We start from the raw sequence: 57,671 nt of genomic DNA, 5'->3' as shown, positions 1-57,671 counted from the left end.
CAGAACGCACGGTCATCGTTTTAGATTTCACGGGCGGCCGTCTTTGTTTCCGGCAGCTTGTTCGCCGATGACTACGCAGGCGCTCTTAACGATCGCGTCGACGGTGATGTCAGTGTTGCTCAACAGGGTCGATCGCATCACCGAACCGTTAGCAACACGAAGGCATTTGACGCCGTATACGCGCGAGTGCTTTATCCAAGACCTACATCTTCTCGGTGTTACCGGACGCGCATGATCCCACGAGATAACGCAGGCAGAGTAGTCGTTTTTTACATTTGTGTGCAGCGCCGCGATGTCATCGACACCGTCACCGCCGACCCCCTCCGAGTATCGCCGACCATCCAGCGTGCTCGCTTCCCTTATTTCGCGGACCCACCGGCGGCCGGCCACTACGTCGGCATCATGCCACATTGCTCGTAACACCCGCTGTTCCCTTTCTCGAAAACCGCGTCATATTAATGATTAACGGATATTAGTGATAACTCACGCGCGTACCGTTGATATCCGCGTGCGACTGTGATCTAACACACGTCCGACGCACCCTTGCAGGTTTTGAGCCCCCTTCAGTTTTTCCCGGGGATGGGATCAGCGGCAGCGCGGACCGGCTTCTGCATGGGTTACATCAGATGGGCCGCACAGTGGATCGCCGCAACCGACACTTGACACCTGTGGCACTAAGATGTGTTCGGGTATCTCAGTGGTATCTCCGAAGATTAGCTGAGTGCATTTTTCGACACCAGGACAACTATGTGTAGCTCGATACAACGCCATTGGCGTTGTGCGTAGAGGACCATCTTCGACCGCGGTTCACGACTCGCCGGCGTCGTCAACTAACAAACAAGAGAGCACGCCTCGCCCTGCTGATAGGTAGAAGACAGTATCGGTTGTGCGGACGAGACGCGCTTGCAGGTGTCGGCGGTGGTAACTGCGTTCGAACCAGATTCGTAACGTCCGCCAGAGACCACCAGGTTTGGGATCGTGCTATCACGAAACTTGCGTGACGCGGCTGCCTTGCAACCTCTTTCGATGTGAATCGGCCAAGTACTCGGACCAGATCGGTAAAGATATCCCGCTGGTCTGAGGGCCCGATTGGTGGTCCAGTCGCTATGCGGCTTGGGTTGGGTCGTGGTCCACTGTAGAGCGAACTCGGCTGGTGTGAGCTCGCCGTGGGCAGAGTGGGGGCGACTGGCGTTGTAGTCGCAGCGCCAGTCTTCGATGATCACCCGGGCTTCCAGCAGCGAGTCGAAGCGCCACGAGTTGAGCAGCTCGTCGCTAGCCGGCCGTTGAACGATTCGATCCAGGCGTTCTGCCACGGCGAGCCGGGATCGATGAAAAGTGAACCGGCTCGGTTGATTCGGCACCAATCACTCACCGCATGTGCCACGAACTCGGGACCGTTGTCGAAGCGCACGTAGTGCGGCGCCCCATGTTGCAGAACCAATCGATCCAAGACATCGACGACACCGTCGCCGTCGATGGAGCGATCGACCTCGATCGCGAGGGGCCAAGCCCGAATAAATTGCCTCTATCTCGTGACCCGATCGCTGGATCCGACCGGGCGAGGTAGGGCAGGAGAGGCAATGAGACGGAGGCCCGCACTCAACGCGATCGCAATTACCTTCAATAGCCGGCGGCAGCTGAATACTGACCATTGCGCGGCTTGCGGTCAGTTGGTCAGGTTTCGGTTGCCGTTGACGTTAACGGCCGGATCGCCCCGACCGGCAACTAACAAATGCCAATGGCGAGTTGCGCATCGAGATCTGGCTCAAAGTGCTCACCCGCGCGTACCCATGAATCGCTGCCTACCAGCTACTGTCACATTGCCCTCCGACATTGGAGATCTGAGCCACGCGTGTGAGACAAGAAATGAGACGCCAAGACCTGGCGAACTGCGACCGCCGTCTGTGCCGCATAGCGGTGTCTCGTTTCTCTAGATATGAGACGGCGTACTTTACGTAGCTTCCTTACAGCTCCCGGTAACGGCCGCGATCCCGCAGTCAGAGACCGATCGGTGTCACAAGCGCCATCGCGGCCGACGCGGGTACGGATGGCAGCACGGGACCTCAGAGTAGTTCTTGCGCCAGCATCTTGAGCGTCATCTCCCTGGCTGGTGAAGTCGGGGGGGTATGTACCACGCCGCTCGGAGCCCAAAGGGCACAACATCACCTCGTCTATATCGTATTCTGCTGCCAGGGAGTGCAATTGGTCTGCCGCCTCCTTCGGCGCTCCGATGATGGCACGCGACCTGATGGCCTCAGCCGGTGCTGAGCTCTGTAGCACGGGTCCTTCTCGGGCATCCTCGACGAGTTCGACGCGACCGGGCGGCGGGTCCGCAAGAGCCCGAAGGTTCAACAACCGAAGCGCTGGTAACAACAAAGCTTCGGCCTCGCTGCGTGTTGGGGCGACCACTGCAGTCACGGTCAGCATTGTTGTCGGCTCAGGATTGAGCGAGCTGGGAGTGAATTGTGAACGATACAGCGCGAGGGCTTCCTGCGTATTGCCCCTGCCGAAGTGGTGTGCATACACATACGGCAGACCCATCGATGCGGCCAACTGCGCTGAGGATGCCGAGGAACCGAGGAGCCAAAGCGGTGGCGTGCTCATCGGCATCGGAGTCGCCGCCAACACACCATGCTCCTCCCCCGACGCGTGGTGCACACCTCCTGCTGTCATCAGCGCCGCCACCTCCTCGAGGTCGCCGGCAAAGGCATCTGGGGCGGTGATGCCGGGGTGACTCCCCCGCAGTGCTGCAACCACCAAGGCATCGTCGCTACCCGTCGCGCGGCCGATGCCGAGGTCGATACGGCCAGGCGCAAGGGCCTCCAATAACGCGAATTGTTCGGCCACAACCAGTGGTTGGTGATTCGGGAGCAGCACACCGCCCGATCCGAGGCGGATCTGTGCTGTCCGTGCGGCGAGGTGTGCAATCATCACCGCCGGACTAGTGGACGCCATGAACGGCGTGTTGTGATGCTCACCGGTCCAGAACCGCGTATAGCCCATCCGATCGGCGACCTCGGCTAGGCGAATTGAGGCGGCCACCGCGTCCCGGCTGGATTGGTCTGTCCGGACATGAACGAGATCAAGCACAGAGAGTCGCACAACTGTCTCGACGCATCGCTTATCAGCGTTATTCCGCCGCTGTTGATTCCGCTACCCGGGTCACTGCAGCTGCCAGGTCCGCAAGCTGCCCGTCCGACATTGGCTTGAACAACTTTGTTGACCAGTTGAGCCAAGTTGCAATCCCCGACCCCCCGCTATGTGAACAGTGAGCTGCCTGTTTAGAGAGGCTTGACCGATCGGCAGTGCGGCAAACCATTGCAGTAGAGACGTTCTCGCGTTTACGTGACATATCATGTACCGTTTGGTCTAGCTGGCACGATGACGTGACAACTTCACGAATCTCGATGTTCGGCTGATTGGATCGTAGGACTCAACGAAGGAACGAAGGCGGGTAACGTGGACATAGGACACCTTGGTGTGTGGACGACAGAACTGCGCTTCGGGGACTCACCAGAAACTCGTGAAGCCGCCGCCGAACTGGACGATCTCGGCTTCGGCGCGGTGTGGCTGCCCGGCCTTGACGGGGCGGGAATACTCGAGGCTGTCGAACGCCAGCTGCAAGCAACTACCCGGCTCGCGGTAGCGACCGGGGTGATCGGCGTCTGGGGGTACGACGCAGCACACCTGGCCGCAGAACACGCCCGACTGCAGGCCGACTACGGACACCGATTTCTGCTCGGACTAGGGATCAGCAATGAAGAAGCCGCGCAGCGGATTGGAGGCAGGAACGCCTTTCGCCCGATCGCCGAAATGAGCGTCTACCTCGACGCACTCGACGCGGCCCAACCATCTGTCGATGTCGCTGACCGGATCCTGGCCGCCATGGGCCCACAGATGGTCGACCTTGCCGTGCACCGCACCCTGGGAACCCACCCATTCTTGGTCACGCCAGACTACTGCGCCAAGACCAGATCCGCGATCGGTGCGGAAAACTTGCTTGCGCCCTATCTCCCCGTGGTATTCACCCGCGACCGACACGACGCCCACGCGGCAGCACGTCAATGGCTGGGCCAGTTCATCGGGATGCCCAGCTACAATTCATGCCTGCGGACACAGGGCTTCGCGGATGACGATCTCACCGATGGTCCAAGCGAACGGCTAATCGACGCCATCACCGCCTGGGGAGACCTTGACGCGATAGCGGCGCGAGTGCATGCCTATTACCGCGCCGGCGCCAACCACGTCGCACTGCACGTCCTCGGAGCCGCTTCCGAGCTCCCCCTTCGCGAATGGCGTGAACTAGCGGCGATCGCTGATGTGCGCTGAGGCGCTGAACCGCTGGTCTCGCCTGGTGGGCCGGTGATGATTTACATCGCAGCACTCAGGCCAAGTCGAGAAGAAACGGTAAGTTGACTGCCGTGTAACCGTTTTCGATTTTCTGGAAGATCGATCCGCGCAGTATCGCGTCCCGCCCAATTAGGTGGCGTGCGCGGTACCGCCTAGTGGTCAGCGCCTGGCCGATCGTGTCAGCCTCCACACTGGCCTCGATCCTGGTGTTCTTGAGTTTTCTGCGTATGCCATCATCGCGCCGATTAGTGTGCCATAGCGCGTCTCGAGCCCCGGTGGCGCACCGGCCCAGAATCGCTCAACACCGTCCACACTTCTGGGCCACATCCGCGTTGGGCGCCTCCCGACTCGACGATGACGAACGTCGACACCGTGTGGCATCGGCTCACGCCGGAGCGCGCCGTTGACCCGCCGGAGCCAATTCCCGCTTTGTTCACACACCCGACAGCGAGTGATCTGAGTACCCCTCTCGACGTCAAAGATGACCTGACCCGGGGAGCTCCCCACGCATCGCGACCGCCATCAACAGTGCGGAGTCGACCAAATCGGTATGCATGTGGTCCTCGACCGCTCAGCCCAAGACCCGGCGCGAGCACCCGTCCCGCACCGGGCACAGATACAGCCCGCAACGGCTTGGAAGTTCTTTGAGATACTTGCCGACGAGCTTCGCGCTGCAGCCGCCCGGCTGAGCGATGGCTACCACGGTGTCACGGCGATCACGCCTCCGCGCCAACGCCTTCCAGGCGTTGCTCCGCGGTGTCGGTCGGCTGCCAGTCGGACTTGCGCGTGCCGTTCTGCTTTCCACTCGCTGACCGCGCGGAGCGTTTGCCCGGCTCCTAGGAAGGCCACCCTGACTTCCAATTGTCGGATTAGCGTTTTGGACCTGCATGGTTCACTCGGGCCTGGGCATCGCGCACCCTGCGGCACATCGTGTTTGGATTCGATCGGTGCCATGGAGGTCGACCTACGATGCCGGGCCGATCGGCGCTGACGCGTGGTCACCTCTGTCCACCAGGAATTTCCGTGCTCGCACAAAGCGCGCCCCGGCAGCCCCCAACCACAGCGTCAGGATGGACGTCGAGCCCGACTCCGCGGGACGCCTGCTCGGAACGCTGACACTCGCCGGCCTGACAGAGGTGCGAGACAAGAGGGACGCGGGCGCGTAGCAGACTTAGGCCATGCCGTCACAACGCGTTACGCGCGGTCAACGGCGCGACGAAGCAGGGCGAGGAGTCTCGAACGGTCGTCCGCTGTCAGGCCCAAGAGTAGTTCGTCGCTGACCGCCGCCGCCAATGGTGCGAGCCGATTCACGACGGCGCCTCCGTCATGGGTGACGGCGATCAGCTTGCGGCGATGGTCGTAGTCGTCCCGCGCAACGGTAATCAGGCCGCGTTCTTCCAATCTTCTCAAGAGCGGGGTCAGGGTCGACTTGTCGAGGTGTGCGAACTCGACGAGCGCCGAGTGGTCGAGTTCCCCCCGCTCGGTGAGCTCGGCCAGCACGGTGAACTGCGGTCCGGAAAACCTGGGATCCACGTTCTCGTGCCACAACCGGGTATGGCGCTGATACAGGCGCCGAGCCAGCGGGCCGGGCCCGTCCAGCACCGAGCGGATCTGCGACATGGATTCCTCCAAGGTTGACACCACTATAGGACGTATACATACTATCAAAAGGACGTGTACGGAGTAATTGAAGGGTCATCACAGATGAGGTTGGTCATCGGCATGACGGGCGCGACCGGCGCCCCGATCTGCGTGCGGCTGCTCGAAGCATTGCGAGCGATTGATGTGGAAACACATCTGGTGATCAGTCGGTGGGCCCGCGCAACGTTGCAGCACGAGACCGGCATGAGTCCGCGGAGGTCTCCGCACTCGCGACCGTGGGTTACAAGCCCGACGATCAGGCGGCCACCATCTCCAGCGGTTCCTTTCGCACCGACGGAATGATCGTGGTGCCGTGCAGCATGAAAACGCTCGCGAGCATCCGGATCGGATTCACCGACTCGCTGATCAGTCGCGCCGCCGACGTCACGCTCAAGGAGCGGCGCAAGCTCGTGCTCGTCACCCGCGAAACTCCGCTGTCGTCAATGCACTTGGAGAACATGCTCGAACTCAGTCGCACGGGAGCCGTGATCTACCCGCCCGTGCCCGCGTTCTACAACGAGCCGTCCACCATCACCTCGGCGTGCCGATGCTGCACCAGCAGGACGGCGGCCGGTACTTCGGCACCTACGGAATGCACGTCGTGCAGACACCGGACCGATCTTGGACAAGCTGGTCGATCAGCCGGCTGATGCTACGGGACAGCCGGTCGTTGGTGGGGCCGACGATACCGACCCAGCACCTCGGCATAATCCACCAGCAGTGGGCGAAGCTCGGGAAGCCCACGCCATGGGCCTTCGTGCTCGGCGCGCCGCCCGCCGCCATCGCTGCGGCGGGGATGCCGCTCCCCGACGGGGTGAACGAGGACGGCTACGTCGGCGCGCTCGTGGGCGAAGGCGTGGAGGTGACCAAGGCCGCACTCCACGACCTGATGGTCCCCGCGAATGCCGAGATAGTCGTCGAAGGGTACATCGATCCCACGGCGACCGACCTCGAAGGCCCGATGGGCGAGTATCACGGCTACCAGTTCGACGAAAGCAAGCCCGGTGCGATCTTCCACGTCGAAGCGATCACCCACCGCGACGGCCCGATCCTGCCGTTCTGCGTCGCGGGTATGCCACCGGAGGAGAACCACACCATCTGGGGCACCATGATCTCCGCCTCTGCGCTGGACTTGCTGCGCCGCGCCGGCCTACCGGTCAACTTCGCCTGGTGCCCCTACGAGGCCGCGACCTGCTGGATCGCCATCTCCATCGACCTAGCCGCGCTCCGTAGGCGCCCAATCACAGAGCAGAGCCTGGTCTTTCAGGTCGCGGAGGTCCTATTCAACTCGCACGCCGGATGGCTGGTACCGAAAGTTCTGCTGGTGGCCGACGACGTCGACATCACCGACATCGACCAACTCGTGTGGGCCATGGCCACGCGCTACCGGCCCGGCATCAGCGAATACGCGTTCCGCGATGCCCCCGGGTTCCCGCTGGTGCCGTACCTCACCGACGACGACCGCGCCAACGATCGTGGCGGAAAATCCGTCACGAGTCTGCTTCAGCCCGAGCAACTCACCACCGGGCACACACATGGAATCGCCGCGCGATTCACCACCTCCTATCCAACCGACGTGCAGCGCACGATAATCGAACGCTGGGCGGAATACGGATTCAGCGCCCTCGAAACCTCACGGGAGCGTTAGCCACCGCCAACTACGCGGTCGGATCTCACTCGAGCAGACCATCCTTCAATGCACACAAGATCCTGTGTTCCGGTCGAAAAGTGAACAGGTAGTTCGGGGGGTTTTCTGGGGGCGGTCGGAGGGAGTTGCGCCGCAACAGCCGCCACGACGGCACCTACCGGCCGTTTGAAGCTTACCGCTGGGAGTCCAACGCAGAGCTCGTGGTCATCGGCGGCGGATCGACGACAACCCCGCTCTATGCGAATTGATGGCCGAGCTGCACACGCAACGCGGGAGCCCGCAACAGATAGCTCGGCATGTCACCCACTGCTTCGACGGGCGTGCCGGCCAGGAGCGGCTGTATCCGTCTAGCTTTCGCGCATCAGGCCCACCGGCTTGTCGAACGAGATGCCCCACAGCTGTTCGGACAACAAGTCGTGGTGCACCCCGAGGCCCAATTTGAGCACTCCACCGGCGATCTGGATGACAACTAAGGCGCGCGGGACCAGCTGGGACGCGTGCTAAACCTGGACTGGCACCACCGCGCTGCCGATCTCGATACCCTCGACTTCCCCCAATGCCTCCACGAGCAGGGGCAACAAGTCGGGCTCCGATGTCAGCTGGCTGGACCACAATCATCAGAAACTCTCGTCGCGAAGACCAGCGAACGTTTCAATGTAGCTGCCGAGAACCGGCCGACTGCCTCCGGCGCCGACATAACTCATCACAGTGAGCTCCACGACGCGTAACGTCTCCGCTAAACTTGAACCCTCTGAATTGCAATAGATGCGAACCCGGTTGCGTCTTCTGGCTATAGGACACCCGCGGCGCCTGAAAACATCACACAGTTCGAGATATCAAGTCTCGTGCCTTCGCGTTCGGTTCATTGCCGAGCTTGCAGGGCGCCAGCTGGAATGCCGAGCACCTCTCGCAACGCCTCACTCCTGGCTTGCAGTCGCGCGGACATGACCGACACGCACCCGCAAGTGGCTGATCCTCGTGAACTTGCCGGGTCCCAGCAATGCCGCGCCCGGTTCGCAACAACGTGGCACCGAAAATCACTGCGCTATTACAAGCCGCACGACTCTGAGAAAGTCAGCCCTCTGTTCCCGACAACGGGTGCGGAGCCGCCGACACCGAGTGGTGCCTCTCGGAAATTTTAAACACGGGAGCGGTCGAACGCTGACTGGTGGATGCCAGTAAAAGTAAGTGTCTCGTTGATGGCCGGTCTTCGGGCTCGGGCATACCGCTTGGCTCCCAGGCGCATACCGAGACCGCCAGGTACGAGCCCGGCCCTTACTGTCGGGGACAAACTGTTTAGCCACGATCGCAGCGCGTTGGGCTCACCGACGCCTCAAATCGCAATACCGACACTGGTTTGCGCAGGTTGCAGTTCGTACGATGCCTCGCGGTGGAAGGTGGCGTCGATGCCCGCCTTCTCCTCATCGGGCGAGATGCGGATGCCCATCGTCTTCTTGATCGCGAACGCGATGATGTACGCGACGACGAACGAGTAGATCATCACCGCGCCCGCTGCGACGGCCTGCCGCCAGAGCTGGTCGAAGCCGCCGCCGTAGAACAGGCCGTTGGTCGCGTTCGGCATGCTGTCGCTGGCGAGGAAGCCGATCAGCAGGGTGCCGACCACGCCGCCGACGAGGTGCACGCCGACCACGTCGAGGCTGTCGTCGTAACCGAAGCGCTCCTTGAGTCCGACGGCGTAGACACAGATGGCGCCCGCGATCAGACCGAGGATGATCGCGCCGACGGGCGTGATCGACCCGCACGCGGGTGTGATGGCGACCAGTCCGGTGATCGCGCCGGAGGCCGCACCCACGCCGGTGACGTGGCCATCCTTGATCTTCTCCACGGCGATCCAGGACAGGGTCGCCGCGCACGTGGCCACGAATGTGGTGACCATGACGATCGCCGCGGAATTACCCGCGGCCAGCGCCGAGCCACCGTTGAACGCGTACCAGCCGGCCCAGAGCAGGCCCGCGCCGAGCAGCGTCAACGGCACATTGTGCGGCTTGCGCAGCTGGCCCCACAGGGCGGACTTGCCGAGCACGATGGCAACCGCCAGGGCGGCGGCGCCGGCGTTGATGTGGACGGCGGTACCACCGGCGAAGTCAATGGCCTTGAGCTTGTTGGCGATCCAGCCGCCGACGGAATCCCCGGTCACCACACCGTCGAATGCGAAGACCCAGTGCGCGACGGGGAAGTACACCAACACCGCCCACACCGCGGCGAAGACCATCCACGCGCCGAACTTCATCCGGTCCGCGGCCGCGCCCGAGATCAGGGCGACGGTGATGGCCGCGAAAAGCGCTTGGAACAAGGCGAACAGGCTGACCGGCAGCCCACTGATAGTGGCGTTCGCGTCGAGCAGGTCCTTCATGCCCGCGAATTCGGTGAAGCTGCCGACGAATCCGCCGTATGAGGTGCCGAACGTCATCGAGAAACCGAACAACACCCATAGAACGCCGACGACGGCGCAGGCGCCGAACGTCATCATCATCATGTTGGTCGAGCTCTTGACGGACACCATCCCGCCGTAGAACAGCGCGAGCCCGGGAATCATCAGCGTCAGGCCGATGATGCAACACAGCATGAACGCTGTGGTTCCTGTATCCATTTACATCTCCTGGAGTGATCACAGCCGGAGCAGAGCAAAGCCACTACCGCGAGCACCGCAGCAGTCTCCGACATGAGTGTTAACGCCGAAACGGACGTCGTTAATCAACTCTCCACGCACATATTCCGCTCTCGGCCGATCAGTACCGAGTCAGTGATGTCTCGGTTGACGATGAGATCGGCGACGGACTGCGCGACTTCCTGGTGTCCGAGCTGTCTACGGGATCCGGTCCCGCGTTCGGGCAGGGTCGGTGCGTAAATGGGGCGGCCGGGTTCGCGAAATGTCGGCTGACCGCATCCCACGCCGAGCCGTCATGCCAATTCCATGTCGATAGCTGGCGTTCACTGCACTTTGTATATCCAGATCCGCGTGTCGGTGAGTTCGCCGTTGGGGTCCCATTGGTACGTGCGCGCAACGCCCTGGCCGTGGTAGTGGTGGATGTAGTCGAGTAGGGCGGGGCGGGTGACTTGTCCGGCGTCGATGCCTTTGACCATGATGGTTGCCAAGTCATAACTCTCGGCGCTGTAGGTGCCTGCTGGCCGGGAGAACGCCTTCTGGTAGCGGTCGCCGAACGCGCCGGCCGCTGGCGCGCATGGACAAGACAGCAGCGCATTCATGGCGGCGTCACCGGCCTGCTTGACGAACTCGACATCGTTGCTGGCATCACCAGAGGCGAACGTTGCCTCGACACCGGCGTCACGCAGCTGGTGGACCAGGATCGCAGCCTCGGCGTAGTAGCCGCCGTAGAAGACGGCGTCCGGTTGTGAGTTCTTGATCTGGGTGACCGCCGCCGAGAAGTCCTTGTCGCCACGCTTGACTTCCACCGTGCAATCGCCGATGGCGGCTGGACCGAGTCGGCCGGCGACGGCTTTGGCCAACCCGAGGCCGTAGTCGGTGCTGTCATCGACGACACAGATTCGCTTGGCGCCCAGCGTGTTCCTCAGATAGCCCGCCACGGACGGACCCTGTACCTCATCGTTGCCCAGCCCCCTGATGAACGTACGCCAGTTGTTTCGCGCGAGAGCCGCGTTGGTGGCCGACGGAGTCGCTGCGACCACGCCAGCCTGCTCAAAGACCTGTTGGACAACCCGGACCTCACCCGAGTTGCCCGGACCGATCACCCCGATGATGGCCGGGTCGTCGACGACCTGCAGGGCGATCCCCGCCGCTTTCTGTGGATCACCCTCGGTATCGAAGGGTTTCAGCGTGACAGCACACGCAGGGTTGGCCGCGTTGTGTTCGTTGATCGCGAGCTGCGCACCATCGTTCACGTTGGCGCCTAGTGCCGCGTCGGGCCCGGTCAGCGGCGCCAGCACGGCGATGGAGACTGCGGCGCAGTGCGCGCCGGCACCATCGGCGGGATCGGCCGGCACGACGGTGGGCGCCGGCGTGTCCCGGTCTCCATCGCGACTGATCTGGGTGAGGGCGACGATCTTCAGATCGGCTCCGGCCTGTCCTGATTGAGCCTGCTGACAACCGCTCACCCCGACAAGAACACCCAATGCCACCACGGCCACCTGCACACCGCCCCACCGAAACACCCTCAACTGCCTTCGCCCCCTCGTCGGCAAGAAACTACGGCTGCACACATCCGGCCTGGCGCCCGCGCACCCCACCAGCCGCCGCTCACTCAGCGCAACACCACGATGCGCACCACGACCGGCCAACATCTCCAATCGGGGCACAAACCACCTTCTGCCAGAACAGCCGTTAGCTGACACGGGGACCTCCTTCGACGAACAAATGCCTGATGCATGGGCCCCACTGCGCGTCCGCGATACCCAATACGAATTGTTATCAACGGTTCAATGCAGGCGTAACGGTGATAACGCGAAGCGTGCCGAGAATCGTCCCTCCAGCCGTACTTCGCCGAACGGAACACCGATCACAACATCGCCGATACGCGCGCGGTCGCCGTCGACCGATCGACATTTCGTACGGCTGCAGAGTTCACCGAAAGCATTCAGCGAGTCGACCACCAAAATCCCCAATCACCACCACATCGTCCAGATCGACCCGACCGCCAACAGCCAACTCATCAGGGGAGACACGGTCCACTTCGCCGTCGACACAGGCGGCGGTGCGATCGCGCCAACAGGGGTATACATCCAGGAGAGTCGTTCCGCGTCCATGCTCTCTCGCCGGGGTGATTCTGATCTGTTGGCGTGAGCGGTCGAAAAGATCTACCCCCAGCTCCTTTTCGAGCTTGGCGACAGATGTTGACAGTGCCGACTGCACCACATGGGCCCGCTGCGCGGCCCGCGAAAAGTTCATCTCGCCTGCCACCGCGATGAAGTATTCCAGCTGCCTCAGTTCCACAACTCGCCTCCTATCCCATATATAGATGACGTCGATCAGAAGTACTCATTGGACATGATAGTTCGATCCTGGTGGCATATAGGTAGTCCCTACATACAACGCCCGAGAGGTGACGAAAATGGTTCCACCCGTTAACACTTCACCGGCCCACCCACAAGACGGCTCGACGGCCGAGGACCTCAGGGTCCGCTTCGAACAGGCCACACTGCCGCTACTGGACCAGCTGTACCGCGCCGCCCGCAGGTACACCACCAGCCACGCCGACGCCGAAGACCTCGTACAAGAGACGATGCTCAAGGCCTACGCCGGGTTCGACCGATTCCGTGAGGGAACCAACGTCAAAGCGTGGTTGTACCGCATCATGACGAACACCTGGATCAACTCGTACCGAACCAAGCAGCGCCGCCCTCTCGAAGTCCTGGCAGACGGGGTGACCGACGCACAGCTGATGGCCGATGCCGCGCACTCACCCATCGAGTTGCGTTCGGCCGAGCTACAGGCGCTGCTGAGGATGGCTGATGACGAAATCGTCGCCGCCCTCCAATGCCTACCGGTTGAGCAACGGATCGTTGTCTATTACGCCGACGTCGAGGGCCTGCGATACAAAGACATTGCAGAAATCATGAATTGGCCACTCGGAACCGCGATGTCGCGCCTTCACCGCGCACGCCACCACCTGCGCGAACTGCTAATCGACGTTGCAACATCTCGCGGATACCTACGCAATACGCATCACGCGCAAACCACAGCAGCATAACCACACCTACCCCAAAACCGAACCACACCGAACCCGACTTCTCAACCGGCAGTGAGTCTCCGCGCAGGACATCACACGCTGGCGGCTTGTTGCGGCGACCTCATCAACTGGGACCGCATCAGGGGTTAAACATCGCGATGACGATCTGGGGTTGAGTACCCGTTACTAAATGCGATTTCTGGCACAGGTGGCCTGACCCACGGTTGGTTCATCGAGGGTGGAGGAGAGTCTTGCGGCCCACGTTGTGGCAGGAAGGCTCGACAAGGTCATGGCGACGAGGAAGAGGCACAGTCCCGAGGAGATTGTGCGCCGGCAATGCTTCGGTGCGAAAACGAACCCGCATTAGCCGGCAGCGCAACCGCTGACTGGACAGCCGGCTACGTGGGGCTGCATTTCATCCTGCCCGGCGAGCCGTGGCGCAACGGCTATGTCGAATCGTTCAACTCCCGCATCCGCGACGAATGCCTCAACATCAACAGCTTCTGGTCACTGGCCCAGGCCCGCATGGTCATCACCGACGGGAAGTACGACTACAACCACCACCGCCGACACCCATCGCTAGGTTACCAACCGCCAGCCCGCTACGCTGCCACCTGTACCCACCAATGAACGACTCTCGTTCGCCGTTGATGTGTTTTCGAGCCGTGGTTATGCGAGTTGAGGGATCGAATGGGTGGACGTCCAGAGCGTCCCGAACTCTGTTGGGCTGATGTTACCGAGGTAGCTGTGATGGTGGTGGCCCATCTGCGGGTGTTGAGCAACTCGACCTGCATCCGTGCCCAGAACGACTCCATGGCGGCGTTATCGAAGCAGTCGCCCACGGTGCCGAGCGAGCCGAGCAGGCTCATCGCCGCATGTTCTCCCCGAAGCTCCAGGACGTGAACTGGGTGCCGTGGTCGGCATGCAGAATCGTTGGGCCACTCCGCGGTCGGTTGTTCACACCCATGTTGACCGCGTTGTTGACCAGCGCGGTGTCAGCGGGCGTGGAGAAGGTGCGGGGTGCTCGGTGATGTCCGTGCGCCACAGTTCGTTGGGCCGGGTGGCGGCGAACCGCCGGCCGACCAGGTCAACCGGGGTGTCGACACCGATCAGGTTAGGCTTTCGCCGCCCTGGGCGCGGCCGACCGTGCAGACCTTGTTCAGACATGATCGAGTTGACCAGCTTGTGGTTGACGTTCATGTCGTAGTCGGCCAGCAGCGCGGCGCGGACCCGTCGGCGCCCGTAGGTGCCGCGAGAACGCTGGTGGATCTCGGTGATCGTTTCGGCCACAATGAGCCGCCTCACCTCACGGTCGGGGACACGGCGGCGCCGGTGGTATTGCTCATAATGAGCGCGTTAATCCCGTTATCCGACAGGCGGACCGGGCCGAATGTCCTCGCGCGATCAGCCTTTCAGCGATCACGCGTCGGCGTTTTGGGGGCACCACCGCCGCAGCGTCGAGTAGTTCACATGCGTCCCGCGTCAACGCCAACTCAGCCTCCAGCGCAGCGATGCGCTCGTGGGCTGCGGCGAGATCGTCAGCCTCCACGCTGGGGATGCCGGCGATCACGCCAGCATCGATAAGTGCCTGGCGCTTCCACCGAAAAAGCGTGGCCTGGCAGACCCCTGTCTCTGCCGCGACCATGGCGACCGGTTCACCCGACCGCAGCCGCGCAACGATTTGCCGGCGCACCGACGACGAATACATACGGGACATGTGACCTCCCCGATGATCACTCCGCCCTCAACTCTCACAACGGTGGACCACCAACACGGGTACAGATCGCGTGTGCCACTTCACGGGGTCCCGTCACACAGCCATGACGACGAACTTCTGGACTCGTTTGCACAGCGGTCCGGGGACCTACAGCGAATTTGCTGTATCGGGGCCCCGTCGGACGTCGTTCGCCTCGATCAGTGCGCTCATCAGGTCGGTGCGGGGTTGATGGCGCTTCTCGCTGATTAATTCGACAAAACATGGTGGTCAGCTCTGTCGCGGCGACATCTTTTCCCTCGCGGCTGGACGTGTTGAGGAGCGGCTTCAGTACATTCTGAAAGCGGCTCTGATAGATGACAGGTACGCCGAGTAGCTTGCTGATGACCCGACGCGAAGTGGACCCGCGTAAGCGTCGATGATGTTTACCGGTGCGGTGGTGTCGATCTCGTCGAGGAGCTCGTCGGCGATGTTCTCGATTCTCGGGCGCATCCTCTCTACCGCTCCGGCACCGCCAGGAATATGAAATCCGCAGTCGGGCTAGAATATGCTCTTACAGAACAAGTTCCGCGACGGCACCACCGCCGATGTGTGCACGGGCGGACAACTGCGATTATGCGTGTCGAAGGAGCGCTGATCCAACGACCGCCGGCACCCGACGCGCGTACCTGGCCGCGGTAAGGCGACTGCCGCGTCAGCCTCACAGTCCGCACAGAGGAGACCCTCGCTTTGGCCGCAGTCGATGAGACGATGCGCCACTCCCCGACCTCGAGCACCGCCCTCCGCATCGCCGCCAAGGACGTCGAGCTGGCCGGCGTCGTCATCCCAACCGGCACCGTCATCGTCGCGAATACCGCCGCGGCCAACCGTGATCCCGCGATCTACGAAGACGCCAACCGCTTGGACATCACCCACCAGGGACTGCCACCCATCCTCACATTCGGCGCAGGCGTCCACTACTGCCTGGGCACCAACCTGGCACGAGTGGAAATCGCCGAAGCCCTCAAGACAGTCACCCACCGGATTTCGAATCCCCGCCGCAACGGTCCGGCGCCGTGGAACCGCCAGTCGGCCTAGGCGGGCCGATAAGCCTCCCCATTGCTTTCGACATATGAACCGTGTGCCGGACCATCTCGACGGCGCACACCGAATGGGCCCGGCGGCAGATCGCAGCTAATCAATTGTGGACCCGCACTGACGCTCGAACTCACTTCACTGACATGATCAGCCGTCACCCTCAATTCAGCAGACGCCACACCGAACGCAACGCCCTTTAGCCACCCACCCACCGCCCACATCACACGGCAACTGCGCATTTCGCTTAGCGAGCCTGCAGGAAGGTGAGCACCGCCTGGACCCGGCGGTGATAGTCGTCGGTGTCGGCCAGGCCGAGCTTGGCCATAATACTGCGGACATGTTTTTCCACGGTGCCGTGGGTGACCCCCAGTTGTCGGGCGATGGCGGCGTTTGAGCGCCCCTGGGCCATCAACTCCATCACCTGTTGTTCACGGGCACTCAGCCCCGCTAACGGGTCAATACGCTGAGGCGCCGACAACAACTCCTGCACGAGTGCGGCATCGAAGACCGTCGCCCCACCGGCGACGTGTCGCAGCGTGTCGAGGAACTCGGCGATGTCGGTGACGCGGCTTTTGAGTAGGTAACCGATCGCCGGCTGGCTAGCCAGCTCCATCGCGTGCTCGGCCTCAGCGCGTGCCGAGAGCACCAGGATCGCGGTGTCGGGCGAGTGTTGCCGGATCACCTTGGCCGCGGCCAGGCCCTCGGTGCTGTGCGTGGGTGGCATCTGGATATCGACCACGACCAGGTCCGGCTGGTGTGCGCGCACCAGCGACAGCACCCCGACGCTATCGCCGGCCTTACCCACCACGGTCAAACCCGATCGGGCCAACAGGCTGGCCAACCCCTCCCGCAGCAAGACATCATCATCAGCGATGACCACGCTGAGCGCGCTGGCGACCTGTCCGCGGTCGTCACGCGCAGCGGTGTGCGCAACTGGTTGCATTGCGACAACCAACGTTCCTCCTAGCACCGGATGACCCGGCCCGCGATCAAGCATCCCTGTCTGCGACGACCATAACGCTGCTACGGTCCGCATTAATTCCCGCTAACAGATGTTGCTGGATTCGGGATCGGCCGCCACAACGAATTGCGATCAGCAATCAGCAGCAACCGACACCGGCAGCCACACCCCACAACACCCACCCTGAGGCTCCCCCCGAATGGTGGACATCGAGATAGCGGGATGAATGGTCCCGCTGGAAGGATGTCACTATGTCCCGAACCCGCCGGTCTTTCACGACCGAGTACAAGGTCGAGGCCGCCCATCGGGTGATCGATTCCGGCCGCACGATCGCTGAGGTCGCTCACGGGCTTGGCGTGAACGAGGGTCTGCTGGGACGGTGGGTTGCTGAGGAGCGCCGCCGTGTGGAGGCTGCCGCAGCCTGGGACGACGTGCCGCTGACGCCGCTGGAGAGCACCCAGCTGGCGCGTCTTCGCAAGCAGGTCGCCGAGCAGAAGAAAGACATCGCGTTCCTGAAAAAAAGCCTCGGCGTACTTTGCCGCCAGCCAACCGAAGTAGACCGGTTCGAGCTGATGGCCGCAGAGTGCGCGACCACCGCGATCACCCGAATGGCACTACTGCTGCAGGGGTCCACCTCCGGCTACTACAAGCGCGCGAAGCGTTCGGTAACAACACAATGACTGATCGAGAGCAACGAAAGGCCGACCTGACCGTGAAGATCATCGACCATCACCGCGACTCCAGTGGGGTGTACGGCTCGCCGCGGATCACCGCAGACCTGCGTGCCGCCGGTGAGAAGATCTCAGAAAGGACAGTCGCCAAGATCATGGCCGAGATCGGGCTGGCCGGGATCAGCCCGCGCACGTTCAAAGTGCGCACCACTGTGGTTGATCCGACTGCGTCGTTTCCGCCCGATCTGGTCGAGCGTCGCTTCGATCAGGGCCGCCCCGACGCCGTGTGGAGCTCGGACATCACGTTCCTGACGTGCGGTGAGGGCGACATGCATTTATGCGCGCTCCGCGACGAGCACTCCAAACGGGTGCTCGGCTGGTCGGTGGCCGATCACATGCTCACCGAGCTGGTACCGACGCGCTGGCCCAGGCGGTCGCGGCACGCGGCGGCCATGTCGGTGACACGATCATGCATTCCGACCGCGGAACCCAAGGCGGATTCAACTGGTCGTCGCAACTCGGTGTCGTGAACTCGAGTGTAGTTCGGTGGTCGCCCCATCGGAAGCACCTCCATCGTTGAGGTGTTGCGTCGACCGGTTGAACCTGGTCAATACACTGCACGGGCAATGGCCCAGGCCTGCACAGATGCCGGGCTGCGACGCTCGATGGGTGCCGCCGGAGTCTGCTGGGACAACAGCGGTGCCGAATCGCTGTGGTCGACGTTCAAACATGAGTACTACTACCGTCACACCTTCGCGACCGGGGCGGAAGGCGTTGCAGCAGTCGACAAGTGGATGCACCTTTACAACACTCAAAGGCGTCATTCGGTGATGGGAATGCTCAGCCCCATCGCCTATGAACAATCACTGGACGCGGCCACCCAAGCCGCATAATCCCCTGTCCACTTTTCGGGGGAACCTCAAAACGCCGGATCGAGCATGACGCACCGTGCTGCTCAAGCCCGACGGTTATTGCCGAAGACCGCATATCGTCGTCATGTCCAGCGGCAGTCTCAGATCTAGTCAAATGAGGCTGATTAGATCATCGTCTATACCCCGCGGGCAGATCACGGCAGACCGCTGTTCCCCACACCACTGGCATCAACGTGACTCCCGCCGCAGGTCGGAGTTGCCGGCGACGAACCCACACATCCAAAGACCACCCCAATCCCCCACCAACACCACGTGACCCCGACAGCTTTCAACACGCCTATCAACTAATAAGGCGTCCTTCACATCCGTGAAATGGGAAGTGTTGTCCTGGACAGGCTTCCGTGATCCTGTGTCGGAGGGCTGCCCGGACCGGATCCCGAGGTGGGTGGCTTGCCGGACTGGATGACGGCACAGGAGTTCGACCGCTACGTCGACGAATCACCCGAAGCGGCTTCCCGCGCCGCTGTATTGGTACCGGTGTCGGGACCGCAACTGGGAGCCGACCGAGACGACACCGGCCGCAACGATCGCCGTGCCGTCATTGTTCATCCGCGGCGCGTAGAACCGACACTGTCCTGTAGACCACACAACCGCATCCATGACGTTGTATCGGGTGACTACCGCGAAGTGATGATCGACGGGGCGGGCCACAGGCTCGCTCAGGAACGCCCGCTGAGATCAACAAGATATTGGTCAGGTCGCTGGCCGGATTGGAGCTCACATGACGAATCCGCTCAATTTCGGTGTGTTTCTCACACCGTTTCACGCAGTCGGCCAATCTCCCACGGTCGCATTTGAATACGATATGGACCGGACGGTGGCCCTAGACAGGCTCGGCTACGACGAGGTCTGGTTCGGCGAACATCATTCCGGTGGCTACGAATTGATCACCTGTCCCGAGGTGTTCATCGCCGCGGCCGCGGAACGCACCAAGCACATCAGGCTCGGCACCGGGGTGGTGTCGCTGCCATACCACCATCCGCTCATGGTGGCCGATCGCTGGGTGCTTCTGGACCACCTCACGCGCGGACGGGTGATGTTCGGTACCGGGCCGGGTTCGTTGCCGTCGGATGCGTACATGATGGGCATCGACCCGGTGGATCAGCGCCCGATGGCGCAGGAGTCGCTCGAGGCGATTCTTGCGTTGCTCCGGGCCGCGCCCGGTGAGCGGATCAGCAGGCAAACCGACTGGTTCACCCTGCGTGATGCGGCACTTCATATCCGCCCCTACACCTGGCCATATCCCGAGATATCCACCGCGGCAATGATTTCACCGACCGGGCCCCGACTCGCGGGCGCGTTAGGAACGTCGCTGCTGTCTTTATCGATGTCGATGCCGGGCGGATACGCGGCGCTGGAGAACACCTGGGAGGTCGTCGTCGACCAGGCCGCGAAGGCCGGCCGTGCCGAGCCGGACCGCAAGGACTGGCGGGTGTTGGCGGTCATCCACCTCGCTGACACTCGTGATCAGGCGATCGAGGACTGCACGTACGGCCTGCAGGATTTTGCGGACTACTTCGCTTCGGCCGGATTCATCCCGCTCGCCAACTCCGTCGAGCACACCCGATCCAAACGCGAGTTCGTCGAAGACTATGCGGACAAAGGCAATTGCTGTATCGGGACACCATCGGACGCGGTGACCTACATCCAGAGCCTGCTGGATACGGCCGGCGGCTTCGGCACCCTTCTGCTGCTCGGCCATGACTGGGCGCCGCCTGCCGCGACGTATCACTCCTACGAGTTGTTCGCGCGCGAAGTGATGCCGCACTTCAAGGGTCAGCTGAGCGCGCCGCAGGCGTCGCACGACTGGGCCAAGGGCAAGCGCGACCAACTACTGGGACGCGCGATAGACGCCATCGGCAAGGCCACCACCGAACACACCAACGAACTCAAGACGGCGACCGATAACAGGCAACAGCTGATGCGCGCTTCGGTTCTCCGCGAAGGGCGGAGAGAGCTACGTGACGATATGCCAGACTCGGATGACCGTTAAGGCCTGCTGCCGCGCAGTTCCGGCACCCGCCTCCAGCGTCAAGAGACCTCCTCTCGATCCAGGGCACTACGCCGACCAGCAAGCTGAACCCGGCTGCGGTCGCTGCGAGGCGTCGTGCACCAACCTGTGCCAACACCGGATCGATGCCCTGCCTAATCCCGCTACGGCTCCAGCAGCCGCCGTTCCTCATGCGTTCCCGATGCATCCGCCCCGCCTCCCGGCCACCCGGGAGGTCCCAGTGTTGACCGGTCGTGGCCAGAGCTCACAGCCGGTTCTAGGCCAGCGGATGCGTCATCGTCCCGAGACCCCGCATGGATGGGCGCCTCGTCAGCGCGGCCGGAGTGCTCAGCCAGGCAAACACGCGTGCATTGCGCTCAGCAACCCCACGCACCGCCATGTCGTCATCCACCGGTGCGGTGTCCTCCAGTCCTGCAAGCGCGGGAGTCGCCGGCCCAGTCGAGGAGGTCTCAACTGCAGCGATCTGCACTCCGCTGCGATCCGCGATAGACCACCCCGCACCGAGCGAACCAGCGCCATCCTGGCGGTCGACATGTTCACCCGCACTGCCCGACCCGGCGCCCAACTGTGGCCAATCCCGGACGATGCTTCCACCGGCCTGCGCCACCGAGAGGGAGATGATGCCGTTGAATCGCTTGTACTGCCAGTCGGTTACAACCTCAGAACCCGCCGCACCCCGGGCTTTAGGCGTCAGACGGAATTGGGTCGTTGAGGACGTCATAACCCTCACTGTCAAGATCAGTCTCACCGTAGCCGTGGTTCGGGAGGAACAACATTCACGACTGCCCCGTGGCGGACACGATCTCGCCAGGATGCTCAGCGGTGCCAAAAACCACCGCCTCCACCGGAGCCAACACATCCCGATTAGTCGCATCAGCGAGCTGCCGAGCAAAACCACCCGCCACTACCCCGGCTACCAAGTTCGAGCGTTCACCATGCTCCGATACGAATACCGGCGTTCAGCAACCTCGTTCGCGTTGGGCTGCCCATTGGTTTCCAACCCCGTTGACGCGCGGTGGCTCACTGAACCTGGCCCAACCACCGCGCTGGTGGTGGGCATCCCCTCACTAGGAGCCGTGCGAATTCCAGTGGTGCCAGGCGCATTCGACGATTCGACCTGCAGCGTGGTTGGAGACGCCACTTCGGGCCGAACACGTACCAGGCCCCACGCCTGACCGACTTCCCGGAGGACAACCCTCACATCCGGCAGCACACCCGGCGGCGTGTCCGCTGTCACGCCCGCATCACAGATCGCCGCATCCAAGTCGTAGGGCGAGACGGTGTACACATGCACGACATCGTCATCCGCACGCTGCATGGCGAAGATCCTAAGCAGACCTGACCGGTAGGCGAATCGCACGCACACTGGCCGTCTCAGTCGGCATGTACGGCACATGGCACTCCACCCGAATATCCGCCTTCATATACGCCGTGGCGCTTTCGTTGAACACGCTGAGATCGCCATAGCGCAATCGGTCTGGGACGGCATCGGCGTATGCCTGCGCTTCATCGGCCATCGTGAAACGTGAACGCTTCGTGTGCCGGAACGGAAACGGCATGAAGTCGTGACCGCCGCCCCTTCCGATGGCGTCGATGCCCACCAGGCCAACGGAGCCCACGTGTGAGACCAGCACCGAGCCCACGTGAGCGCTACTTCCGCTGCAAGACCGCGGCTGCTGTCGACGCCCGTGCAAACGTGATGGTGCACTGATCACTCCTGGCTATGGACTTGCACAGTCAACCCGAGAACCCTCGCCACTCCGATGCCGCCGCGACCGCGGTGACGGCGGCACCGACCTTGGGTCCGCATCGCCAATCCCAGAACCTTCCGCTCGCGGCTCGCCGCCGCTATCGGCGCCGATGACAGGCACCACAGCATCGGGGTCTCCCAAGATGGCTTCGCCATTGCTCTTCTTGCGCATGCTTTTATGGGGACTGTGTGGCTTTCCTGTTGCTCCGCATTGTCCGCCACCGCCGTACGGCGACGATCCGCTGGTGGCACCCGGTGGCATCGGGAATCCAGCGCCGGCCTTCGCTTGTGATAAACCGGCCCTCGGCATCGCCCCCTCTCCAGAGCCCCCGGTAGAACCGGCGCCTTCGTCGGGCCCGAACCTGCCGCGCCGGCGTGTGGGCCGCCCTCCAAACGGTTAGGCATGCCGTTCAGACCCTTAGGGCCCTGACCAAGCGCACCCTCGGGTGGACGCTCGGCCCCAAGTGGTCCGGCGCCGCTCTTGAGCATCGCGCTGGTCGCCTGTTTGAGCGCATCCGAGGCCGGACTGACCAACCCGCTCAGCGGGCCCCGCCCGCTCGACGGATCGGGCGCACCACTGAGTCCAGCCCCAGGCATCCCCGGCGGAAACCGTCTGGGCCCCAAACCCCCGGTCCCATCCGGCACGGGCGGCATGGTCAGATTCGGCAACGGGTCGCCCCCCGCGCCACTGCCGCCCCCCGCCTGCGCCGTGGCGAGCTGCGGATCCACGGCGAAGGGCCCGTCCAGGCCGTGGAGGGGTTGATCCCCCAGACCCGGCGCCGGAGGCGGGCTGCCCTCCGCGGCGCCACCACCAGTGCCGGCACGGGCGATATTCCCAAGATCTCCGAGGCCAGGCGCCGGAGGCGGACTACCTTACGATGCGCCACCACCACCGGTATTCGCACTCAGATCTTTAGTATCCAGACCCGGCGGCGGCTTGGGCGCCGGTGGCGGCTTGTCTTTGCCGTCACCGCCGCCGCCGGTACTTTGGTTGTCACCAGTTTTGTTGTCGCCAGTTTTATTGGGTCCGCCGTCGGCCGGCGGCCTGTCACCACTATTGGCCCCGCCATCGGGGGGTGTCTTGTCGCAACTGTCGCTTTTGCTGCCACAGGTGAACGCAGGGTTCTTGGTGGCGATATCCGTGATCATAGGAACGTAGACCTTACTCAATACGGCCTGGCCATATGTCCCATAGTTTTGGAGCACCTCGACGCGACGGTGGGGAATAGTCATTTAAATTCCCTGAAGCGGAAAAAACTTCAAAAGTCCCGCGTTTGGTATAGAACACCGCAACGGCCCCCGGACTGCGCGCTATCCGGCCGTCATCATCGGCGAGGGTGTAATACACGATCTCGGCGAACGCCTGTCGCGACGCCAAGGCGGTACCGAGCAGCATCGCCCCGCGGGGACCAACTCCGAGAGTGCGAAGCTGATCAGCGAGACCAACCGCATCGTGCGTGCCGGACAAACTCTGCGACATGTCCTGCATCGGCGCTCCGACCGGGGCGATATCAGCTGGACGTGTCTGCGGCAGTTCCGCCAGTAACGCTGCCGCGGCATCTTGTAATTCGATATCGTGCCCGACGGTTCGCAACTCGATCTCATCGCCGACGCGGCGCGCCAGCACACATTGCGACCCTCGCCGCACCATGCTGGCCCGCGCCTGCCCCTCCGGAGTGACCATCCGTAGGGCCAGCTCACGATCGGGGCGATGCAGCGCCTGCAGCATCGCCGCCAAATCTGGATGCACACTGCTGTCGCTGATTAAGTTTCGGGACGTCACCGTTCGGCGAGCGCGTTCGAACGCAGACCCTCGGTCACCGACGGTGCTGTGCCGCTACCGGATGGCCAGAACCGTTGGAAGGTCATGGATACCGAGGCATGAGGCCATTACCTGCAGTTCGTCGACAGCCAGGCTCAGCCGAGGTGGGAGCACATCGATCACAATGTCAACTCCCTGTCAACGCCGATCACCGGCGGCGACACCCACCGATCCGACACCCGTTCCAGAGTCGCCGACGGCTCATCGGCATACGGAATCGCCGCGGGCTCAGCTGGTGTGGCGAGTTCGTCGAATACCGACGTGCTCGGACCCCAACTGACATTGGACACCGTGAACGGCGCGTCGCCCTGCTGGGCGGCAGGCAGCCGGGACACGTCATTCCAGGATAAGGCCGCGCCCGGCTCACCGCCACCATCGAGAGTCCCTGCCTGCAAGGATGATTCGTGCTCACGACCACCGCTGCCGCTTCGCCCGAGCGCAGCCATCGGGCCATAGCCCCCGCCCATGCCGGGTGTGCCTCCCACACCGGATGCCGCCCCGGCACCATATGTAGTGCCGACCCCGTGCAATGCCTTAGAGTCTTTGCTGGACTTGACCTCATTGGCCTTGTATGCCCAGCGGTGCCGGCGCGAACCCCAGCGCACCAACGTCACCCGCCCCGCCGCCACTATCGGTGCCGGTGTCGTCGTCGATCGCATTCGCGTGCTGCTCGGCATCGAGTGCGGAACTATCGGAAACCTCTGGGGGTAAAGGCTGCTCCCAGGGCGCGGCCAGCGACGCACAGTCACGTTCGTACTGGTACATCACCGCGGACGCGGAGGTTTGTTCGGTCCGCAGGGCTCATGGAAAATTCGGCACTGTGCGTCATGGGAAACTCCTTCTCTAGATTCTGAGGTCGATGCCTGGAGAGTTGTAGATATCCATTTCACCGATCACCGCAGGGCTGACCTTGCCCAGCGATAATCGATGGCGGATCATGGCCACCTGCTCGCGGGGACCAGCCGGCGGCGCCACATCAGGCAGCAAGGGACCTCCCAAACGGGCGAGAATGTCATGAACGGGCCGGTTCAGACACTCGGCCAGTGCGACATCTTGAGCATTGATAGCCGTCTCCGGTTCGAATCCCGGCAGCATCCGCGCCAGGTGAGCAGTTGGCGTCACCGCGCCGACCAGGGTCGACGAAGCTTGCGGAATCACCGGAAGTGGTTGCGGCACAAATCCCATGGCAACTATGTCAAGCTTCATCGGCAGCAGTGAACAACGTAGGTGCAGCGTCCCTCGCGCCACCGATCGCGGCGTGCACGGCACCGCACCGTAGAGTACCGGCTAGATTGGTGGCCTCCGCAAGCCCGTACCCGGCCAGAAACGTTGCCCCGATGGGGCCGACCGTGGCACCGAGCGCACGCAACGTCGCGGCAGGGTCAGCCGAACCTGCGGCGGAGATCCATTCACCTGCTTCGGCATTCGCCGCCAACACGGGTTCAACGACCGACAGGACCATTTGTACCCCCCAACACAGCGAGCCGTTGATTCCATCAAAGCGCGGGCTCGATCATAACCGTGATCTTCCACTACGATGGCAACGCTATGTGAGTTGCCATGATTCAACGCATCTGAGGTAATTACTCCACGCGCCAGTGCTTTTCATCACCACCGACCCTCAACCGTAGCCTGCAAACGACGATGCTGGGACGGCGTACCCGAGCCGCACGTCCACTAGCTTGCGGGATAGGCACCGCGCGATCTCGCGTAGATCGTCGGTCACCAATTCACGAGCCGCGGCTGCGCGCTGCCGTGTTGCCACCAGTTCCGCACGGTGGCGAGGATTCACGATGGCAGTGGCGACCGAGTCGGCGGCCTCCGCCATACCCTTGCTCGATGCCCGGGCGGCGAGACCCTGGACCGTATCCGACAGCCGTCAGCCCCCAAAGCCATCCGTCGGCATGCTGGCATTCCAACAGTTGAGCCGCCCTCGTCATCATCGTTCACTTCTGGCACCTCATGGTACGAGTCACGCACGACGCGCGTCCCGTCTTACGAGCCGCGGCAGTCATTCCAGTCGACAGATAGCCCTATCCGTAGCTTGGTAAGCCCTGAGGCGTGACGTGCGGCGTCGTCGTCGTCGTGACTCTTCCCGATAGTGGGCGGGCGGTAAGTGCCGCGGCGCGACCGCCTGTAGTCTCGGCCGACTTTTCTGGACTCGTAATTTCCTCAGGACGTCCAGCCACAGGTAGCCGCGGGATTCGGCCCATTCGTCGTGTTGTTCGGCAGCATGGCGCCGACGAGATCTATCAGAGCATTGCGGTCGGGAACATACTGGGACGACATGGCGCGGCAACGGATCTTTTGATGAGCGTGTTGCTGAGGTTTGTTCGACCAGCTCTGGCGCCACACCCGCTCAGGGAACGCGGTCAACGCACGCAGTCCGCTCGCACGCCCTCGAGATGATGTTCGGCGACCCCGGTCCGCTCGTGGACGACCGCGCCGATGATGCGAACATCCAGCGCTGCCATCCATTCAGTCTCCTGATGGCCGAACACCAAGCGCAACGGGGTACGCACCACGGCCACGAATTCTTCGCAGTGATCGCCGTCAGATTAGTGGTGTAGCGCGCACGGCGAGCTGGGAGCGACCAGACCGCGGGAGACGGTTTCGGCGTCTCGACGCGGGGCCCACCGGCGGCACTGAGCACCCCGTGAACCCGAGACGCTCACCCTGATGCCCGGAGGCGCTCCAACGGCGGCATCACCCGGGGCCGGGCATCATTCAAGACAGTGTGAATGGCGTGGCAGCAGCGTCCTGATCAAGCTGGACTTGCCGGAACCGGCGACGGTCGCGGCCGGGTCAGGACGGGGATCACCTTCCTGGAGGCCCACTGAGTGAGCTCTCGTTATCACCGCTTTCCTCACAGATCCCCAGAAAGTTGTAGATAGCCTCGACCGATAAGTCGAGCTTGGGTATAAATCCGACGGCGGGGCTGGCCGCAATCATGTCGGCGATGTCCTCCTCGTCATAGGCGGACATGAGTATTAACGGTGATGGTGTTGGCAGGCCCACCAGATGGAGCTGCTTGGCCAGCTCGAAGCCGCATTCCGCTCCGAGACCAATATCGATGAGCGTGATGTCCGGATTCAACTTGGTGTAATTGATAAGTGCCTGAGCACTGTTGGACACCGCACCGATGATGGTGACACCTGCTCGCTCGAGCACGTTGCATGCGGCGTTGCGGAAACTCGAGTTGTCATCGACGATCAGGCAGCGCACGGCTCCTCGGGGGAACACCATCACAGACTTGCAGCCGTCGGCTCTCGTTCGCATTGAGGCTACCCGGAATTCTACGAGTCGCCATCCACGGTAACGCCGTTCGGGCGATGGTTGTCCAGGTGTATTGATTTGGTGGCGCGAACTGGTTGCCCGCCTACACCGACCGGTCACCGCGTGGCTTACCAGCACACTCGCTCACCTGCCGTCAGAAGCCGTATTCACGACTCGAGCTGGGCAATACACCAACTGTTGACTGACTCAGGACCACTTGAACCTTGAGCTCCATCGGGGTTCAAGGAAGCAGGCTGCCGACCTCGAGTATTCACGTAGGACGTCTGTTTACGGCCCGAAGTCGCTGAGCCAGCGTGAGAGTGAGATCGGTCCCGGCGACATTCACGTCCGCCATATGCCTGATTGGCCGGCTACACGATCCCGTCTATATGGGCACCGCAGGACTTGGGTTCCGCCATCCCTAAGGGAATGCCGCGCGAGCTTATTCACCAGAAGGGGGTCATCACACGGGCTACCGGCCCCGGGCGGCCGCTCAACCGTGAATGTGTGAACATGCGAGACTACTCCGGATCAGCGTCAATCAACTCCGTTATGCAAGCCAAGACGGACGTAGCACTGATACGCGGCGTCCGCGATCAATGCTATGATATACGGGTGCCTCGGTTTGGGTAACACTCCGAGGCCAGATTTCGATGAAATTCGAATGCCTTGTCGCTTCAGCACGCGTGTTGCGATTCGCCACGCAACGGGGCAGGCTCTGGAGCGGCGCCTGGGATCGTGGTCAGGCACTGGGTGAGCGATCGCGTCGTGCCATCTCCGGTTCAGGGGTAAGCACACGCTGGATTCGCCCCGATCCTGCGTACTACCGCTTTCGTCGAACTCCGAGACGAACAGAAGTGGTCGCCGATGCGGCTGTCGCCGGGCGGCGTGCTAGCGACGCTCACCGGACTTTCGTATCGTCGATTTTTAGCAGGTCGGGCTCGGCACCCCGCCGCATCACTGGTTTGTGATGCCCTTCTGAAATTGGTTTCAGGTTTGCTTGGCCTTGGGGCCCCGCTCTTCTCGCTCCGGCGCCGCTCACACCATCGCAGTGCGCGCGATCTTTTCATGCCGAGTATCTCTGCACTGACTCCGGTCTCGCGAGTAGATCAGCGATCGCCACTTCGTTGGTGTGCCCTGGCCGTGTACCCGGCTGAGTATGGTGTGCTATACCCAACATCCTGAATCTGACCACCGCTTGCGTCACACATGTGATGGGCGGGTTACGTCCGTCCGTTACACCGGTTAAGACACGAAAAAATCGATTGAGTCATTGCAGAGACAACGGGAGTAGGGATGGCTGTAGCCAAAAGTGCGGCGACGGCGGGGCCGGCACCGTCGATGCGTGGTCGTACGCGCCGAGGCGGCGCCCAGGCCGCCGACGATTCCGGTGGTTTCGACGCGCTCGCACATACTTTCAAAATAGATGCACAGCAGCGGATTTCGTTGATCGAACTGATGAATAGGATCCGCGCCTCAGGAATCGACCCCGACGACCCGCGGGTGCGCGAGATTGTGGCCGATCCGCCCGATGCGGACGGGATCGACGGTGGCCGCCTGACGATGGAGCAGTTTTCCGCTGTCTGCGAGGCAAGCGGTCGGCTGATCGCTCGAGCGCTGCGGGGTGATCTGGTGATTCCTGATTTCCCGCGCTTTGAAAGCGAGCTGGGCGAAATGTACGCCCGGGTCGGGGCGAATGCCAGCGGAGCCGTGGCCGACTACATCCCCCAACTCAAGCGGGTCGATCCGGATAAGTTCGGTATGGCGGTCTGCACGGTAGACGGGCAGCGCTTCAACGTTGGCGACACCAATGATTTGTTCTGCGTGCAGTCCATGTGTAAGCCGATCAACTACAGCCTGGCGCTGGAGGAACACGGTGTTGCGACGGTTCATCGTCATGTTGGACGCGAGCCCAGCGGCCGCGGGTTCAACGAACTGTCGCTCACCGATGATGGGTTGCCGCACAATCCCATGATCAACTCGGGCGCCATCATGACCACCTCGTTGTTGCGTTCCGGCGATGAGCTCGCAGATCGCTTCGACCATGTGGCCGCGACCTGGCAGAGCCTGTCCGGTTCCAGCAGAGTCGGCTTCAACAACTCGGTTTATCTGTCGGAGCGCAGGACCGCGGACCGAAATTTTGCGCTCGGCTACTTCATGCGAGAGCGCGGCGCCTTTCCCGACGGCACCGATCTGGTGGAGACACTGGAGTTCTACTTCCAGTGCTGCTCAATTGAACTCGACGCGCGGGGCATGGCAGTGGTCGCCGCCACCCTTGCCAACGCCGGCATCAATCCGCTGACCAACGAACCCGTATTCAAACCGAGCACGGTGCGTCACTGCCTCTCGTTAATGTCGTCATGCGGCATGTACGACTACTCAGGGGAGTTCGCGTTCACGATTGGTCTGCCCGCCAAGAGCGGCGTGTCTGGTGGTTTGATGCTCGTCGTGCCCGGCGTCATGGGCGTGTGTGTATGGTCTCCGAGGCTGGACTCGCTCGGCAACTCGGTGCGCGGAGTGGACTTCTGCAAAGAACTCGTGACCCATTACAATTTTCACGTCTTCGACTCATTGACCGTCGGTGAGGACACCGGTAAACGCGATCCGCGCCGGAAGAAGAACGAAACAGCAATCAACGGGACCATTCGGCTGCTATACGCAGCAAGCCAGGGTGACCTGGACGAACTGCGGGCGGTACTTGCCAGTGGTGCCGACCCCAACGCAGCCGATTACGACGGCCGGACCGGGCTGCACCTTGCCGCGGCCGAGGGGCAGCTCGCCGCCGTCAGATTCCTGCTCGCCGCTGGTGCCCGACCGGGGGCCACCGACCGTTGGGGAGGTACGCCGCTGACCGATGCCCGGCGAGCCAAGCACAACGCGGTGGTCACTCTCCTGGAGTCGCAGGCGTCCGGTGACGAGGTCGCGTCGGGAGCGCTCACCGAGTTGTCCCATCTCACAAATCGAAAACAACCCGAAGAAAAGGAAGACGAACATGCCGTATAAAGCCGAGTACATCTGGATCGACGGAACCCGGCCGACAGCTAGACTGCGATCCAAAACCAAGATCCTCAAAGACGGTGCTGAACCGCCGATTTGGGGCTTCGACGGCTCGAGCACCAGCCAGGCCGAGGGCCACGCCTCCGATCGTGTCCTCATGCCTATTACTTCGTATCCGGACCCGATCCGTGGCGGCGCCGACATCCTCGTCCTGTGCGAGGTGTTCAACACCGACGACACGCCCCACGAATCCAACACGCGGGCGCCGCTGCGCGAGGTCGCCGACAATTACGCGTCACAGGAGTCGCTGTTCGGGATTGAGCAGGAGTACACATTCTTCCAGGGTTCACGCCCCTTGGGTTTCCCCGAGGGCGGCTTCCCCGCCCCGCAGGGCGGCTACTACTGCGGCGTGGGCGCCGATGAGATCAGCGGCCGCCCGATCGTCGAAGAACACCTGGCGAACTGTCTGGCCGCCGGGCTGGAGATTTCGGGTATCAACGCTGAAGTCATGCCCGGGCAGTGGGAATTCCAGGTTGGCCCACTTGGACCGTTAGAGGTCTCCGACCAACTGTGGGTGGCGCGCTGGCTGCTATACCGCACCGCCGAGGATGTCGGCGTCTCCGCCACGCTCGACCCCAAGCCGGCCAAGGGCGACTGGAACGGCGCCGGAGCGCACACCAACTTCTCCACCAAGAGAATGCGTGAGTCATACGACGCCGTCATCGAGGCCGCCGAGGCGCTGGGCCGGGACAGCAAGCCGCTGGAACACGTTAGGAACTACGGGGTCGGCGTCGAGACTCGCCTCACCGGCGCGCACGAGACCGCCCCGTGGAACGAATACAGCTACGGCGTGTCCAACCGCGGCGCGTCGGTGCGCATCCCGTGGCAGGTCGAGCTCGAGCAGAAGGGCTACATCGAGGACCGGCGCCCGAATGCGAACGCGGACCCATACGTGGTGACCAGGATGATCGTCAACACCTGCTGCGCGGCACTGGAGAAGGCCGACCTGGCCTGACGCTGACGAGGCGACTCTACGGCGACCCGGCCACGCGATATTGCGGGCCGGGCTTCGTCGACGGCGATCACAAAGCAGGCGCGGATGACGCGATCGCGGTCACCGTGGCGTAGTGACCGCGTGGGCCCTGGATGCGACGTGAGGCTTTGCGAACTCGAATAGTCCTCTTGGGCACCACTTCTGCAACCTCGGGCGTGGCGTCGACGGAGTCGGGCCGGTGGCATTCTGCAGCCGACCGACGCGCAACTCCGACTCATGGCAGATCGGGGCATGTGGTTCGGTTGAGTGCCGACCCGCGGCTTGACTATTGAGGTGCCCGACCCCGACCGGCGGCGTGGCTTTACGCTGATTTCAGCTAACTCGGCCGGCGTACTACTCGGTCTGCCGACTGCCGCGCAACGAATCGGTCGTAGGGATAACAGACGCGCTTCTTCGACGCCCACGGGATCGAAGTCAATGCCTGCCCGTCGGTTATGCGATCTACCGCCTGATTCTTCGACGAAACGGGACTATGCATCCCATGCCGACTAGAGGTCCGCGACCGGCTGTCGGCTAACGCCTTGCACGTCAGATAGCGCTGGAACGCCAAGTCGACGACGGGCAGCTGTCGGTTCCTATCGCCAAACAGCCAGTACTGCAGGGGCGCACCAACGTCAACGGCGTTGCTAACCAATACAAGTGGAGAAGTCGCGATCTCGGAGTCGTCCTGGAGCTGCGCTTACGCAGTCGCAACATTTCCCTACGCGTATCGATCCACGAGACGTTAGCGGCGTTACGGGGCAATCCCACGCCCAGCATTAGCGCCGCGTTCTGCCTGAAGGCGCGCTGCGAGCAACACACGAGCTGAGTAATTCGGGCACGTGTACCAAATCACACTTCGAGATGCATAGCGCTGTTACGCCGTTTGCGTTATCGCTAATAGTAGTCAGAACGTGTAGAAAAACTGGCTGGACGTGTACAAAACTCGCTGTCCGAGAGGGGAATACTCACATGCGACCTAGCGGACCGTATGACGTCGTCGTGGTGGGAGCCGGCACCGCTGGATGTGTGATCGCAGCGCGGCTGTCGGAGGACCCAGCGGCTCGAGTGCTGTTGCTCGAGGCCGGAAGCGGCACGCCGCCCCCTCACAGCGCGACTCCGCATACCTGGGTCGCGCATATCGCGGACGCGAGTTGGGCAGATGTGTCCACCGTGCAGGTGGCGACTGGCGCATCTACTCAGCTGGCGCGGGGCCGAGGTATTGGTGGGTCCTCGGCCATCAACGGCATGCTCCATACGCGCGGGCATCATATGAGTTACGCCCGTTGGCGGGAGTCCGGTGCTGTCGGCTGGGGCTTCGACGACCTGCTGCCATACTTCAAGCGAAGTGAGAGTGCCGCAGGCAAGGATCCCGCGCTGCGGGGCACCGGTGGGCCTCTGCAGGTCGCACCAACGACGCCGCTCCATGTTGTGATTGCCGCTTGCCTGTCCGCTGCCATCGAGGCAGGATTCGCCAAGGCCTCCGACATCAGTGGCGGGTTAGAGTTGGGGTTTGGCCCCGTCGATACCAACATCGTTGCTGGACAACGCCAGAGCGCGGCTGATGCTTACTTGAGTCCTGTTTTGGGGCGCGCGAACCTTGACTTCGTGCCCAATGTCACCGTGGATCGACTGCGCATCGCTGAGGGCCGCTGTACCGGGGTCAGCTACATCGCCCAAAGTGGCATGCCGACGTACGTCGAGGCCGCACAGGTCGTCCTTGCCGCGGGGGCGATCGGATCACCGCAGCTGCTGATGCTCTCCGGGATCGGTCCAAGTGCTCACCTGCGCGAGGTCGGGATCGAGGTCATCCACGACCTTCCCGGCGTCGGGGCGAACCTGCACGACCACCTGCTGGTGCCGGTCGCCTACCGTTCATCGACCCCGATCCCGGCCGCCACGTCCAACCACGGTGAGGTGATTGGCCTGATCCAGACCGACCTCGCCGATGGCACCCCCGACCTGCAGATCCTCATCACCGAATCGGGTATCGGCATCCTGCCCGGGTTGAGCGGCGCCGATACCGGTTACGGGATGTACGCGGCCGTGATGCAACCCTTCAGCCGCGGCACCGTCCGGCTGTCGGGTCCCGTCGTCGATGCCCGCCCGTTGATCGATCCGAATTATTTCGGTGATGACCGCGACATGCACACGGTGCTCACCGGATTGCGGCTGATCCGCGAGATCGGGAGCGCCAGCGCGCTGGACGGCTGGCGAGGCGAGGAGGTGGCTCCTGGCGAGGATGTCGATGACGACGCAGCGCTGCGCGCGTATGTGGAAAAAAACTATCGGACTTATTTTCACCTGGTGGGAACATGCGCAATGGGTTCTACCGAGATGTCGGTCGTGGACAGTGAATTACGGGTATACGGCATCGACGGTCTTCGCGTGGCTGATGGCTCTGTGATGCCGTCGATCCCGTCGAGCAACACCAACGCCACCGTCTACGCGATCGCCGAACGCGCCGCTGAACTGATCAGCGGTGGCTGACATGGCAAGCCAAATGTCCTCGTCGAACTACGATTCCGCGCCGAAATGGCCGGCGACCACCCGGCACGGACTTCGCCCAGCACCAGCCAGTTGGGCATTGGCACCGCACATTCTTCGCGGCTCAGCCGGCGCCCAAACGCGCTCCCATCATCCGGTACGGCCCCGCTCGGACCCACCGACGACGTACCGTGAACCCCCCGCGCCCGCCCACGACGACGGAAGTGGGTTTCGTTGTACCCCTCGGGTCTTAGTGGTCAGACTAGGTGATGTGGCGCCCGGGCTACATGGTCCATTCTTATGGTGAATTCTTGGGCCAGCTCGGATAGGGACGTGTCGCTGGTGGCGGGCGTCGATCTGCATTTGGATTTGCGCGGCTCGGGGTTGCGTGTTGGTTTGATGGATGCTCTGCGTGAGGCTGTTCGGTCGGGTCGTTTGGCGCCTGGGGCGAGGCTACCGTCGTCGCGGGCGTTGGCGGCTGATCTGGGTATTGCGCGGAACACCGTCGCTGAGTGTTACACGGAGCTGATCGCCGAGGGGTGGCTTGTTGCGCAGCAGGGCTCTGGTACCCGGGTGGCCCAGCGTGCGCTTCCACGCAGTGCACCGCGCACGCCGCCTCGGATAGCGTTGCCGCCGACCAACTCCGCATCGGGGCTGATGCCTGGAGCGCCGAATCTTGCAGAGTTTCCGCGTGCGCAATGGCTTGTTGCTGCACGGCGCGCTTTGACGGTCGTGTCGCATGATGCACTTTCTTATGGTGATCCACGTGGCCGTGTGGAGTTGCGGACGGTCCTGGCTGATTACCTGGCTCGATCGCGCGGCGTGTATGCCGACCCGGAATGCCTCGTGATCTGCTCGGGCTTCCATCATGGGCTCACTTTGATGGCCCAAGTGCTCAAGGCGCGTAAGGCAAGGGGTGTGGCCGTGGAAGCCTATGGCTTCAAGGCCTATCGTGAGCTGCTCGTGAAGGCCGGCTTGCAGATCCCGGCACTGTATGTCGATGAATGCGGTGCTCGCACCGATGCGCTGAGGGCACTGGACGGGGTGGCCGCAGTGCTGCTGACCCCGGCACATCAGTACCCGACCGGCGTTTCGTTACATCCCGATCGGCGCGCCGCTGTCGTGGACTGGGCGCGCACCACTGGGGGCGTTATCCTCGAGGACGATTATGACGGCGAGTTCAGATATGACCGCCAGCCGGTCGGGGCACTTCAGGGGCTCGATCCGGAGCGAGTCGTGTACTTCGGATCGGCGAGCAAGTCACTTGCGCCCGGGCTGCGGCTCGCCTGGATGGTGGTGCCTGAAGAGTTCGTCTCCGAGATCGTTGCAGCCAAGGGCAATGTCGACTGGTCGAGCGCAATTGAACAGTTGACATTGGCCGAATTCATCGCATCGGGTGCCTACGACCGGCATGTGCGCTCGATGCGGTCGCGCTACCGGCGCCGTCGCGATGAGCTGGTTGCCGCGGTGGCCAAACACTCCCGCGCGGTTTGCATCACAGGCGTGGCCGCAGGGCTGCAGGTGGTATTGGATCTTCCTGCGGGGACGGAGATTTCAGTGGTGCAGGACGCGGTGGGAAAGGGTTTGGCAATCAGCGGCCTCTCACAGTTCGGCTGCGAGGCGGCCGGTCCCGGTTGGGTCTTTCCCGAACGCGATGCGTTGGTCGTGGGCTATGCGGGATCCTCCGACAGCGGGTGGCCCAGTGCGCTGGCGACACTGTGCGCGGTGTTGCCTAAAAAGTAGTGAACCGACCCGAGGCCGATCCTTGACATGCTTAGGTCCTCAAAGATAAGTCTCATTTGAATCGGTGATAACCCCCTCACCCCGCGCAGCGTGGTACGCCATGAATCGCGATCTGATTGCCAGAGGAGATCCCTATGTCAGCGCCAGATAGCGCTCACGAAAAGCGGCTCATGCGCCGTACGAAAAGTTAACCTGTCTCAATCTGCAACATGTTGCTGCGGAGACTGATCAGAAGCCAGCGGTGCCACACAACCGAATCCTAAATGAAGTATCCGAGGGTCTTTGGCAATGTGAGATCGATGATCGATCCGTTAGCGTTGATACGTGCAGAACATGCCAACGATAATTTCGGAGGGTTTTCTGCTATGCACTTCTCTGTCTGGCCGGTAGCACCGCAGTCGTGGGCTGAAATCTCATCCCTTGCCGCTGAAGCCGACTATGGCTTCTGGCACTGCGTATATGTGGCCGATCACTTCATGTCGGAAACTGGTGGAGCACAAGAGGTTTTGGAGGCCACGAGTGTTCTAGCGGCGTTGGCTGCGATGACGAAGCGAATCCGGCTGGCCACCCTCGTGCTCTCAATGACCCATCGACACCCCGCCGTCCTGGCGAACTGGGCAGTCACCGTCGACCGGATCAGCGACGGACGTCTGACTTTGGGGCTAGGCACCGGCTGGCAGCCCAATGAGCACCAACAATATGGCCTGGCCTTAGGCCAACCACGTGAGCGCGTCGACCGCTTCGCCGAAGGACTCGCCGTGATCGAGAACCTCCTGACCAAACCGACGACGACCTATGCAGGGCAGTACTACCAGCTCGCAGAAGCCGAGTGCGAGCCCAAGCCCGTGCAGTCTCCACTTCCCATCCTGATCGGTGCGGCCCAGCCACGCATGCTGGGACTAACTGCGCGATATGGCAGTCAATGGAATCAGTGGTCGACCCCAGGCGGATTCAAGGCGACCTCCCAAGTACTCGACGCCGCCTGCGAGCGCGAGGGCCGCGACCCCGCCACCATCTGGCGCTCAACACAGGCGTTGACCATGGTCACGAATTCCGCAGAATCCAAGGTGCGTGCCCAGGCGATGGCCGACCAGCTGCCATTCCCGGTGATCTACGGAACCGCGCCCCAGATCGCCGACCAAGTAGCGCGGTGGCGAGACGAGGGTGTGGACGAAGTGATCTTCCCCGATTATCTCTTGCCGCGCGGTGAGGAACGTATGGATGCCTACGACGAGATCGCCGAAGCAGTAGCCCCTTTAACAACCCCCCCGCCCTACGAGAAGCGCGCCCATCGCTTACACCCACAACAGGTTCATCCCAGCACTGCAGGAGGCTCGATAGGTGTGGGTGCGAACAAGCCATGAGCCGAATCAATAGCGTCGTGCCTAGTGGACGCAATACATCCCAGGACTTTTCAATGGGCAGGATGTGGCACGTGACTTCTTCGGTGAAACCTACGTGCGGGGTGAGATGGATTCCGGGAAGACGATGGACGCCTGGTGGAACACAGGAACGTTCGGAGGGCAACATTCAGTGTCTGGCATCAATCCGCCTTGGCTGGCCCCGGGGTGGGAGCAGTAATTCCCTCAACGAGGCCGCCCGTGCTCATGCCGAAATTGAACGGAGCCGGCTACGAACCCGTTTCATCCTCGACTTCGCCCCCCGCTGACGGTATTTAGTCGACGCCAAATCAATACCAGGAGAGTCATGCCCTGTAAAAATGACTGGGATGTCCGGCGCCTGCCCGCATGCGAGGGCCGATGCTTTATCGTCACCGGCGCCAGCTCGGGCATCGGCTACTTCGTTGCTGAGCACTTGGCCACCACAAAAGCCCATGTCGTGCTGTCGGGCCGGACAAAGACCAAGCTGCAGATGGCCACAGCGAGCATCCGCCAACGGGTGCCACACGCCCGCATATCCACGTTGACAATCGATCTGGCTGACTTTGCATCTATCAATAGCGCGGTTGACGGACTTGCGGATCTGGCGGCCGGCGTCGACGGGGCGGTGTTCAATGCTGGCGTCTTGACGCAGGAGAGGCGCCAAACGACTGCGGACGGGCATGAACTCGTATATGGCACCAACCATCTCGGGCATTTCCTACTCGCTGCGTTGCTGTTTCCGACACTTAATCGCGGTGCACGACTAGTCACCGTGGGCAGCATTGCGGCCCGCGCCGCGACCCTGGACCTCGCTGACATAGAAGCCGAGGAGGCTCCCTACCGAGGCTTTGATGTCTACAAACGGTCAAAGCTTGCGCAAACGATGTTCGCCTTCGAGCTCGACCGGCGTCTACGATATTCAAGTTCGACCGTCAGGAGTCTGGTTGCTCATCCCGGTGGTGCCTTGGATGGGCTGACGCCTTCCCGCCCGCCCATCCACATCCGCCGGTCGGTGGACATCATTCGTGCCATACCACGTTCTCCGGTCCTGCAAGGCAAGGACACCGCTGCATGGCCGGCCATTCGTGCCCTGCTAGATCCTCACGCTGACGGCGGACAACTCTGGGGGCCGCGCGTCCTGCGTCTGAAAGGACGTCCGGTTCTGGAACGTCCCACACCACGGATGCTCGATAAAGACACTGCCAACCAGTTGTGGACGATGAGCGAGTCCGCCACGGCGACCGCCTTTCCGACATCTGGATTTCCGCTCCTTTGGTGACCATGGACCGCGACCTGGCAGTCGCAAAAGTCGGCCCGATTGGGCTGGTCGTGCGCAAGTGGAGCCAACGCTCGGCGGGATAATTGCAAAACTCGAAGAGCACGTCGAGATCGTCGACGATCTTGGCCCCGGCTGTGAGTCCTAGATCACCGCCAACGCCGCTGGCTGTGCCGATTTCAGAAGTGCGCAATGACATTGGCTCTTGTGAAGACCAGCACCCTTGCTTGCGAGTCACGGAAAAGGCGTCGTGAACAGCCTTCCAGAACCAGAGTGCACCGACAGCAGCACCGCGGCGGGCATTCCGCGGAGGCAATCACGCAACAGATCGACCAACAGGCGCAGCTTCTCCTGTTCGAGGCGGACCTCGAGGAGGTGGATACCGTCGACCACAGGTACACGTATCGCTGTCCGAGACGTCATGCTGGCCGCACGTCTAGGTATTTTGACCTGAGAGGTTTAGGCACGCGGGTGGTGCGTGGTTGGCCCCGAGTGCGGTGTGCACGCGGTAACGATTGCAGGGATGACCTGTCATTCGCCTGCTGCGTTAGAATGCGTGAACTATCACCTGCTAGGAGGCCATCGGAACGACTGACATGCCGCTCCTGGAGTCTGCTCCGATCACGGATCGGTGAGCGGGGGGCTATGGACTGATTGCCCACCGCTGCACCTTCTACTTGACCTGGACCAACTACGACAGTCACATTTGCGCTGCTCATAGCCTCCAGGTCAGATCCTGGGAGTGCTCACATCAGGCATTGGCTCACTCGGCTTGGATCGTGGGCCGCCGCACGAGGGGAGCGGGTGACCGCGGGGCGTATACGTGCTGCTAGTCGGACCGCCCGTTTTCACGAAAGGACCGGTGTGACCGATTGGCTGACCCCGTCTCAGCAGCGCACCTGGCTGACGTATATGCGGGTGTATCACCGGCTCGAATACGAGATGAACCGCCACCTACAGACCGAGTTCGACATGTCGCTCGGCGACTACAGCGTGCTGAACGCGCTCTCGAATTCCACGGGACACCGGATGCAATTGACCACCCTGGCGACCCTGATCGGCTGGGAGCGCAGCAGGCTGTCACACCATCTGCTGCGAATGACCAAGCGCGGCTTGGTTGACCGCCTGCAATCAGACACCGATGGACGAGCGACCGACGCGGTGCTCACCCCCGCGGGCAGGAAGGCTATCAAAGCCGCCGCCCCACGCCACGTCGCGTGGGTGCGGCAGCTGTTCTTTTCCGGTCTCAGTACCGTCCAGGAGCGCGAGCTCGCCGATATCCTGACGTCGGTCTACGAGACGATCCTGCGCGAGGGCACGCTACCGGGCCCACTCGAATGAATCGGGCCTGCGGCTAGAGCTGGACAAGGCCACCGTCGACGAACATCTCCGCGCCCGTCATGTAGCTGCTCTGATCCGACGCGAGAAACAGTGCCGCGGCCGCAATCTCGTCGGCAGCCGCAGCACGGCCCATCGGCACCTTCGCCGCTTGGCCCTCTACCAGTGCCTGCTCCTGACCGGCAGGCGCCAGATTCCGTAGGCCGGGTGTATCGGTCGTACCCGGCACCAACGTATTCACCCGGATCCCACGGTCCATGAGTTCGGCCGCCCAGGTGCGCCCCAGTGACCGTATCGCTGCTTTCGACGCGGCGTACACGCCGAAGGCGGGCGTGCCTTCCGACGCCGCCGATGAACCCGTGAGAATGACCGACGCACCCTCGCTAAGCAACGGCAGCATCTTCTGCACCGTGAAGATCGAACCGCCGGCATTGATCCGGAAGGTCGTCAGGAAATCCTCTCGCGTCACCTCTGCCAGCGGCGCGAACGCGCCACCGCCCGCATTGACGAACAGGACGTCGAGGCCGCGCCCGTGGGCGGCAATGGCGCTGTGCGCGTTCTGCAGGTCGTCGTCATCGGAGACATCACAACGGATTCCCGTCGACGCGTCTCCGATCGAGGCGACCGCCTTATCGATTTTTTCCTGGTCGCGCCCCGCCACGAACACGTATGCGCCTTCGTCAGCGAAGCGTTGTGCGGCCGCGAGGCCGATACCTGAGCTGCCGCCCGTAACGAGGGCAATCTTTCCTGTCAGTTGACCCATGATCATCTTCCGTCCGACTCCGGAGGCGGATCCCGTTACCCGCCACTCAACTGACACAAGCGCGTGACGTGTCACGTTATTCCCGTCACCAAGATTGCATGCGTTACGTAGGACGGCGGGGCCGGTGAGAATCCCCGATTAGTAGTCGACTTTCGACATGCCGCAACCCACCCCGGGGTTCTCGTCCGGACCAGAAAACTCTAGTCCACACCAATGGAACTTGCAGTCCTCCGCGTCGTCAAAGTGCATAGGCAATGTCTCCGCCGAGAGCTCATACCCGACGAGCGCGGCGCATACATGGAACGCGGTGGCGGATCATCGCCGGGCTGTCGAGTTTCTGCGCGATCGACAAGGCTTCCGGTGCTCGATCTAGGCTGGCGGGGCGTCCGTTCACGCCTCGCCTTCAGGAGGCTTTGGTCGGCCACCGCGCCCCCACGCGATGCCACGCCTGGGACGGGGCGCCGGCTACGGCGAGCTCGACGTCAGCCACGCGATCGCCACACAGGCCCGCCCGGTACATCGCCACGTGATCGACTGCCTTGTCGGAATAGGAGTCACGTACAGCGTCTTCGTCACCGAACTCGCCGAACTTCTCTATGGTGTATGGGCGCATGGTCCGAAGGAGCGGTATCGTATTGCGCCTCCTGACCCAGCTCGCCGACCACGCTGATTTGCTCGTGACCAGTGGCGAGAATCCTTAGAGCGGACAGGCATTGAGCAGCGCTCCGAGAAGTGCGCCGCGCGCGTCGAGCCGGTGCTCGCAATTGTCGAACAGCAGCGAAGTTTATCGTTTTCCGGGGCAACTCCGGCCAATGACACCACAACTTAAAAGGGCTCCGGCCTGCCGAACACGTGCCCCCGACCAGTATTGTGGCACAACGCATTACGGTTGATCGGTGCGATCACTTGCAGCGGACGTGTAGTCGGCGCGATCAGTTGCCGAAGCCTGTGAACCATCGCCAGGGGTTGCCCGCAGGGCATGCGGACATGGGGTTTAACCCTGAATACCAGACCAGAGGGGTTCACCGCGGCCGCGATCCTGCCTTTGCAGCCCCGCGCCGGGGCGCCGATACCCACCAGTTCGGGGTCAATATGATCAAACCGCAAATCAGCTACCAATGCCGACAGGCGCAGGCTGGACAGGATTGACACCGATAGATCAGCGCGGAAGATCCATCATCGCGGCGTCCGTTTCCACCAAGCGTGTGATCTCTTGCAGCGGTGATCAATGTGGTTCATATCAAGGACATAAACGTGTAATCATGGCTATGTAGTACGCATAGCGATGCTAAAATGCTGTTGGTTTGGCAGTGAGCCGTAGTCGCAATGTCAGGTGTCGAGTTGGTGATGTCACTGGTGGCCGTCCTGCACCCGTGTGCTGTCAGCCGGCCAACAACCAACTACCTACGGGACCACCTACAGCACCCGGTCTGAACTGGGCCACCGAATGGCTGAATAGACCGAAGCAAAAGGAGAGATCAGTTATGCCACAAAGATGGCTAATTACCGGAGCATCGTCGGGGTTTGGCAGACTACTAGCAGAGCGTGTCGGATCTAACGGCGATCATGTCATCGCCGTGGCCCGTCGCCAGGACAGACTGCGCGACCTGGTCTCGACTCACCCCGGCCATATCACAGCGCTGCCGTTAGACCTCACGAGTCGCTCAGCGCAGGCCATCCTCGAGGCCGCCGTCCGCGATGCAGGGAGCCTAGACATCGTGGTTAACAACGCTGGCTATGGCGCATTCGGCGCCATCGAGCAGACGGACGATGCCGCTGCTAAAGCGCAATTCGAGGTGAACCTCTTCGCGGCACTCACCGTTCTGCGAGCAACGCTTCCCGCACTGCGCGCTTCGGCGGGACGCGTAATACAAATCTCATCGTTCTTTAGTCGTCTCGCTGTGCCCGGAAGTGGTCTCTACTCGGCCAGTAAGAGTGCACTGCAGCTGATCTCAGAAGCGTTGGCTCTCGAGCTCGCACCCGCGGGTGTGCATGTGACAAGCATTCATCCAGGATATTTTGCGACGGAGTTTCTACAAGCCACGCACGTCGTGGCACCCGACGACATCTACGCCAGCACTGTCGGGGCCACCCTCTCCGATGTCACCAAGAAAGCATGGGATGACCCAAACATTGTGGTCGAGGCAGTACTCAACGTGGTCGCGCACCCCGCGCCACCACAACATCTCGCTGTTGGCCAGGATGCAGTGCAGGCGGTCCGTCAGGCGCTGCAGCATCAACTCAACGAGCTTGCGCAGTGGGAAGAATACAGTTGGTCCTGAGTCGCCGGGGTCTGCCGCACGAATAGGTGACAACCGAGATCGCTTGCCCACGGTGGGTGGGCTGGAAGGATGTCACCATGGCAAGGGCCTATCCGAAAGAGTTCCGTGACGACGTTGTCCGGGTCGCTCGCAACCGGGACGACGGTGTGACAATCGAGCAGATCGCGTCGGATTTCGGTGTCCACCCGATGACGCTGACCAAGTGGATGCGTCAAGCCGACATCGACGACGGGGCCAGACCGGGCACCACGACCGGTGAGTCAGCCGAGCTACGCGAGCTACGTCGCCGAAACCGGCTGCTGGAGCAGGAAAATGCGGTCCTGCGTCGAGCGGCGGCGTATCTGTCGCAGTCCAACCTGCCGGGAAAAGGCTTTACCCGCTCGTGAAAGAGCTCGCCGCCGACGGCATCCCGGTGGCGGTGACGTGCCGGGTCCTCACGCTCGCCCTGCCAGCCCTACTACCGCTGGCTGGCCAACCCCGTTACCGACGCCGAGCTGGTGCAGGCCTACTGGCCAACGCCTTGTTCGATGCCCACCGCGACGACCCGGAGTTCGGCTACCGGTTCCTGGTCGCCGAGGCCGACGATGCCGGGCAGCCGATGGCCGAGCGCACCGCTCCTGTTCGGACAACGGCTGGTGGAGTGCGTTCAGGAAGCGCAAACGGGGCAAAAACGGGGAAGGTCGGCCCACCTGTGCACGACGATCTGGTCGGCCGCGACTTCACTGCCGATGCGCCAAATCGATTGTGGCTGTCCGATATCACCGAACACCGCACCGCTTGAATTCCAGCAGTCGTTGCAACGGTCGGCATTATGACGCGTTCATTAAAGCAGCAAGACGTTCCGTTGGGGTCTGCCAATCGAGTGACTTTCGTGGCCTGGTGTTGAGTTCGTCGGCGACCGCCTCAAGATGCTCGACGGACTGATGCGACAGGTCAAGTCCCTTCGGGAAGTACTGGCGCAGCAACCCGTTCGTGTTCTCGTTGCTGCCGCGTTGCCAGGGAGACGCCGGCTCACAGAAATAGACATCCATGTTGGTCGCGACGGTGAATGCGCGATGCTCTGACATCTCGGCGCCTTGGTCCCAGGTCAGCGTGCCGCGCAGCGTTTCGGGCAGCCGGGAAACGGTCGTGATGAGGGTGTCACGAACAATCTCGGCGCTGCGGTCGCGCCCAACCAGCCCGAGCATCACAAAGCGGCTGGACCGTTCAACCAAAGTGGCGATCGCTGATCCTTGGTTGGCGCCGATGATGAGGTCGCCCTCCCAATGGCCCGGGATGGCGCGATCGCCAACCTCGGCCGGTCGCTCACTGATTGGTTTCATCGGGTCGACGAACCGGGGCCGACGCGCATCGGATCTTCTCTGCGGCTTACGGACTCCGCGACCGCGACGCAACCCGCTAACCAACTCGCGCTTGAGCTCAGCGCGGGCATGCACGTAGATCGCCTGATAGATCGTCTCGGTGCGCACCTGCATCTCCGGCCGGTCAGGGAAGTCTCTGGACAGCCGATTGCTGATCTGCTCCGGCGACCACTTCTTCTTCAGTTTGGCCTTGACGTAGGCCAGCAGCTCAGTGCTGGCAAGCACTTTCAGCGGGCGCTCGCGAATCCGGCGCTGCGCGGACAACCGATGCGCGGTGTGTGGAAGGTACCCGGACTTGGACACGGTGTTGCGCTTCAATTCTCGGCTGATCGTCGACGGCGCCCGCTGCATCGCGGCCGCGATCTTGCGGATCGAGATACCCGTCGAGTGTAGGTCCTTGAGGTGCTCGCGCTCGAGCAGGCTCAAGTAACGCGGATCAATAACCTTTTCAACCCGGTTCAAGTCGACGGTGCCGCCGATGTGGCGCTTGGGACGTGCAGGCTTCATGGTTGTGATTGTCGGCTCCGGGTAGCGCACAATGCGACCATCCGGGTAGACCCGGCCACGATGGATGATCGTGATGCCTTTGTCCCAGTCGGTAGCCGAACGGTTTTCGGCACCGACCTTCCTGGCGGCTTCGCGCCGCGTGAGCCCCTCGGAGCGAAGCCGCAGAAACTCCTCCCGGCGCGGATTGACCTTGCGGGCCTCACTGGTGAAGATCCCGGCCTTACGCGCCCAGGCGTACGCCGTGGGGCGATGAATCCCCGTGTCGCGAGCAGCGGTCGAGATGTTTAGCCGCTCCGCTACCAGCCGTAGAAACTCGGCCTTCTCCTGTTCGGTGTACCTGCGTGGTGCACGCCGCTGCATCACCAGCCCGGCCTGTCGGACCCAGCTATATGCCGCATGGACGTTCACCCCTGCCGCATCAGCGGCCGCCCTTACACTGCCATCTCTGTCGAGCAGCTCAAAGAACTGCGCCTTCTGCTCCTTGCTGTACTTCGGTCCCGACAACATCGCCACCCTTCGTGAAGTGTTGCAACGACTACTGGAACCCAAGCCGGCGAAGGCAAGCTCTACCTGTGCGCGATCAAGGACGTGTACTCCAACCGCATCGTGGGCTACCGCATCGACTCGCGGATGAAATCCCGGCTAGCTGTACTGACCTGAGAGGTTAGGTACGCGGCTGGCGGGTGGTTGACCCTTGAGTGCTGTGTGGCCGCGGTGGTGATTGTAGGTGTGGAGCCATCGCGGGAACTCGTCGCAGCGGTCGGCGTCGCTGCGGTAGAGCCGGGCGTAGGCCCATTCGTCGGCCAAGGTCCGGTGGAATCGTTCGACCTTGCCGTTGGTTTGCGGCCGATAGGGGCGGGTACGGCGGTGCCTTATGTCACTCAAGGCGTCGCGGAATTTATGTGAACGATAACAGGATCCGTTGTCAGTCAATATGGTTCGGACCGTAAAGCCGCACTCGGTGAACCAGGCGTTCGCGCGCAGCCAGAATGCTGCGGCGGTCTCTTTGCGTTCATCTGCGAGCAGTTCGGAGTAGGCCAGCCGCGAGTGTGCGTCGATGGCGGTGTGCAGGTAGTGGGAGCCGCGCAGTGGGTCGCCGTTACGGCTGCGCTTACCGGAGCTCCTATCGGCCCAGGCGTTGCGTTTACCGGCGGCGCGGCCCAGCATCCGCCAGCCCCCGCCGGCGGGAATCTTGCCGAGTTTCTTCACATCGACGTGGACCAGGTCCCCGCAGCGGGCGGCCTCCATGCGTCGGATCACCCGCCCGGTCGGACGGTCCAGCCAACGCAATTTGGCCAGCCGGTACCGGGTCAGCACCCGATGCACCGTCGAGGGATGCAGTCCCAGCAGATAGCCGATGCGGGCAGGTCCCCACCGGCGGATAACCCGCACCTTGATGATTCGTCGCTCGGTGCGTGTCGGGGTCTGGTTGGGGCTGCGATGTGGGCGCGATGACCGATCAACCATCCCGGCCCGGCCCTGGGCACGGTAGCGGCGCGCCCAGCGGGCCGCGGTAGTCGCGGACACCTGAAACCGTTCCGCAGCTCGGCGCAACGGCCAGCCGTCCTCCACGACACAACGAGCCAGACGCAGCCGACCAGTTTCCGACAATGGGGCATTACGGTGGGACACGAAGACCTCCGGTGAATGAGTGCGTTCCTAAGCAGCTCGCACTTCACTCGGAGGTCTTCGTCTTGTCACCCCGCCACGCCGTCACCAACGTCCGTGGTCAGTACAGCTAGCCACCACGGCGTTGGCCAGTGCAGTCGCTCGACGCGGTGATGTCGTAGGCTGCGTGCTTCACAGCGACCGAGGGTCAGTTTCGCAGCCGAAAATTCGTCCACACTCTGGGCCGCGACGACATGGTCGGGTCCATGGGCCGCGTCGGGGCGGCCGGCGACAACGCGGCCATGGAGAGCTTCTTCAGCCTGCTGCAGAACAACGTCTTGGACCGTCACCGATGGGACACCCGCGAACAACTACGCATCGCCATCGTCACCTGGATCGAACGCACCTACCACCGCCGCAGCCGACAAGCCGGTCTCGGCCGATTGACCCCCGTCGAATTCGAAGCAATCATGATCACACCGGCCAATCAGGCCGCGGGACCGAAACTGTCACCCACTCGTGCAGCACACCCCCCGCCGCGCTACCGGACGATAGCGTCAAGATCTCCACTTCACCGATCATGTTGTTCTCCATCGCCAGCACCGGCCGCCGCCCGCGGCTTTCGGTTAGGCATGTCGCGTTCCGACAAGATTATTGTTGGCCGCCGGGGCTGCGCCAAACCCAGTTCTGCCTGACGTAACGCGGCTTTAGGCCGGCGCGTTTGAGGTTATCCAGGGATGAGCTGCCCGTGCCCTCCTCGGCGACACTGGTTTCAGCGACCAGCCACCGGCAGCCCGCCTCGGTGGCCGCCTTGATGCGTGCGGAAATCAATGCCGTCTGCGCGCCACGATTGCGGTGCGCCGGAAGTGTCGCGGTGGCGTTGAGCGAAGCGACATCACGATGGACATAGAGATCGGCGGCTGCCACCATCTGATCACCCTGCCAGGCTGCGAAGGGCTGGAGCCCGCTCCCAACACCTCCAGTCATCATGTCGGCCAGGCTGTGTGGCATACCAAACCCGTCGAGAAGGACTCCTATCCACTCGTCGATCTGGTCGGGGCTCACCGGGCCGGCGCGCAGATCGCTCGGCCGTGGGGTGGCATCCCCAATCCCGCACGCCAACTTCCACCAAGGACCGGTGGCCTGTAGTTCGTGCCGGGCACAGATGTCATCCCAATCCGCGGGTACTACCTCTGGAGCGATCTGCAGCGTCGCGCCCGGGCTGTCATACTTGTCATAGAAGGCAAAAACCCGGTCGATTAGATCGGCGGTGACCGGTTCGGCGAAGCCGAAACCGAGTGCCTTGCTGAAGTAGCCGGTCACATCGTTTCGCACCGACAACGCCACGCCCCCACCGATGCGGTCGACGTCGATCCCGAGCCGCGTCTTCACCGTCTGCGGCGCCATCGCCACAAACCGATACATAAATTCCGCCTCGGCATGCTCTGCCGCCGCAGTCAATAATTCGTTCGACATGATCCTCCAACCAGACTCAGGGCACCGCGCGCTGCCAAGACGGCGCCGACCAGGACATTCAACTTATTCACCGCGAGTCGACCATACTCGGCGATGGGCAAGGACCACGCCCATCTCCAGATCGACCCAATGTCGCTCGGCAGTACAACTAGTCGTACTCGGTCGACTTCGTCTGCAGTCCGTCACTCACGATCGGTACTCGAGTTCGATGAGCTCTTCCTGCAGCGCACCCGCCCACAGATCGGGGCGTCGGCACCACCCACCCCCCAAAACACCTTCATCTACAGATTCCTATCCATATCGAATAGCGGACTCAATCCCGCCTGTCACAAGCGGGACGACCAGCAGGCTCCTTGCCGACTCGCTCGGGCAACCGGAACGGAGACGGTTGCCGCACATCGCCGTATCAGCACTATCGCAGCTACGTTACCACCGATAAAAGACTGATGCCGAGGCTGAATACCGCTGCAGCCGCGCTGCCCGCCACGCGCGCAGAACCGCGAGTCGACGTTCATCGGAGCGTTCTCGGTCGTTGCCTGCTCGGGCCGCTGAGTGCTCGTTCGGCGCGGCTCACAGAACCTCGAGGGTGCATCACACTCGTTATCGTCGAGCTACGCGTCCAGGCGCGAAGCGTCCGAGTCGCTGAAGTCGACCCCAATGGTCGAATACTCGGTATCGACACCGTGAAGCCCGCCTGGCTCGATAGTCACATCCCACGTGTTATCCTCGCACGGCCCTGAGGTGACATGAGCACGGACCAGACGACGCTTCGGCGAAATCCTCTGAATTTCAATCCAGTTCGCGGTACATTCACCGACGTCGATCGTTCCGACGATCGGGTCCGTACTGGTTAGGTGCAAAATTGCCCTGTACTGCGGCTCCCCCTTCGAACCCCAAACACCGTGCATTACCGTTGTCATTACTCGTACCTCTTGTTGTCAGGGCCACGCGATCAGCCGACTGCGACCAACCACATGATTCGGTAGCCCGGGCACTTCCTCGAGGTGAATACCCATCGGTGCCGGAACGCCACAACTGTTGCGGCTGCCTACCGTCAGCGTGGCCGCCTCCTTGGCGAAGCATTCAGCAGCTCGGGATTAACAACCCAACCTTCACCGGTTACAAGGGCCACCTGTTGGGTGAGACGATTCATCGCTAGGTCCCGTTCAAGAAAGTTCTCCTGCGGCAGTTGGATTTCGAGTCAAGGCTACGTGTCTGAGACTTAATGGGCATGTGCCATTTTCAGTTTGGATTCCTGGGCAACTCCAATGCCGCAGCACCTGCGGTGAGTATTTCCGAACCGACATCTGCGCGAGAGGCCTTACTGTGTCGCCTGCTCGTGATGTTATCGCGAGGTTGAGGACGTCAATAGTAGCGTGTTCACGCAAGTTAACGACGCTACTGACCAGGCTGATCGGTCAGCTCTACTACTGCCTGCAGCACAGGCAGCCGTTCGACGAAGCGAAAGCGTTCGCGGCTACTGCCTACACCGCGGTGTGGTGGCCGGCAACCCTCAGAAACTGGCATCGGCGCAGGGCCACCGCTGGTCAGTAAAACTCGTTGCCTAGCTGCAAGCATCCGTGCGCGCCCATCAGTCTGCTAAACACGTTTGTAGTTATGCGGCATGTGCGATGCCATAGATTCCATGACCGCTGCGATCTGGCCGGTGTTCGATCACGTTGTGTCGACGCCTCGGTTGTCGCTGCGCTATGTCACCGATGACCTCGGCGAACAGCTCGCCGACCTGGCTGCCCAAGGAATCCACGACCCCGACACCATGCCCTTCGTGGAGCTGTGGATCGACGTTGAATCCCCGCAGTTGCAACGCAACACTATGCGCTACTTTTGACGCAGCAGAGCCGAAACAACTAGCGAACACAGCATCCCAATCAGGCTGCAGGTGATCGGGATGGTCACCTCATCGGTCTGTGTTCGCTCGATGCCGAACAATTCCCGACCATCCGTACAGCGAGTACCGGGTCATGGCTTGGTCGCCGGTTCCAGATCCTGGGAGATGGCCGGGAGATGCGCCACGCCGCGCTGCACCTGCTTTTCGTTGGCCTGGACGGCGAACGAGCCACCACCCGCGCATGGCACGACAACCCCGCATCGTCGCGCGTCGCACGATCATTGCCCTACACCGAAGACAACCCTGTTCAGGAGCAGCGGCGCGACCGACCCGACACCATGTTGAGGTTCTCGATGCCCCAACAACAATGGCAAACCGCCCGCCGCAGCGACATCCAGTTCGCCGGCATCGGACAGATTCAGGAGTTCCTTCGCATCACAACAGGCAAGCCGGCCGGCGATGGTGGTTGACTCTCAACAGGATCGGAGGTCCCTAGAAACGACACACGCGGGGCCGAACTGCACCAACGGGCCCATCGTGGTCGAGGGCGACCTTCGAGGGCGACGGTGTCACCGGGCGCAGCAGGGCTCCTTCGCCGACCTGATCAAAGTCAGCGGCGCTGGCGACACCCTCCACGGAGGCCGCCGAGGCTGCGCGTCGAGGTGCTGATGACGCTCCAACACGCAACGCGCGCCACCGCTGGAAGCGGTCACTGCGGCTGGCTGAGGGTACGCAGCAGGCCTGTCCGTCGCAGTCAGTCGACGGTGGCGTCCGGCATGCCCGGCGTCCAGCCAGGTCGGGAGTAGAGGGGACCAGGCCTACGTGGTGTCGGTCGTCATCGACCGGATGGCGTCTATCAGGCTGGCGTCGCCTCGATAGCGCAGTAGATGCCTGAGCCAGAGGTAATGCGATCCAGAGTGAAGCCGCCCCCACTGAGCAGTCGTCGCCATTGCGACTCGGTGCGTTCGCGGCCGCCGAGCATCGCCATCATGGTGAGGTCGATGAACTTCGCGGTGTGTGACATGTCGTCCTCCGGCACTACCAGTTCGAGGAGGAGCAGATTCGCGCTCGGCTTTGCAGCGCGCCCGATCGCATTCAGGATCCGGATCACCGAGGCGTCGTCCCAGTCGTGCAAGACCGCCGATAGCAGGTAAACGTCTGCGGTGGGAACGCTGTCGAAGAAGTCTCCTCCGATAGCGGTCGCGCGGTCGGCCAGTCCTGCCGCAGCCAATTTCGCGGTAGCCGCGGTCACGACGCTGGGTGTGTCGAACACGATGCCACGTCGCTCGGGGAGCCGGGGCAGGATCTCGGCCAGCAGGGTGCCGTCGGCGCCACCGATGTCGGCGATCGTGTCGCCGTCCGGGAACTGCAGCTGATCAAGAAGGTCACCGCGGCCGCCGGTGGTGAAGCCCGCCATAGCGGAGTTCTGCAATTCGGCAAGGCCGGGGTTGGCGTCGACCCAGTCGAAGAATGGCTGGCCGAGGTATTCGGTGGCGGCGACTTCGCCGGTGCGCACGGTGTGCAGCAGGCTGCTGAACGGTGCGTAATGGGTTTTCATGAGGTAGCGCGCGAGGCCGCGCATCGAGTCGGCTGGGCCGTCAGCGAGTGTGCTGCCCAATACGGTGATCTCGACGTCGTGGCCCGATGTGTGAAACACGCCAAGTGGTGCGAGAAAGCGGATAAGCCGCTCGAGCGCGTCGGTGTTCGCGCCGACGCTGGCCGCCAGGTCCTCAACACGGCGCGGCCCGCTCAGCAGCGCGGTGGCGACGCCGAGTTCTGCGACGACGTACAGGGCCTGGGACACCTCGAAACCGGACAGTAGGTGGTGCATCTGCGCTGCAGCAGGTGCGCTCTGTGGCTCAGCAGTCATATTGCGGTACAACCCTTCTAAGGTCTTCTGGAATGGTGACAGTCTCGGCCGACACGTAGCGAGCGCGGGGCTTGCCGATGACCTTGGCCACCACACTGGGCCCCGCCCAAGCCGGTGTGCCGTCCTCGCCCGTTAGGCGACACGATTATGAAAACCGGGCTGGGCAGCCTAATAGTTGCTCGGCCGAGCAGATGTGTTGCAGAACACGTTGGGACTGGGGCCGACGGGCCGCCTTTGGCCGCAGAGCTTTTCACTCGCACCTTCGCGCATCAATCGACGCACCACCAATGTGATCGATTCGGCGTCGGCGACCGTGCGGCGCGCTGAACGGTGGGACATAACGGTCGGATCAGATGCCGCCCGGGTTATGGCGGACCTACCGGCGGGTTACGCCACATCTAACTTGGCACCCGGCCCTTCGCCTCTACGGCAGCCCAAACGACGCCAGATAACCCCACACAGCGAGGTCGCATAAGTCAAGGTGGGCGCCCGGCCCCCGCCGAACCCAGCCTCACGCCGTTATCCGAGCATTACGACTACACCCGGACCCCGGATGGCGACCCATCACACCCAAAACCCAACGTTGACACGGGCTATAGCCAGTTAAAGGGCATCCTCGGCGCGGCACCTCTCGGCTCGTAAGAGACGGCGACCGAGAACATATTGCGCCGCCTCAGCGACCAAGGCGAAGATCACGCGATAGTCCGTCCTACGTACTTCAAAGGCGGCGGTCACCGGTCTGTGTCAGTTTCGTCCGCCCACTCCAGCTGGGCGTCTACCCCAGTCACTACCCACATCAGTTCGACGAAACTGTCGGGATAACCGTCGTCGGCCAACAACTGAATGGTGTCGGCGACCACCGCGACCGGGCCCCAGAGCTACGGTGATCGAGTACCGGAGGCCCCGATGCTCTACCGGGTTGGTCGTCCACAGCGCAATCAGAGCATCCAACAGTTCATCCAATTGCGGGCCGGGATGTTCGAATTGGGGTCCAGCGGCCTGGTACTCCTCGGGCGACCAGCCGATACCGAACCAGGCCAATAGCCGACCACCCGCTGACCACATCGATTGTTGTGAGGGCGCGCAGGCCAACTACACCGGCGAATACCAGGCGCCACAGCAACGCTCGCGCCAAGCCGTGGCGTACTCGTCACGGCTGCGGCAACGGCCAAGACGATCAACGTACTTGCAATGGTTCGGTACTGCCGCGGAATTGGGAGCCGTCGCCTAGGCCACCAGGGTACCCAGTCGCCGGCGGCCATGAATTATTCTATTTGGGCAAATACCCGCCCCACGAATGCACGAATGTGTCCAGCGGCCTTGGCGGGAAACTGCACCGCCAACGAAGCGCCGCTATAGGTAACTCGCAGTATCATTGCTACCGCACGAGCGGAATCTACCCTTCGCCGAAGGTACGTCGGCTCGACGGATGCGCAGTCGAATGGCGAACTGCCGCACCGGCCTGAACGAATTCGTCGATGTCGATCAACGCGTCATCTGTTTTGGTCCATTTGAGAAGGGAAGATCCACTTTCGCTTCAAAGCCTGAGCCGACCAGCGCCGATGCTCATGGAGCGCTTCCTCCGCGGCCTGAAGTTGTTCCTCTCCCCCGACGGCCACGCTGCGCGCATGATCATCACCCATGACGTCGATCCCGCGATACCCCAGTGCATTTCGCACATCGACACCATCAGACACGCCGCGCAGGAGGCCATCAAGGGCACCCCCCTGGCGGGATCCAAGATCTACCTCGCCGGCACCGCGGCTACCTACAAGGACATCCAGGACGGTGCCAAGTACGACCTCGTGATTGCCGGAATCGCCGCGCTCAGCCTGATCCTGCTCATCATGATGTTCATCACCCGAAGTCTGGTGGCCGCGATCGTCATCGTGGGCACCGTGGCGCTGTCGTTGGGCGCCTCGTTCGGGTTGTCGGTACTGATCTGGCAGGACATTCTTGGCATCGAGTTGTACTGGATTGTGTTGCGCTGGCCGTCATCCTGCTGTTGGCCGTGGGGTCGGACTACAACCTGTTGCTGATCTCGCGGTTCAAGGAGGAGATCGGTGCCGGGCTGAACACGGGCATCATCCGGGCGATGGCCGGCTCCGGCGCGGTGGTGACCGCCGCGGGTCTGGTCTTCGCCGCTACCATGGCTCCTTCGTGTTCGCCGATCTGCGGATTCTGGGTCAGATCGGGACCACGATCGCCCTTGGCCTGCTGTTCGACACACTCATCGTGCGCTCGTTCATGACGCCGTCGATCGCCGCGCTGCTCGGGCGCTGGTTCTGGTGGCCGCTCAATGTGCGAGCCCGGCCATTGCGTCGACCCTACGAATCACGCCGTGCGGTTGGTCAGCTGCCTCTGTGGGAAGACGCGGACCGAGCGGTCACCGCCGAGGCGCCGCCACGCAGTCAACCGTGATGATTGAGGATGTCAATTGGGGCCAACGGCAGTTACGGCAGCTAGGCCCGCGAGAGCGCATCGGAGGATCCGCGCTCCGCCGGAGACGGTTCCTGCAGACGCCCCCTCAGCCGTGCGACCCTGCGCAACTGAGCGGCGATGTTCATGGACGTCAACATCGGGATCCCCCGATGAACATTCGGAACGAGGGGTCGCCGCCATCTCTATGGAGCATGTAGAGACAGCCGACGACACAAAAGAATCCCATGGTGAAGAGGGCGGCGGGTATCGCGTACGCAAGCGGTGATCGTGCGTCGGACACAAGTTCGGATGCATAGTCGAGTTCGTCCTGGGACATCGGTTCGCGCTTACGCGATTTAGCTAGAACCGCTTTATGGGCGCCCACCTTTTCGCCCAACGGGGCCGGTGTTCGATTCTCCAGCCGACTCATATACACGAATACGAAAGTGGCGAAGAATAATTCCATCGCGCCAGCGAAAAATCGTCAGATAACCCCAGGGGCCGAGATTCACCCTCCCGCTCCTTTGCTCTCCCGCCGAACGTCAATCGCGCTTGAAATGCGAGAGGCCTCGCTGGCGGCTGCCGAGAACCTGAGCGAACGTTACCTCAACCACCTGTTCCCTCGATGACGGGCACGCGTGTTCTCAGGCGACCGCACGGTTGGGCCCCGTTAATCGCTCGGCTCAGCGCGGCGAGGTGCGTCTGATCACTTGCCATTCGTTGAATGGCGGCATCATCGCGGTATCGCATTCGACGAAGCCGAACGGGTGTGGCGAAATCGGTTTCATCCTGTTGGCAGCTCGTCCCAGCGGCTTCGATCCAGTATGAACGTCAACGTACGGCGATGGACCGCGTCACGGAACCGCAGTCCCTCCGCCAACGCCGCGACGGCGCGGAAAAGCACCGAGTAAGCGCGTCCGTGATGTCGTTCCACATAACGGACGCGGTTCACTGCCATCAGAACCGCGAGTGCGGGCGATGCCCCGGAGCCCTGCCCGCGGTGTTCAACCACGGCCAATGGCTCGAAACGGACCACCCGGCCGCTTTCTCGGATTCGACGGAAGTAGTCGATCTCCTCGGAGTACAAGAAGAACTCCTCGTTCCACGCTCCCACTTCACGTGCAGTCGCGGCCGGAATCAACACTGCCGCTCCGGTCGCCCAGTCGACGTCGTGCACTTGGGCGTAACTCTTGAGCCGAGTGTCGGTCTGTGACAAGAAGCCGGGCCGCCAGCGAGCCTTGCCCCCGAGAAGCGCGTCGCCGATCGCACGAGTGAGCGACGGCTCTCGGCGCAGGGAAAAGAAAGTCGCCCCGCTGGCCCTGAGCATCAGCGGCACGACCGCCCCGATGGGGTTTGTGTTTGCGGCTGCAAGCAGCCGCGTGACGGTGTCAGGCGCCAGAGCGAGATCAGGATTCAGGATCAGCACAGCGTCGCATGGGTCGGCGAACGCTTGTCCGGCATTGATTCCACCGGCGTAGCCGAGATTTTCGGTGGATTCGATCAACCTGACGTCTCTATGGGTGCGGACTATGTCGGCGGTGCCATCGGACGACTGGTTGTCCACCACAACGACGCGCAGTCGCAGGTCGGCGGCCGCGACCCGCAAGTCATCGATGAGCGGCGAAATATCCGACGCGCTGTTGTGCGTCACTATCACCGCAGTGACATCGGCATGGGCGTCAACACTCGCGAACTGGTACCGCACGGACTCGTTTCGTGAGGCTCTCACGAAACCCGACTTCTCGTAACCCTCGTCTGCTGCTGGAGCCGGCCAGAGAGCGCAGGCCAGGCCGATCGAGAGGGCGATGAGCCTGCCGATCAGGTTCGCACTTTTCCACCGGCTATATGCGCCGAAGAGGGCTCGAGACATGCCAGCTCGGCGCGCCGCCTTCGAGAGGAGATCCATACCCTTGTCCTGCCGATTTGAAGATCGGTCCTGCGCGGACCGCGCACAAACCAAGCCAGATCAAGCACCCAACCCGTAAGTACTCGTCGCGTGGGCAGCGCGACAGTCGCGGCGATCGTTGTGCATACTACCCAATGCGAAGCCATATGGGTTAATTTTGCACACTTTGCTGCAATTCACCAGCACGGCAGTCGACAAGCCCGTTGGCGCAGTTTAACGCCTCGTGCGTCGAAGGGCTGCCTGCAGATACGCGTAATTGACTTCTAGGCGGTGTCGTTGCCAGCGATCTTCCAGCTATGCTTTTTCAGCGGACACCCAGATTTCAGGCGACTGCATCGCAGGCAATCACGTTTTCTCGACAGTCCGGCGGCGCTGCTTCTGCGACACTCACCAGGTGGTCGACCGGTTGAGCAGTCTCCTCGGTTTGGGCGCCGCGTCGCTCGCGATCGCGCTGTCACTCTCCCCTGCCGGCGCCGCCGACTCTCCGTCATGGAACGGCGAGTACGCGATCACGTTCATCGTCGGTCCAAAGTCCGGCAACAGCATGGCGGCGGGTCAATCGGAGGGGCAGTACACCCATACCTACACATTCCGCTCGAGTTGTACGGGCGGTGAGTGCACGGCCACGATTGTCGACGGCCCCGCGCCGAAGAATCCGACGGTTCCACAACCGGCCCAATTCACCTGGGATGGGTCGTCCTGGACACAAGTCAGCGACTTCCAGTGGGACTGCTTGACGCCGGACGGCACCATCCAATGGAATCCGGCCCGAGCCGACGTCCGTTACACGCCCCAACCCGACGGGTCACTGTCCGGGACGATGCATACCGGGATCTCCAGCGGCGCCTGCCAGGGCACGGTTGACATGAATATGACAGCCGAGCGTGCATGAGCGCGCCGTGTTGTCCCTAGGTCGCATGTCCTGAAACCTGACACTGCCGATGGCGCTGGGACGCCGCGCCGCTCAGCAGCTGCCAGTGGCAGCGAATCCGCAGGGAACCTGTGCCTTCGCCGCGGGCGCGAACGAGGGAGTCTCCAGCGTGGTCGACTCGGGGCTCATCGTGATGGTCTCTCCGGCGCTGCCACTGCTGCTGTACGTGCTCGTGGAAGCGTCCGACGCCTGCGCGGCGACCCCGAGTCCGGCTGCCAGCACCGCAGCTACCCCGACTCCGGCGGCAATCGGCTTAATGGCCTTGTACATTTCTGCTCCTCCAAATATCCACCGCAATTAGCGAGTAACGAGAATTGCCATCTGCTCTTTCGCGGATTGCAACAGTCGCCCACCCAACGACGGGCCGATAACGACCACGTTTCGGGCTGTGGAGTTTATGACCTGTCGAAATCGAAGCCATTCGCCTGCCCCACTAACCGACTTACCTTCGAGCTCTGGGTGGGTTACCTTCGAACTCGCTGGATTCGACTGTAGCGCAGTGTGATGTCTTGCGCCACAGCACTAAACAGCAATGAGAATCACGTCGAAGGAGGGAATAATGCGCCCTGAACATGCGTTTCGCCACCTGGAACCCATTCCCCACAGGGAATTGTCAACTCATCCACAGAGAATTGTCAACTTCGATGACCGGGTGGAATTCGGGCGTCCGGCCGATTTCGTCGTCCCGCATTCACGACGAGCCGCGTAGGACTGCGACCGAGAACCCGCCGCACGAAATGCCTTCCGGCCCTCACCAGTTACAGCGCTGGAGCTTCGGCGAGCGCTGCCCGGACGCACGATTCGACAGCCGGCCACGCAACTGCTGCCGCCGTGAGCGAGTCGCTCACGGGGTCAGTCGCCGTCGCGGAGCAGGGCGACGTCGGATACCAGTCGGATGTGGTCGGCCATTGCGCGGGACGCT

At 62.4% G+C, this 57,671-nt stretch carries 40 protein-coding genes and 12 pseudogenes (2 of these 52 running past the window's edge); 25 read left to right on the top strand and 27 right to left on the bottom strand.

Going from position 1 to position 57,671, the window contains the following annotated elements:
- Together ACVWWN_RS16585 and ACVWWN_RS16580 are read right to left on the bottom strand one after the other, a co-directional pair.
- Positions 1-16, bottom strand: the start of a protein-coding gene (locus ACVWWN_RS16585; protein WP_457144847.1) for a GNAT family N-acetyltransferase. Its footprint begins 587 nt before the window's first position; the window shows 16 of its 603 coding nt (coding positions 1-16); its start codon is at positions 14-16; its stop codon lies off the left edge, out of view.
- Between the two features lie 1,096 nt (positions 17-1,112).
- A pseudogene (locus tag ACVWWN_RS16580) lies at positions 1,113-1,501 on the bottom strand (integrase core domain-containing protein); the annotation flags it as partial.
- 4 nt (positions 1,502-1,505) lie between these two features.
- Here ACVWWN_RS16580 and ACVWWN_RS16575 point away from each other — a divergent pair.
- A pseudogene (locus ACVWWN_RS16575) lies at positions 1,506-1,631 on the top strand (IS256 family transposase); the annotation flags it as partial.
- Between the two features lie 432 nt (positions 1,632-2,063).
- On the opposite strand, the pseudogene ACVWWN_RS16570 reads toward ACVWWN_RS16575, so the two are convergent.
- Positions 2,064-3,102 (bottom strand): annotated as a pseudogene (locus ACVWWN_RS16570) (MsnO8 family LLM class oxidoreductase).
- 357 nt (positions 3,103-3,459) lie between these two features.
- Here ACVWWN_RS16570 and ACVWWN_RS16565 point away from each other — a divergent pair.
- Positions 3,460-4,329 carry a TIGR03620 family F420-dependent LLM class oxidoreductase gene (locus ACVWWN_RS16565; protein WP_457144846.1) on the top strand — a complete coding sequence of 290 codons (870 nt, stop codon included), beginning with the start codon at positions 3,460-3,462 and terminating at the stop codon, positions 4,327-4,329.
- Between the two features lie 1,215 nt (positions 4,330-5,544).
- Here the strand turns inward: ACVWWN_RS16565 and ACVWWN_RS16560 are convergent.
- The gene (locus ACVWWN_RS16560) at positions 5,545-5,970 is read right to left on the bottom strand and encodes a MarR family winged helix-turn-helix transcriptional regulator (protein WP_457144845.1); all 426 of its coding nucleotides are present in this window, start codon (positions 5,968-5,970) and stop codon (positions 5,545-5,547) included.
- 84 nt (positions 5,971-6,054) lie between these two features.
- Between ACVWWN_RS16560 and ACVWWN_RS16555 the strand changes: the two are divergent.
- Together ACVWWN_RS16555 and ACVWWN_RS16550 are read left to right on the top strand one after the other, a co-directional pair.
- A pseudogene (locus ACVWWN_RS16555) lies at positions 6,055-6,524 on the top strand (UbiX family flavin prenyltransferase); the annotation flags it as partial.
- 14 nt (positions 6,525-6,538) lie between these two features.
- Positions 6,539-7,639 carry a UbiD family decarboxylase domain-containing protein gene (locus tag ACVWWN_RS16550; RefSeq protein ID WP_457149159.1) on the top strand — a complete coding sequence of 367 codons (1,101 nt, stop codon included), beginning with the start codon at positions 6,539-6,541 and terminating at the stop codon, positions 7,637-7,639.
- 1,333 nt (positions 7,640-8,972) lie between these two features.
- Here ACVWWN_RS16550 and ACVWWN_RS16545 read toward each other — a convergent pair.
- The 3 genes and pseudogenes from ACVWWN_RS16545 to ACVWWN_RS16535 form a co-directional block, all read right to left on the bottom strand.
- A complete protein-coding gene (locus tag ACVWWN_RS16545; protein ID WP_457144844.1) occupies positions 8,973-10,250 on the bottom strand; it encodes an ammonium transporter in 1,278 nt (425 codons plus the stop codon).
- Between the two features lie 341 nt (positions 10,251-10,591).
- The gene (locus ACVWWN_RS16540) at positions 10,592-11,791 is read right to left on the bottom strand and encodes a branched-chain amino acid ABC transporter substrate-binding protein (RefSeq protein ID WP_457149158.1); all 1,200 of its coding nucleotides are present in this window, start codon (positions 11,789-11,791) and stop codon (positions 10,592-10,594) included.
- A 592-nt stretch (positions 11,792-12,383) separates the two neighbouring features.
- Positions 12,384-12,569 (bottom strand): annotated as a pseudogene (locus ACVWWN_RS16535) (LysR family transcriptional regulator); the annotation flags it as partial.
- Positions 12,570-12,687: 118 nt separating this feature from the next.
- Here ACVWWN_RS16535 and ACVWWN_RS16530 point away from each other — a divergent pair.
- Positions 12,688-13,326: a sigma-70 family RNA polymerase sigma factor gene (locus ACVWWN_RS16530; RefSeq protein ID WP_457144843.1), complete on the top strand. Its 639-nt coding sequence runs from the start codon at positions 12,688-12,690 to the stop codon at positions 13,324-13,326.
- 303 nt (positions 13,327-13,629) lie between these two features.
- A pseudogene (locus tag ACVWWN_RS16525) lies at positions 13,630-13,935 on the top strand (integrase core domain-containing protein); the annotation flags it as partial.
- A gap of 327 nt (positions 13,936-14,262) precedes the next feature.
- Here the strand turns inward: ACVWWN_RS16525 and ACVWWN_RS16520 are convergent.
- A complete protein-coding gene (locus ACVWWN_RS16520) occupies positions 14,263-14,595 on the bottom strand; it encodes an IS3 family transposase (RefSeq protein ID WP_457144842.1) in 333 nt (110 codons plus the stop codon).
- Between the two features lie 52 nt (positions 14,596-14,647).
- Positions 14,648-15,013 (bottom strand): transposase, encoded by a 366-nt coding sequence (locus tag ACVWWN_RS16515; protein WP_457149157.1) that lies wholly within the window; start codon positions 15,011-15,013, stop codon positions 14,648-14,650.
- Between the two features lie 735 nt (positions 15,014-15,748).
- Here ACVWWN_RS16515 and ACVWWN_RS16510 point away from each other — a divergent pair.
- Complete coding sequence (locus ACVWWN_RS16510) at positions 15,749-16,096, top strand: cytochrome P450 (protein ID WP_457144841.1); 348 nt, start codon at positions 15,749-15,751, stop codon at positions 16,094-16,096.
- 244 nt (positions 16,097-16,340) lie between these two features.
- Here the strand turns inward: ACVWWN_RS16510 and ACVWWN_RS16505 are convergent, their stop codons facing one another.
- Positions 16,341-17,039, bottom strand: coding sequence for a response regulator (locus ACVWWN_RS16505; RefSeq protein WP_457144840.1), 699 nt, complete (start codon positions 17,037-17,039; stop codon positions 16,341-16,343).
- Positions 17,040-17,308: 269 nt separating this feature from the next.
- Here ACVWWN_RS16505 and ACVWWN_RS16500 point away from each other — a divergent pair, with 269 nt between their 5' ends.
- The 4 genes and pseudogenes from ACVWWN_RS16500 to ACVWWN_RS16485 form a co-directional block, all read left to right on the top strand.
- Complete coding sequence (locus tag ACVWWN_RS16500) at positions 17,309-17,737, top strand: transposase (protein ID WP_457144839.1); 429 nt, start codon at positions 17,309-17,311, stop codon at positions 17,735-17,737.
- Entirely contained in the window at positions 17,734-18,258 is a 525-nt protein-coding gene (locus tag ACVWWN_RS16495; RefSeq protein WP_457144838.1) for an IS3 family transposase, read from the top strand. The genes ACVWWN_RS16500 and ACVWWN_RS16495 overlap by 4 nt, the downstream gene beginning before the upstream one ends.
- A gap of 96 nt (positions 18,259-18,354) precedes the next feature.
- Positions 18,355-18,621, top strand: coding sequence for an integrase core domain-containing protein (locus ACVWWN_RS16490; RefSeq protein WP_457144837.1), 267 nt, complete (start codon positions 18,355-18,357; stop codon positions 18,619-18,621).
- 760 nt (positions 18,622-19,381) lie between these two features.
- Positions 19,382-20,548, top strand: a pseudogene (locus ACVWWN_RS16485) (LLM class flavin-dependent oxidoreductase); the annotation flags it as partial.
- Between the two features lie 379 nt (positions 20,549-20,927).
- Here the strand turns inward: ACVWWN_RS16485 and ACVWWN_RS16480 are convergent.
- From ACVWWN_RS16480 to ACVWWN_RS16450, 7 genes and pseudogenes are all read right to left on the bottom strand, one after another.
- A complete protein-coding gene (locus tag ACVWWN_RS16480; protein ID WP_457144836.1) occupies positions 20,928-21,392 on the bottom strand; it encodes a hypothetical protein in 465 nt (154 codons plus the stop codon).
- 607 nt (positions 21,393-21,999) lie between these two features.
- A complete protein-coding gene (locus tag ACVWWN_RS16475) occupies positions 22,000-22,272 on the bottom strand; it encodes a hypothetical protein (RefSeq protein WP_457144835.1) in 273 nt (90 codons plus the stop codon).
- A gap of 1,022 nt (positions 22,273-23,294) precedes the next feature.
- On the bottom strand, positions 23,295-23,570 hold the full coding sequence (locus ACVWWN_RS16470) for a hypothetical protein (protein ID WP_457144834.1): 276 nt from the start codon (positions 23,568-23,570) through the stop codon (positions 23,295-23,297).
- A 13-nt stretch (positions 23,571-23,583) separates the two neighbouring features.
- Positions 23,584-24,240: pseudogene (locus ACVWWN_RS16465) on the bottom strand (ESX secretion-associated protein EspG); the annotation flags it as partial.
- 122 nt (positions 24,241-24,362) lie between these two features.
- Positions 24,363-24,902 carry a hypothetical protein gene (locus ACVWWN_RS16460; protein WP_457144833.1) on the bottom strand — a complete coding sequence of 180 codons (540 nt, stop codon included), beginning with the start codon at positions 24,900-24,902 and terminating at the stop codon, positions 24,363-24,365.
- 184 nt (positions 24,903-25,086) lie between these two features.
- Entirely contained in the window at positions 25,087-25,428 is a 342-nt protein-coding gene (locus ACVWWN_RS16455; protein WP_457144832.1) for a hypothetical protein, read from the bottom strand.
- Positions 25,429-27,060: 1,632 nt separating this feature from the next.
- Positions 27,061-27,468 (bottom strand): response regulator, encoded by a 408-nt coding sequence (locus ACVWWN_RS16450; protein ID WP_457144831.1) that lies wholly within the window; start codon positions 27,466-27,468, stop codon positions 27,061-27,063.
- A gap of 1,347 nt (positions 27,469-28,815) precedes the next feature.
- Between ACVWWN_RS16450 and glsA the strand changes: the two genes are divergently transcribed.
- The 6 genes and pseudogenes from glsA to ACVWWN_RS16420 all read left to right on the top strand — a co-directional run bounded on the left by glsA (position 28,816) and on the right by ACVWWN_RS16420 (position 38,440).
- A complete protein-coding gene (glsA, locus tag ACVWWN_RS16445; protein ID WP_457144830.1) occupies positions 28,816-30,522 on the top strand; it encodes a glutaminase A in 1,707 nt (568 codons plus the stop codon).
- Complete coding sequence (gene glnII, locus ACVWWN_RS16440; protein ID WP_457144829.1) at positions 30,512-31,531, top strand: glutamine synthetase; 1,020 nt, start codon at positions 30,512-30,514, stop codon at positions 31,529-31,531. The genes glsA and glnII overlap by 11 nt, the downstream gene beginning before the upstream one ends.
- Before the next feature lie 990 nt (positions 31,532-32,521).
- Positions 32,522-34,039 (top strand): GMC family oxidoreductase, encoded by a 1,518-nt coding sequence (locus ACVWWN_RS16435; RefSeq protein WP_457144828.1) that lies wholly within the window; start codon positions 32,522-32,524, stop codon positions 34,037-34,039.
- A gap of 300 nt (positions 34,040-34,339) precedes the next feature.
- Positions 34,340-35,779: a MocR-like pyridoxine biosynthesis transcription factor PdxR gene (gene pdxR, locus ACVWWN_RS16430; protein WP_457149156.1), complete on the top strand. Its 1,440-nt coding sequence runs from the start codon at positions 34,340-34,342 to the stop codon at positions 35,777-35,779.
- A gap of 299 nt (positions 35,780-36,078) precedes the next feature.
- Positions 36,079-37,041, top strand: a pseudogene (locus ACVWWN_RS16425) (LLM class flavin-dependent oxidoreductase); the annotation flags it as partial.
- Positions 37,042-37,486: 445 nt separating this feature from the next.
- A complete protein-coding gene (locus ACVWWN_RS16420; protein WP_457144827.1) occupies positions 37,487-38,440 on the top strand; it encodes an SDR family NAD(P)-dependent oxidoreductase in 954 nt (317 codons plus the stop codon).
- Positions 38,441-38,671: 231 nt separating this feature from the next.
- Here ACVWWN_RS16420 and ACVWWN_RS16415 read toward each other — a convergent pair whose 3' ends face one another.
- The gene (locus tag ACVWWN_RS16415; protein WP_457144826.1) at positions 38,672-38,860 is read right to left on the bottom strand and encodes a hypothetical protein; all 189 of its coding nucleotides are present in this window, start codon (positions 38,858-38,860) and stop codon (positions 38,672-38,674) included.
- Positions 38,861-39,301: 441 nt separating this feature from the next.
- Between ACVWWN_RS16415 and ACVWWN_RS16410 the strand changes: the two genes are divergently transcribed.
- Complete coding sequence (locus ACVWWN_RS16410; RefSeq protein ID WP_457144825.1) at positions 39,302-39,778, top strand: MarR family winged helix-turn-helix transcriptional regulator; 477 nt, start codon at positions 39,302-39,304, stop codon at positions 39,776-39,778.
- 13 nt (positions 39,779-39,791) lie between these two features.
- On the opposite strand, the gene ACVWWN_RS16405 is transcribed toward ACVWWN_RS16410, so the two are convergent.
- Together ACVWWN_RS16405 and ACVWWN_RS16400 are read right to left on the bottom strand one after the other, a co-directional pair.
- Complete coding sequence (locus ACVWWN_RS16405) at positions 39,792-40,538, bottom strand: SDR family oxidoreductase (protein WP_457144824.1); 747 nt, start codon at positions 40,536-40,538, stop codon at positions 39,792-39,794.
- Between the two features lie 403 nt (positions 40,539-40,941).
- On the bottom strand, positions 40,942-41,151 hold the full coding sequence (locus ACVWWN_RS16400; protein WP_457144823.1) for a hypothetical protein: 210 nt from the start codon (positions 41,149-41,151) through the stop codon (positions 40,942-40,944).
- Between the two features lie 871 nt (positions 41,152-42,022).
- Here ACVWWN_RS16400 and ACVWWN_RS16395 point away from each other — a divergent pair.
- Together ACVWWN_RS16395 and ACVWWN_RS16390 are read left to right on the top strand one after the other, a co-directional pair.
- The gene (locus ACVWWN_RS16395) at positions 42,023-42,820 is read left to right on the top strand and encodes an SDR family oxidoreductase (RefSeq protein WP_457144822.1); all 798 of its coding nucleotides are present in this window, start codon (positions 42,023-42,025) and stop codon (positions 42,818-42,820) included.
- A gap of 77 nt (positions 42,821-42,897) precedes the next feature.
- A pseudogene (locus ACVWWN_RS16390) lies at positions 42,898-43,595 on the top strand (transposase); the annotation flags it as partial.
- Between the two features lie 34 nt (positions 43,596-43,629).
- On the opposite strand, the gene ACVWWN_RS16385 reads toward ACVWWN_RS16390, so the two are convergent.
- Both ACVWWN_RS16385 and ACVWWN_RS16380 read right to left on the bottom strand, forming a co-directional pair.
- On the bottom strand, positions 43,630-45,048 hold the full coding sequence (locus tag ACVWWN_RS16385) for an IS30 family transposase (RefSeq protein ID WP_457149155.1): 1,419 nt from the start codon (positions 45,046-45,048) through the stop codon (positions 43,630-43,632).
- Positions 45,049-45,330: 282 nt separating this feature from the next.
- The gene (locus ACVWWN_RS16380) at positions 45,331-46,320 is read right to left on the bottom strand and encodes an IS481 family transposase (protein WP_457144821.1); all 990 of its coding nucleotides are present in this window, start codon (positions 46,318-46,320) and stop codon (positions 45,331-45,333) included.
- A 106-nt stretch (positions 46,321-46,426) separates the two neighbouring features.
- On the opposite strand from ACVWWN_RS16380, the pseudogene ACVWWN_RS16375 reads away from it, so the two are divergent.
- A pseudogene (locus ACVWWN_RS16375) lies at positions 46,427-46,793 on the top strand (transposase); the annotation flags it as partial.
- 154 nt (positions 46,794-46,947) lie between these two features.
- Here ACVWWN_RS16375 and ACVWWN_RS16370 read toward each other — a convergent pair.
- Positions 46,948-47,772 carry a GNAT family N-acetyltransferase gene (locus ACVWWN_RS16370; protein ID WP_457144820.1) on the bottom strand — a complete coding sequence of 275 codons (825 nt, stop codon included), beginning with the start codon at positions 47,770-47,772 and terminating at the stop codon, positions 46,948-46,950.
- Between the two features lie 1,645 nt (positions 47,773-49,417).
- Between ACVWWN_RS16370 and ACVWWN_RS16365 the strand changes: the two genes are divergently transcribed.
- The gene (locus ACVWWN_RS16365) at positions 49,418-49,621 is read left to right on the top strand and encodes a hypothetical protein (protein WP_457144819.1); all 204 of its coding nucleotides are present in this window, start codon (positions 49,418-49,420) and stop codon (positions 49,619-49,621) included.
- Positions 49,622-49,692: 71 nt separating this feature from the next.
- Complete coding sequence (locus tag ACVWWN_RS16360) at positions 49,693-50,091, top strand: hypothetical protein (RefSeq protein WP_457149154.1); 399 nt, start codon at positions 49,693-49,695, stop codon at positions 50,089-50,091.
- A gap of 386 nt (positions 50,092-50,477) precedes the next feature.
- On the opposite strand, the gene ACVWWN_RS16355 is transcribed toward ACVWWN_RS16360, so the two are convergent.
- Positions 50,478-51,491: a methyltransferase gene (locus ACVWWN_RS16355; RefSeq protein WP_457144818.1), complete on the bottom strand. Its 1,014-nt coding sequence runs from the start codon at positions 51,489-51,491 to the stop codon at positions 50,478-50,480.
- A gap of 1,577 nt (positions 51,492-53,068) precedes the next feature.
- Here ACVWWN_RS16355 and ACVWWN_RS16350 point away from each other — a divergent pair.
- Positions 53,069-53,912: pseudogene (locus ACVWWN_RS16350) on the top strand (MMPL family transporter); the annotation flags it as partial.
- Between the two features lie 784 nt (positions 53,913-54,696).
- Here the strand turns inward: ACVWWN_RS16350 and ACVWWN_RS16345 are convergent.
- Positions 54,697-55,782, bottom strand: a complete 1,086-nt coding sequence (locus tag ACVWWN_RS16345; protein WP_457144817.1) for a glycosyltransferase family 2 protein — start codon at positions 55,780-55,782, stop codon at positions 54,697-54,699.
- Positions 55,783-56,212: 430 nt separating this feature from the next.
- On the opposite strand from ACVWWN_RS16345, the gene ACVWWN_RS16340 reads away from it, so the two are divergent.
- Positions 56,213-56,710, top strand: coding sequence for an Rv2253 family sensor-like surface protein (locus tag ACVWWN_RS16340; protein WP_457144816.1), 498 nt, complete (start codon positions 56,213-56,215; stop codon positions 56,708-56,710).
- A gap of 72 nt (positions 56,711-56,782) precedes the next feature.
- Here the strand turns inward: ACVWWN_RS16340 and ACVWWN_RS16335 are convergent, their stop codons facing one another.
- Complete coding sequence (locus ACVWWN_RS16335; RefSeq protein WP_457144815.1) at positions 56,783-57,019, bottom strand: hypothetical protein; 237 nt, start codon at positions 57,017-57,019, stop codon at positions 56,783-56,785.
- 582 nt (positions 57,020-57,601) lie between these two features.
- Positions 57,602-57,671 carry the 3' end of a FadR/GntR family transcriptional regulator gene (locus ACVWWN_RS16330; protein WP_457144814.1) on the bottom strand. It continues 626 nt past the right edge of the window, so the window shows 70 of its 696 coding nt (coding positions 627-696); the start codon falls outside the window, past its right edge — the gene reads right to left on this strand; the stop codon is at positions 57,602-57,604.

The sequence above is a fragment of the Mycobacterium sp. URHB0021 genome, assembly GCF_054057895.1.
Note: the sequence above shows the minus strand (reverse complement) of the source record. Positions and strands in the feature narration are given on the sequence as shown.

Bases quoted from the DNA above. Each gene is read 5' to 3' on its own strand.
- ACVWWN_RS16355 (WP_457144818.1), bottom strand. From the start codon at position 51,491: ATGACTGCTGAGCCACAGAGCGCACCTGCTGCAGCGCAGATGCACCAC.
- ACVWWN_RS16480 (WP_457144836.1), bottom strand. From the start codon at position 21,392: ATGACGTCCTCAACGACCCAATTCCGTCTGACGCCTAAAGCCCGGGGT.
- ACVWWN_RS16495 (WP_457144838.1), top strand. From the start codon at position 17,734: ATGACTGATCGAGAGCAACGAAAGGCCGACCTGACCGTGAAGATCATC.
- ACVWWN_RS16395 (WP_457144822.1), top strand. From the start codon at position 42,023: ATGCCACAAAGATGGCTAATTACCGGAGCATCGTCGGGGTTTGGCAGA.
- ACVWWN_RS16435 (WP_457144828.1), top strand. From the start codon at position 32,522: ATGCGACCTAGCGGACCGTATGACGTCGTCGTGGTGGGAGCCGGCACC.
- ACVWWN_RS16455 (WP_457144832.1), bottom strand. From the start codon at position 25,428: ATGGGATTTGTGCCGCAACCACTTCCGGTGATTCCGCAAGCTTCGTCG.
- ACVWWN_RS16550 (WP_457149159.1), top strand. From the start codon at position 6,539: ATGCTGCACCAGCAGGACGGCGGCCGGTACTTCGGCACCTACGGAATG.
- ACVWWN_RS16470 (WP_457144834.1), bottom strand. From the start codon at position 23,570: ATGATCACGGATATCGCCACCAAGAACCCTGCGTTCACCTGTGGCAGC.
- ACVWWN_RS16345 (WP_457144817.1), bottom strand. From the start codon at position 55,782: ATGTCTCGAGCCCTCTTCGGCGCATATAGCCGGTGGAAAAGTGCGAAC.
- ACVWWN_RS16420 (WP_457144827.1), top strand. From the start codon at position 37,487: ATGCCCTGTAAAAATGACTGGGATGTCCGGCGCCTGCCCGCATGCGAG.
- ACVWWN_RS16415 (WP_457144826.1), bottom strand. From the start codon at position 38,860: ATGACGTCTCGGACAGCGATACGTGTACCTGTGGTCGACGGTATCCAC.
- glnII (WP_457144829.1), top strand. From the start codon at position 30,512: ATGCCGTATAAAGCCGAGTACATCTGGATCGACGGAACCCGGCCGACA.
- ACVWWN_RS16370 (WP_457144820.1), bottom strand. From the start codon at position 47,772: ATGTCGAACGAATTATTGACTGCGGCGGCAGAGCATGCCGAGGCGGAA.
- ACVWWN_RS16335 (WP_457144815.1), bottom strand. From the start codon at position 57,019: ATGTACAAGGCCATTAAGCCGATTGCCGCCGGAGTCGGGGTAGCTGCG.
- ACVWWN_RS16530 (WP_457144843.1), top strand. From the start codon at position 12,688: ATGGTTCCACCCGTTAACACTTCACCGGCCCACCCACAAGACGGCTCG.
- ACVWWN_RS16500 (WP_457144839.1), top strand. From the start codon at position 17,309: ATGTCCCGAACCCGCCGGTCTTTCACGACCGAGTACAAGGTCGAGGCC.
- ACVWWN_RS16515 (WP_457149157.1), bottom strand. From the start codon at position 15,013: ATGTATTCGTCGTCGGTGCGCCGGCAAATCGTTGCGCGGCTGCGGTCG.
- ACVWWN_RS16400 (WP_457144823.1), bottom strand. From the start codon at position 41,151: ATGCGCCCATACACCATAGAGAAGTTCGGCGAGTTCGGTGACGAAGAC.
- ACVWWN_RS16490 (WP_457144837.1), top strand. From the start codon at position 18,355: ATGGCCCAGGCCTGCACAGATGCCGGGCTGCGACGCTCGATGGGTGCC.
- ACVWWN_RS16505 (WP_457144840.1), bottom strand. From the start codon at position 17,039: ATGCAACCAGTTGCGCACACCGCTGCGCGTGACGACCGCGGACAGGTC.
- glsA (WP_457144830.1), top strand. From the start codon at position 28,816: ATGGCTGTAGCCAAAAGTGCGGCGACGGCGGGGCCGGCACCGTCGATG.
- ACVWWN_RS16365 (WP_457144819.1), top strand. From the start codon at position 49,418: ATGACCGCTGCGATCTGGCCGGTGTTCGATCACGTTGTGTCGACGCCT.
- ACVWWN_RS16460 (WP_457144833.1), bottom strand. From the start codon at position 24,902: ATGCGATCGACGACGACACCGGCACCGATAGTGGCGGCGGGGCGGGTG.
- ACVWWN_RS16385 (WP_457149155.1), bottom strand. From the start codon at position 45,048: ATGCAGCGGCGTGCACCACGCAGGTACACCGAACAGGAGAAGGCCGAG.
- ACVWWN_RS16405 (WP_457144824.1), bottom strand. From the start codon at position 40,538: ATGGGTCAACTGACAGGAAAGATTGCCCTCGTTACGGGCGGCAGCTCA.
- ACVWWN_RS16545 (WP_457144844.1), bottom strand. From the start codon at position 10,250: ATGGATACAGGAACCACAGCGTTCATGCTGTGTTGCATCATCGGCCTG.
- ACVWWN_RS16560 (WP_457144845.1), bottom strand. From the start codon at position 5,970: ATGTCGCAGATCCGCTCGGTGCTGGACGGGCCCGGCCCGCTGGCTCGG.